At 65.6% G+C, this 56,002-nt stretch carries 53 protein-coding genes (2 of these 53 cut by a window edge); 35 read left to right on the forward strand and 18 right to left on the reverse strand.

The genetic code is table 11. The annotated features are described in order from the left end of the window. The 6 genes in view from iolD to AC1MDG_RS04275 are tightly spaced (at most 45 nt apart) and all read left to right on the forward strand, a layout consistent with a single transcriptional unit that may run on beyond the window. Positions 1-609 carry the end of a 3D-(3,5/4)-trihydroxycyclohexane-1,2-dione acylhydrolase (decyclizing) gene (gene iolD / locus AC1MDG_RS04250; RefSeq protein ID WP_479807794.1) on the forward strand. It extends 1,320 nt beyond the left edge of the window, so 609 of the gene's 1,929 nt are visible here — the last part of the coding sequence; its start codon lies off the left edge, out of view; its stop codon occupies positions 607-609. Positions 610-652: 43 nt separating this feature from the next. Next, complete coding sequence (locus tag AC1MDG_RS04255) at positions 653-2,164, forward strand: CoA-acylating methylmalonate-semialdehyde dehydrogenase (RefSeq protein ID WP_479807796.1); 1,512 nt, start codon at positions 653-655, stop codon at positions 2,162-2,164. Between the two features lie 34 nt (positions 2,165-2,198). Beyond that, positions 2,199-3,110 carry a sugar phosphate isomerase/epimerase family protein gene (locus AC1MDG_RS04260; RefSeq protein ID WP_479807798.1) on the forward strand — a complete coding sequence of 304 codons (912 nt, stop codon included), beginning with the start codon at positions 2,199-2,201 and terminating at the stop codon, positions 3,108-3,110. A gap of 36 nt (positions 3,111-3,146) precedes the next feature. Then, positions 3,147-4,160: a Gfo/Idh/MocA family protein gene (locus tag AC1MDG_RS04265; protein ID WP_479807800.1), complete on the forward strand. Its 1,014-nt coding sequence runs from the start codon at positions 3,147-3,149 to the stop codon at positions 4,158-4,160. A gap of 45 nt (positions 4,161-4,205) precedes the next feature. Beyond that, complete coding sequence (locus tag AC1MDG_RS04270) at positions 4,206-5,078, forward strand: sugar phosphate isomerase/epimerase family protein (RefSeq protein ID WP_043478576.1); 873 nt, start codon at positions 4,206-4,208, stop codon at positions 5,076-5,078. A 10-nt stretch (positions 5,079-5,088) separates the two neighbouring features. Continuing rightward, positions 5,089-6,552: a sugar porter family MFS transporter gene (locus AC1MDG_RS04275; RefSeq protein ID WP_479807801.1), complete on the forward strand. Its 1,464-nt coding sequence runs from the start codon at positions 5,089-5,091 to the stop codon at positions 6,550-6,552. Between the two features lie 81 nt (positions 6,553-6,633). Here AC1MDG_RS04275 and AC1MDG_RS04280 read toward each other — a convergent pair whose 3' ends face one another. After that, positions 6,634-7,083 carry a MarR family winged helix-turn-helix transcriptional regulator gene (locus AC1MDG_RS04280; RefSeq protein ID WP_479807802.1) on the reverse strand — a complete coding sequence of 150 codons (450 nt, stop codon included), beginning with the start codon at positions 7,081-7,083 and terminating at the stop codon, positions 6,634-6,636. A gap of 165 nt (positions 7,084-7,248) precedes the next feature. On the opposite strand from AC1MDG_RS04280, the gene AC1MDG_RS04285 reads away from it, so the two are divergent. The 5 genes from AC1MDG_RS04285 to AC1MDG_RS04305 all read left to right on the forward strand — a co-directional run bounded on the left by AC1MDG_RS04285 (position 7,249) and on the right by AC1MDG_RS04305 (position 13,001). Beyond that, positions 7,249-8,472, forward strand: a complete 1,224-nt coding sequence (locus tag AC1MDG_RS04285; protein ID WP_479807803.1) for an MFS transporter — start codon at positions 7,249-7,251, stop codon at positions 8,470-8,472. A 248-nt stretch (positions 8,473-8,720) separates the two neighbouring features. Next, positions 8,721-9,716 carry a substrate-binding domain-containing protein gene (locus tag AC1MDG_RS04290; RefSeq protein ID WP_479807804.1) on the forward strand — a complete coding sequence of 332 codons (996 nt, stop codon included), beginning with the start codon at positions 8,721-8,723 and terminating at the stop codon, positions 9,714-9,716. A gap of 52 nt (positions 9,717-9,768) precedes the next feature. Further along, the gene (locus AC1MDG_RS04295) at positions 9,769-10,818 is read left to right on the forward strand and encodes an ABC transporter permease (RefSeq protein ID WP_479807805.1); all 1,050 of its coding nucleotides are present in this window, start codon (positions 9,769-9,771) and stop codon (positions 10,816-10,818) included. Between the two features lie 13 nt (positions 10,819-10,831). Continuing rightward, positions 10,832-11,749, forward strand: coding sequence for an ATP-binding cassette domain-containing protein (locus AC1MDG_RS04300; RefSeq protein ID WP_479807806.1), 918 nt, complete (start codon positions 10,832-10,834; stop codon positions 11,747-11,749). Between the two features lie 217 nt (positions 11,750-11,966). Beyond that, a complete protein-coding gene (locus tag AC1MDG_RS04305; RefSeq protein WP_479807807.1) occupies positions 11,967-13,001 on the forward strand; it encodes a Gfo/Idh/MocA family oxidoreductase in 1,035 nt (344 codons plus the stop codon). A 100-nt stretch (positions 13,002-13,101) separates the two neighbouring features. Here the strand turns inward: AC1MDG_RS04305 and iolB are convergent, their stop codons facing one another. The 3 genes from iolB to AC1MDG_RS04320 all read right to left on the reverse strand — a co-directional run bounded on the left by iolB (position 13,102) and on the right by AC1MDG_RS04320 (position 15,776). Then, on the reverse strand, positions 13,102-14,004 hold the full coding sequence (gene iolB, locus AC1MDG_RS04310) for a 5-deoxy-glucuronate isomerase (RefSeq protein ID WP_479807808.1): 903 nt from the start codon (positions 14,002-14,004) through the stop codon (positions 13,102-13,104). A 39-nt stretch (positions 14,005-14,043) separates the two neighbouring features. Continuing rightward, on the reverse strand, positions 14,044-14,784 hold the full coding sequence (locus AC1MDG_RS04315) for a GntR family transcriptional regulator (protein WP_479807809.1): 741 nt from the start codon (positions 14,782-14,784) through the stop codon (positions 14,044-14,046). 161 nt (positions 14,785-14,945) lie between these two features. Beyond that, positions 14,946-15,776: a gamma-glutamyl-gamma-aminobutyrate hydrolase family protein gene (locus AC1MDG_RS04320; protein WP_479807810.1), complete on the reverse strand. Its 831-nt coding sequence runs from the start codon at positions 15,774-15,776 to the stop codon at positions 14,946-14,948. A gap of 40 nt (positions 15,777-15,816) precedes the next feature. Between AC1MDG_RS04320 and AC1MDG_RS04325 the strand changes: the two genes are divergently transcribed. The 5 genes from AC1MDG_RS04325 (at position 15,817) to AC1MDG_RS04345 (ending at position 20,635) form a co-directional block, all read left to right on the forward strand. Continuing rightward, on the forward strand, positions 15,817-16,305 hold the full coding sequence (locus AC1MDG_RS04325; protein WP_043478619.1) for an SRPBCC family protein: 489 nt from the start codon (positions 15,817-15,819) through the stop codon (positions 16,303-16,305). Between the two features lie 48 nt (positions 16,306-16,353). Further along, positions 16,354-17,061 (forward strand): FadR/GntR family transcriptional regulator, encoded by a 708-nt coding sequence (locus tag AC1MDG_RS04330; protein WP_479807811.1) that lies wholly within the window; start codon positions 16,354-16,356, stop codon positions 17,059-17,061. A 229-nt stretch (positions 17,062-17,290) separates the two neighbouring features. Next, complete coding sequence (locus AC1MDG_RS04335) at positions 17,291-18,673, forward strand: MFS transporter (RefSeq protein ID WP_479807812.1); 1,383 nt, start codon at positions 17,291-17,293, stop codon at positions 18,671-18,673. Between the two features lie 38 nt (positions 18,674-18,711). Further along, a complete protein-coding gene (locus AC1MDG_RS04340) occupies positions 18,712-19,485 on the forward strand; it encodes an SDR family NAD(P)-dependent oxidoreductase (protein ID WP_479807813.1) in 774 nt (257 codons plus the stop codon). A 16-nt stretch (positions 19,486-19,501) separates the two neighbouring features. Further along, on the forward strand, positions 19,502-20,635 hold the full coding sequence (locus AC1MDG_RS04345) for an LOG family protein (RefSeq protein WP_479807814.1): 1,134 nt from the start codon (positions 19,502-19,504) through the stop codon (positions 20,633-20,635). 10 nt (positions 20,636-20,645) lie between these two features. On the opposite strand, the gene AC1MDG_RS04350 is transcribed toward AC1MDG_RS04345, so the two are convergent. Together AC1MDG_RS04350 and AC1MDG_RS04355 are read right to left on the reverse strand one after the other, a co-directional pair. Beyond that, a complete protein-coding gene (locus AC1MDG_RS04350; protein WP_479807815.1) occupies positions 20,646-21,554 on the reverse strand; it encodes a matrixin family metalloprotease in 909 nt (302 codons plus the stop codon). After that, entirely contained in the window at positions 21,554-22,732 is a 1,179-nt protein-coding gene (locus AC1MDG_RS04355) for a VIT1/CCC1 transporter family protein (RefSeq protein WP_479807816.1), read from the reverse strand. Before AC1MDG_RS04355 ends, AC1MDG_RS04350 begins: the two co-directional genes overlap by 1 nt. A gap of 304 nt (positions 22,733-23,036) precedes the next feature. Between AC1MDG_RS04355 and AC1MDG_RS04360 the strand changes: the two genes are divergently transcribed. Then, on the forward strand, positions 23,037-23,273 hold the full coding sequence (locus AC1MDG_RS04360; protein ID WP_043478633.1) for a hypothetical protein: 237 nt from the start codon (positions 23,037-23,039) through the stop codon (positions 23,271-23,273). A 67-nt stretch (positions 23,274-23,340) separates the two neighbouring features. Here AC1MDG_RS04360 and AC1MDG_RS04365 read toward each other — a convergent pair whose 3' ends face one another. Next, positions 23,341-24,864, reverse strand: coding sequence for a sodium:solute symporter family protein (locus tag AC1MDG_RS04365; RefSeq protein ID WP_479807817.1), 1,524 nt, complete (start codon positions 24,862-24,864; stop codon positions 23,341-23,343). Positions 24,865-25,152: 288 nt separating this feature from the next. Between AC1MDG_RS04365 and AC1MDG_RS04370 the strand changes: the two genes are divergently transcribed. Continuing rightward, on the forward strand, positions 25,153-25,728 hold the full coding sequence (locus AC1MDG_RS04370; RefSeq protein WP_043478638.1) for a helix-turn-helix domain-containing protein: 576 nt from the start codon (positions 25,153-25,155) through the stop codon (positions 25,726-25,728). A gap of 45 nt (positions 25,729-25,773) precedes the next feature. Here the strand turns inward: AC1MDG_RS04370 and AC1MDG_RS04375 are convergent, their stop codons facing one another. Beyond that, positions 25,774-27,750, reverse strand: a complete 1,977-nt coding sequence (locus AC1MDG_RS04375; protein WP_479807818.1) for an APC family permease — start codon at positions 27,748-27,750, stop codon at positions 25,774-25,776. Positions 27,751-28,135: 385 nt separating this feature from the next. On the opposite strand from AC1MDG_RS04375, the gene AC1MDG_RS04380 reads away from it, so the two are divergent. The 6 genes from AC1MDG_RS04380 (at position 28,136) to AC1MDG_RS04405 (ending at position 35,538) form a co-directional block, all read left to right on the forward strand. Continuing rightward, entirely contained in the window at positions 28,136-29,554 is a 1,419-nt protein-coding gene (locus AC1MDG_RS04380) for an ammonium transporter (RefSeq protein WP_043478643.1), read from the forward strand. Beyond that, positions 29,551-29,892: a P-II family nitrogen regulator gene (locus AC1MDG_RS04385; RefSeq protein WP_043478646.1), complete on the forward strand. Its 342-nt coding sequence runs from the start codon at positions 29,551-29,553 to the stop codon at positions 29,890-29,892. Before AC1MDG_RS04380 ends, AC1MDG_RS04385 begins: the two co-directional genes overlap by 4 nt. A gap of 98 nt (positions 29,893-29,990) precedes the next feature. Continuing rightward, positions 29,991-31,079 carry an agmatinase gene (gene speB, locus AC1MDG_RS04390; protein WP_479807819.1) on the forward strand — a complete coding sequence of 363 codons (1,089 nt, stop codon included), beginning with the start codon at positions 29,991-29,993 and terminating at the stop codon, positions 31,077-31,079. Beyond that, on the forward strand, positions 31,076-32,734 hold the full coding sequence (locus tag AC1MDG_RS04395) for a thiamine pyrophosphate-binding protein (protein ID WP_479807820.1): 1,659 nt from the start codon (positions 31,076-31,078) through the stop codon (positions 32,732-32,734). Before speB ends, AC1MDG_RS04395 begins: the two co-directional genes overlap by 4 nt. A gap of 194 nt (positions 32,735-32,928) precedes the next feature. Continuing rightward, entirely contained in the window at positions 32,929-33,408 is a 480-nt protein-coding gene (locus tag AC1MDG_RS04400; protein WP_479807821.1) for a MarR family winged helix-turn-helix transcriptional regulator, read from the forward strand. Positions 33,409-33,516: 108 nt separating this feature from the next. Then, positions 33,517-35,538 carry an MFS transporter gene (locus AC1MDG_RS04405; protein WP_479807822.1) on the forward strand — a complete coding sequence of 674 codons (2,022 nt, stop codon included), beginning with the start codon at positions 33,517-33,519 and terminating at the stop codon, positions 35,536-35,538. Positions 35,539-35,637: 99 nt separating this feature from the next. Here AC1MDG_RS04405 and AC1MDG_RS04410 read toward each other — a convergent pair whose 3' ends face one another. After that, positions 35,638-36,528, reverse strand: coding sequence for a class F sortase (locus tag AC1MDG_RS04410; RefSeq protein WP_479807823.1), 891 nt, complete (start codon positions 36,526-36,528; stop codon positions 35,638-35,640). Positions 36,529-36,607: 79 nt separating this feature from the next. Beyond that, positions 36,608-37,423, reverse strand: a complete 816-nt coding sequence (locus tag AC1MDG_RS04415) for a hypothetical protein (protein ID WP_479807824.1) — start codon at positions 37,421-37,423, stop codon at positions 36,608-36,610. Positions 37,424-37,848: 425 nt separating this feature from the next. Between AC1MDG_RS04415 and AC1MDG_RS04420 the strand changes: the two genes are divergently transcribed. The 4 genes from AC1MDG_RS04420 to AC1MDG_RS04435 all read left to right on the forward strand — a co-directional run bounded on the left by AC1MDG_RS04420 (position 37,849) and on the right by AC1MDG_RS04435 (position 42,465). Further along, positions 37,849-39,582, forward strand: a complete 1,734-nt coding sequence (locus AC1MDG_RS04420; RefSeq protein ID WP_479807825.1) for an ABC transporter ATP-binding protein — start codon at positions 37,849-37,851, stop codon at positions 39,580-39,582. Continuing rightward, positions 39,579-41,621 carry an ABC transporter ATP-binding protein gene (locus AC1MDG_RS04425; RefSeq protein ID WP_479807826.1) on the forward strand — a complete coding sequence of 681 codons (2,043 nt, stop codon included), beginning with the start codon at positions 39,579-39,581 and terminating at the stop codon, positions 41,619-41,621. Before AC1MDG_RS04420 ends, AC1MDG_RS04425 begins: the two co-directional genes overlap by 4 nt. 53 nt (positions 41,622-41,674) lie before the next feature. Next, a complete protein-coding gene (locus AC1MDG_RS04430) occupies positions 41,675-42,091 on the forward strand; it encodes an acyl-CoA thioesterase (RefSeq protein ID WP_479809016.1) in 417 nt (138 codons plus the stop codon). Between the two features lie 131 nt (positions 42,092-42,222). Next, a complete protein-coding gene (locus tag AC1MDG_RS04435) occupies positions 42,223-42,465 on the forward strand; it encodes a PLDc N-terminal domain-containing protein (protein WP_479807827.1) in 243 nt (80 codons plus the stop codon). Between the two features lie 27 nt (positions 42,466-42,492). Here AC1MDG_RS04435 and AC1MDG_RS04440 read toward each other — a convergent pair whose 3' ends face one another. Further along, a complete protein-coding gene (locus AC1MDG_RS04440) occupies positions 42,493-42,768 on the reverse strand; it encodes a PspC domain-containing protein (RefSeq protein ID WP_043478673.1) in 276 nt (91 codons plus the stop codon). A gap of 133 nt (positions 42,769-42,901) precedes the next feature. Here AC1MDG_RS04440 and AC1MDG_RS04445 point away from each other — a divergent pair, with 133 nt between their 5' ends. Together AC1MDG_RS04445 and AC1MDG_RS04450 are read left to right on the forward strand one after the other, a co-directional pair. Beyond that, positions 42,902-45,133 carry an McrB family protein gene (locus AC1MDG_RS04445; RefSeq protein WP_479807828.1) on the forward strand — a complete coding sequence of 744 codons (2,232 nt, stop codon included), beginning with the start codon at positions 42,902-42,904 and terminating at the stop codon, positions 45,131-45,133. A gap of 37 nt (positions 45,134-45,170) precedes the next feature. Further along, the gene (locus AC1MDG_RS04450; protein WP_479809017.1) at positions 45,171-46,427 is read left to right on the forward strand and encodes an McrC family protein; all 1,257 of its coding nucleotides are present in this window, start codon (positions 45,171-45,173) and stop codon (positions 46,425-46,427) included. Here AC1MDG_RS04450 and AC1MDG_RS04455 read toward each other — a convergent pair. After that, positions 46,417-46,707: a hypothetical protein gene (locus AC1MDG_RS04455; protein ID WP_479807829.1), complete on the reverse strand. Its 291-nt coding sequence runs from the start codon at positions 46,705-46,707 to the stop codon at positions 46,417-46,419. The two genes, AC1MDG_RS04450 and AC1MDG_RS04455, sit on opposite strands and share 11 nt — an antisense overlap. 122 nt (positions 46,708-46,829) lie before the next feature. On the opposite strand from AC1MDG_RS04455, the gene AC1MDG_RS04460 reads away from it, so the two are divergent. Next, positions 46,830-47,480 carry a TetR/AcrR family transcriptional regulator gene (locus AC1MDG_RS04460; RefSeq protein ID WP_479807830.1) on the forward strand — a complete coding sequence of 217 codons (651 nt, stop codon included), beginning with the start codon at positions 46,830-46,832 and terminating at the stop codon, positions 47,478-47,480. Here AC1MDG_RS04460 and AC1MDG_RS04465 read toward each other — a convergent pair. Beyond that, on the reverse strand, positions 47,477-49,144 hold the full coding sequence (locus tag AC1MDG_RS04465) for a sensor histidine kinase (RefSeq protein ID WP_479807831.1): 1,668 nt from the start codon (positions 49,142-49,144) through the stop codon (positions 47,477-47,479). The genes AC1MDG_RS04460 and AC1MDG_RS04465 overlap by 4 nt on opposite strands. Positions 49,145-49,245: 101 nt before the next feature. Here AC1MDG_RS04465 and AC1MDG_RS04470 point away from each other — a divergent pair, with 101 nt between their 5' ends. Beyond that, positions 49,246-50,001, forward strand: a complete 756-nt coding sequence (locus AC1MDG_RS04470) for a response regulator transcription factor (protein ID WP_200890943.1) — start codon at positions 49,246-49,248, stop codon at positions 49,999-50,001. Positions 50,002-50,055: 54 nt separating this feature from the next. Here the strand turns inward: AC1MDG_RS04470 and AC1MDG_RS04475 are convergent, their stop codons facing one another. Then, positions 50,056-50,457, reverse strand: coding sequence for an Hpt domain-containing protein (locus tag AC1MDG_RS04475; RefSeq protein ID WP_479807832.1), 402 nt, complete (start codon positions 50,455-50,457; stop codon positions 50,056-50,058). A gap of 278 nt (positions 50,458-50,735) precedes the next feature. On the opposite strand from AC1MDG_RS04475, the gene AC1MDG_RS04480 reads away from it, so the two are divergent. Beyond that, positions 50,736-51,920 (forward strand): glycoside hydrolase family 26 protein, encoded by a 1,185-nt coding sequence (locus AC1MDG_RS04480; protein ID WP_479809018.1) that lies wholly within the window; start codon positions 50,736-50,738, stop codon positions 51,918-51,920. A 12-nt stretch (positions 51,921-51,932) separates the two neighbouring features. Here AC1MDG_RS04480 and AC1MDG_RS04485 read toward each other — a convergent pair whose 3' ends face one another. From AC1MDG_RS04485 to bioB, 4 genes are all read right to left on the reverse strand, one after another. Then, a complete protein-coding gene (locus tag AC1MDG_RS04485; protein ID WP_479807833.1) occupies positions 51,933-52,352 on the reverse strand; it encodes a very short patch repair endonuclease in 420 nt (139 codons plus the stop codon). A gap of 75 nt (positions 52,353-52,427) precedes the next feature. After that, complete coding sequence (locus AC1MDG_RS04490) at positions 52,428-52,862, reverse strand: pyridoxamine 5'-phosphate oxidase family protein (protein ID WP_043478686.1); 435 nt, start codon at positions 52,860-52,862, stop codon at positions 52,428-52,430. A gap of 40 nt (positions 52,863-52,902) precedes the next feature. Beyond that, positions 52,903-53,145 carry a biotin synthase auxiliary protein BsaP gene (gene bsaP / locus AC1MDG_RS04495; RefSeq protein ID WP_479807834.1) on the reverse strand — a complete coding sequence of 81 codons (243 nt, stop codon included), beginning with the start codon at positions 53,143-53,145 and terminating at the stop codon, positions 52,903-52,905. After that, positions 53,142-54,212, reverse strand: coding sequence for a biotin synthase BioB (bioB, locus tag AC1MDG_RS04500; protein WP_479807835.1), 1,071 nt, complete (start codon positions 54,210-54,212; stop codon positions 53,142-53,144). Before bioB ends, bsaP begins: the two co-directional genes overlap by 4 nt. Positions 54,213-54,501: 289 nt before the next feature. On the opposite strand from bioB, the gene AC1MDG_RS04505 reads away from it, so the two are divergent. Both AC1MDG_RS04505 and AC1MDG_RS04510 read left to right on the forward strand, forming a co-directional pair. After that, positions 54,502-55,164 carry a DUF6318 family protein gene (locus AC1MDG_RS04505; RefSeq protein WP_479807836.1) on the forward strand — a complete coding sequence of 221 codons (663 nt, stop codon included), beginning with the start codon at positions 54,502-54,504 and terminating at the stop codon, positions 55,162-55,164. 399 nt (positions 55,165-55,563) lie between these two features. Beyond that, on the forward strand, positions 55,564-56,002 hold the 5' portion of the coding sequence (locus AC1MDG_RS04510) for a hypothetical protein (RefSeq protein ID WP_479809019.1). It continues 80 nt past the right edge of the window; only the first 439 of its 519 coding nucleotides appear in the window; its start codon is at positions 55,564-55,566; its stop codon lies beyond the right edge, outside the window.

Genomic DNA, 56,002 nt, shown 5'->3' on the forward strand with positions numbered 1-56,002 from the left:
GTGGAATACGCCTACTCCTGCATGGGCTACGAAATCCCCGGCGGGCTCGGCGTCAAGCGCGCAGCACTGGCGGAAGCGGCAAAGGGCGGTGCGCAGCGCGATGTTGTGGTCATGGTGGGGGACGGCTCCTACCTGATGATGCACACCGAACTGGTCACCGCCGTCGCCGAACGCATCAAACTGATCGTGGTCCTGATCCAGAACCACGGCTACGCCTCCATCGGCTCGCTCTCCGAATCCCTCGGTTCGCAGCGCTTCGGTACCCAGTACCGTGCCCTGGACGAGGAGCAGCACAGCTTCGACGAAGGGGACACCCTCCCGGTGGATCTGGCCCTGAACGCCGAGAGCCTCGGCGTGAAGGTAATCCGGATCGAACCGGGGGAGAAGGTCATCGCCGAACTCGAGCAGGCCATCCGGGATGCCAAGGCCGCCCCCGAACGCGGCGGACCCATCCTGATCCACGTCGAATCCGACCCCCTGCTGGACGCGCCTAGCTCCGAATCATGGTGGGACGTCCCCGTCTCCCAGGTCTCCGACCTCGAATCCACGCAGCAGGCCTTCAAGACCTACACCGACCACAAGAACCGCCAGCGCAAGCTGCTCGGCTGAATCCCCCTTCACTTAAAGCCACAGACCAAGGAAGTCCATCACCATGTCAACGACGACCGTCACCACCACCATCAACCACTTCATCAACGGGGCCGAGACCGCCGGCGAAGGCGACCGCACCCAGCCCGTCTACAACCCGGCCACCGGCGCCGTCTCCGCGGAGCTGCGGCTGGCCAACCGGGCGGACCTGGACGCCACCGTTGCCGCCGCCCGCAAAGCCGCCGACAGCTGGGGCGACATCTCCCTGGCCAAGCGCACCGCCGTGCTGTTCAAGTTCCGCGAACTCGTCGCCGCCCACGTGGACGATCTCGCCGAACTGATCACCGCCGAGCACGGCAAGGTCCTCTCCGACGCGAAGGGCGAGATCGGCCGCGGCCTGGAGGTCATCGAGTTCGCCTGCGGCATCCCGCAGCTGCTCAAGGGCGATTACTCGGACCAGGTCTCCACCGGCATCGACGTCTTCTCCTTCCGCGAACCGCTGGGCGTCGTCGCCGGCATCACCCCGTTCAACTTCCCGGTCATGGTGCCGCTGTGGATGGCCCCGATGGCGATTGCCACCGGCAACGCCTTCATCCTCAAGCCCTCAGAGCGCGACCCCTCCGCCTCGATGCTGCTGGCCAAGCTCTGGAAGCAGGCGGGCCTGCCCGACGGCGTCTTCCAGGTCCTGCACGGCGACAAGGAAACCGTTGACGGCCTGCTGACCCACCCGGACGTGGACGGCATCTCCTTCGTCGGCTCCACCCCGATCGCCCAGTACGTCCACGAGACCGCTACCAAGCACGGCAAGCGCGTCCAGGCCCTGGGCGGCGCGAAGAACCACGCCATCGTCATGCCCGACGCCGACCTGGACAACGCCGCAGACCACCTCGCGGCAGCGGCTTTCGGTTCCGCCGGCGAACGCTGCATGGCCATCTCCGTTGCCGTCGCCGTCGGCGATGCCGCGGAACTGCTGGTCAAGAAAGTCGAAGAGCGCGCCCTCGCCGTCAAGGTCAACAACGGCACCGCGCCCGACGCCGAAATGGGCCCGGTCATCACGCCCGCCTCCAAGGAACGCATCGTCAGGATCGTCACCGAAGCCGAAGCCGCGGGTGCGGCCATGGTGGTGGACGGCCGCGACCTGGTGGTCCCCGGCCACGAGGAAGGCTTCTGGGTCGGGCCCACCGTCCTGGATCACGTCAAGGCCGAAATGACCGCCTACACGGAGGAGATCTTCGGACCGGTCCTCGTGGTGGTCCGGGTCGAGGACCTGGATGCAGGCATCGCCCTGATCAACTCGAACCCCTACGGCAACGGCACCGCGATCTTCACCTCTTCAGGCGCCAACGCCCGCAAGTTCCAGCGCTCCGTGACCGTGGGCATGATCGGCATCAACGTGCCGCTGCCCGTCCCCGTGGCCTACCACTCCTTCGGCGGCTGGAAGGCCTCACTGTTCGGTGACAAGCACATCTACGGTCCCGAAGGCGTCTCCTTCTACACCCGTGGCAAAGTAGTTACCTCACGCTGGCCCGAGCCCACCCACGCCTCGGGTGCCTCGTACAACTTCCCGTCCAACTAGTACTTCCGGTCCCAAAAAGAAAGACAACGCTGTCATGACTGAGAACAAACTGATCATCGGCACGGCGCCGGATTCCTGGGGTGTCTGGTTTCCGGATGACCCCAAGCAGACGCCGTGGGAACGGTTCCTCGATGAGGTGGCCGAGTCCGGCTACAAGTGGATCGAACTCGGCCCCTACGGCTACCTGCCCGCCGACCCGGCCCGGCTGGCCGAAGAACTCAAGCAGCGCGACCTGAAAGTCACCGCCGGAACGGTCTTCACCGCCTTCCACCGCGGGCTGGACCAGTGGGAGGCCGCCTGGGAGCCGGCCCGCAAAGTTGCCGAGCTCACGGCAGCAATGGGCGGCGAGCACATCGTGGTCATCCCGGCCATGTGGCGCGACGACGTGACCGGCGAAGCGGTGGAGAGCGGACAGTTGACAGAGAAAGCCTGGAACGACCTGTTCAGCGGCCACAACCGTCTGGGTAAGACCCTGCTGGAGGACTTCGGCCTGAAGCAGCAGTTCCACTCGCACGCCGATTCCCACGTCGGAGCCCAGGAGGACATCGAAACCCTCCTGTCCGCGACCGACTCGAAGTACCTGAACCTCTGCCTGGACACCGGCCACGCCGAATACTGCGGAGCCTCCAGCCTTGAACTCATCAAGAACTACCCGGACCGTATCGGCTACCTGCACCTGAAGCAGATCAACCCGGACATCCTCAAGAAGGTCAACGAGGAAAACATGACCTGGGCCGCGGCCAACCTGGCCGGCGTCATGACCGAGCCGCCGAACGGGCTGCCGGACCTGCGCGCCGTCATCGAAGCAGTGGAGGCACTGAACCGCCCCATCTTCGGCATCGTGGAGCAGGACATGTACCCGGTGGCCTTCGACGTCCCCATGCCGATCGCCAAGCGCACCCGCAACTACCTGCTGTCCTGCGGCTCCCGCACGGCAGTCAACTAACAGCCGCCCAGGCACCCGAAACGTAAGGAAAGAACAATGACTGAAACCCTTCGCGTCGCCGTCATCGGCGCCGGCCGCATGGGCGCGGACCACATCCAGCGCCTCAGCAAGCGCATCCACGGCGCTGAAGTTGCCGCCGTCGTCGATGTTGACCTTGCCCGTGCACAGGCAGCCATCGAGGGCATCCCGGGCGCAGTGGCCCTGGCCGATGCGGACGAGGCGCTCAACAACGGGGACGTCAACGCCGTCCTGATCGCCACTCCCGGCTTCCTGCACGAAGACATCCTGCTGAAGGCCCTTGCCAGGGACATTCCGATCCTCTGCGAGAAGCCGCTCACCCCGGATGCCGAGTCGGCATGGAAGATCGTCGAGGCCGAGGAAAAGCTGGGTCACAAGCGCATCCAGGTGGGCTTCATGCGCCGCTTCGACGCCGAATATGCAGCCCTGGGCCAGGTCATCCGCGACCACGAACTGGGCGAACTGCTGATGCTGCACCACCAGCACCGCAACCCCACCACCCCGGCGGGCTTCACCAACGAAATGCTGATCAATGATTCGGTGGTGCACGAGTTCGACGCCATCCGGTTCTTCACCGGCGAGGAAATCACCAGCGTCCAGGTCCGCCTGGGCAAGGCCACGAAGAACGCCCCGGCCGGCCAGCACGACCCCCAGCACGTCCTGGTGGAAACCGAGTCCGGCGTCCTGGCGGACGTGGAGATCTACGTCAACGCCAAGTTCGGCTACGAAGTGGCCACGCAGGCATCCTTCGAGGACGGCATCGTCAGCATCGGCGGCGACAAGGGCCCCTACACCCGCAGCGCCGGCCGCTGGGGCGGCAACGTTACGCCCGGCTTCGAAGAGCGCTTCGGCGCGGCGTACGACGTCGAAATCCAGGCCTGGGTGGACGCGGCGCTCCGCGGCGAGATCGGCGGTCCCACCGCCTGGGACGGTTACGCCACCGCAGCATGCTGCGAAGCCGGTGTGGAAGCGCAGAAGAACGGCGAGAAGGTGGCCGTGAAGCTGAACGCCAAGCCCGCCCTCTACAGCTAAGCCCGCCCGTTCGATAACTGACTCATCCACCATGGAGTGTTCCCCGTGAAAATCGCACTTGATCCAACGCCGTTCCACCACTCGCACAGCCTGCTCGAATTCCCGCGTGTGGTGGCGGACCTCGGCTACAAGTACATGCAGATGACGCCGCACGCCGACTTCATCCCGTTCTACAACCACCCCAAGGCCGACGACGAACTGGTGGGCAAGCTCAACAAGGCCTGCAAGGACGTGGGGGTCGAGATCGCCTCGGTCCTGCCCGTACTCCGTTGGTCCGGGCCGGACGAGGATGCCCGCGAAGCTGCTGTCCGTTACTGGAAGCGCGTCATCCAGATCACGGTGGACCTGGGCGTCAGCACCATCAACACCGAATTCAGCGGACGCCCGGAGAAGGCCGAGGAATCAGAGCGCGCCTTCTACCGCTCCATGGAGGAGTTGCTGCCCATCATCGAACGCGAAGGCCTGGACCTCCTGATCGATCCGCACCCGGACGACTTCGTGGAGGAAGGCCTGGCCGCCATCCGCGTCATCCGCGGCCTGAACTCCAAGAACGTGGGCCTCGTCTACGTGGCATCGCACAGCTTCCACATGAAGAACGCGCCGCTGGATATCATGCGCGCGGCGGGGGACAAGCTCCGGCTGGTGCACGTCGCAGACACCATGAACCACCACGCCTCGCACGGCCTGCGCTACATCACTAACCCGCCCGGCAACCCGGTCCGCGTGCACCAGCACCTGAAAATCGGCGACGGCGACGTCAACTGGGAGGAATTCTTCGGCGGCCTGCAGGAAATCGGCTTCCTGGACCGTGAAGACACTGTGATGGTGTCCAGCGTCTTCGCCGAAGACGAGAACGCCGCGGAGGTTTCCCGTTACCAGCTGGACACGATGAACAACTACATCGCGAAGGCCCGGTAGCGGCTGCCCGATGAAGCAAACGGAAAATACACTCCCCAGTACATCGGCCCGATCCCGGTCCGGAAGCGACGGCCCGGCCAGTGATGCCGCCCATCCCAAGGGATTCATGCGGCGGGTGGCACTGTTCTCGACATTCGGCGGGCTTCTCTTCGGCTACGACACCGGTGTCATCAACGGTGCCTTGCCGTTCATGCAGCGCGACCTCGGGCTGACGCCGCTGACCGAAGGACTTGTCACTTCGACGCTGCTGTTCGGCGCGGCCTTCGGCGCCATCACCGCGGGCCGGTTGTCCGACCGTTTCGGCCGTCGCAGGACCATCATGGCGCTGGCGATTATCTTCGCCTTGTCCACCGTCGCCTGTTCCATGGCGCCCACCACCGAGCTGCTGGTGGCAGCCCGTACCGTCCTGGGCCTGGCGGTGGGCGGGGCATCGGTGATCGTGCCCGTGTACCTTGCGGAAATGTCGCCGGCAGCCCAGCGCGGGCGAATCGTCACGCAGAACGAGCTCATGATCGTCACGGGCCAGTTCCTGGCGTTTACGTTCAACGCCGTCCTGGGCAACGCCTTCCCGGAAGCGTCCCACGTGTGGCGCTGGATGCTGGTCATCGCAACGCTGCCCGCGGTCGTACTCTGGTTCGGCATGCTGGTACTGCCCGAAAGCCCCCGCTGGCTGGCGTCGGCCGGACGCTTCGGCGAGGTCCTCGAGGTGCTACGAAAGACCCGTGCCACGGCCGATGTCTCCACGGAATTCGATGAAGTGCGGCAGGCGGCCCGGGAAGACTACCAATCCAAGCTCGGCACGTTCCGGGACCTCACCGTGCCATGGATCCGCAGGATCTTCGTGGTGGGCCTGGGCATGGCGGTCATCAACCAGATTAGCGGCGTCAACGCCATCATGTACTACGGCACCTCGATCCTCTCCAGCTCCGGCTTCGGGGACCAGGGTGCCCTGCTGGCCAACGTGGTCAACGGCATCACCTCCGTGGTGGCCGTCATTGTCGGCATGTCCCTGATGACGAAGGTGCGCCGGAAGTCGATGCTGATCGTGGGCCTGGCAGGCACGGCATCCTCGCTGCTGGCCATCGGCCTGATTTCCATGCTGGTTCCTGAAGGCATCGCCCGCGGCTACCTGGTGCTGCTGTTCATGGTGACCTTCCTGGCGTCCATGCAGTCCTGCATCGGCACGGTGACGTGGCTGACCATGTCCGAAATCTTCCCGCTGCATGTCCGCGGCATCGGCATGGGCATCTGTGTGTTCGTGCTGTGGATGATCAACTTCCTGATCGGATTCTTCTTCCCGCAGATGGTGGCGTCGATCGGCGTTTCAACCACGTTCTTCATCTTCGTGGCAATCCAGCTGGCAGCCATCGTCTGGGTGAAACGGGTGGTCCCTGAGACCAAGGACAAGAGCCTTGAGGACCTGGAGCACCACTTCAAGAACGCTGCCGTCAAGGACGCTGCGGGAGTTAAGTAGGCGTCTCTTCAGCAAGAAAGCCCCGCGGGCGCGCTTCGGCGCGGCGCGGGGCTTTTGCGTTGTGGTGTTCTTGTTTGCGGCCTAGGCGTGCGCGTGCAGCCTGGGCAGCGCGTCCACCAGCGGGGCGAGCTCCGGGATCTCCTGCGCTTCGGCCAGGGCCCGTTCCAGCGTGGCGTCGTGGGTGGGGCGCGCCTCCTCCAGCAGGTTGATGCCGCTCTCCGTCAGTTCGGTGTAGATGCCGCGGCGGTCGTCCGCGCAGAGGATGCGCGTGAGCAGGCCGCGGTCCTCGAGCCTGTTGACCAGCCTCGTGGTGGCGCTGGCGCTCAGTGCGGTGGCGCGGGCCAGTTGCTGCATGCGCATGTGCCAGCCGTCCTGCCTGCTCAGGGCATCGAGCACGGTGTACTCGACGACGGACAGCCGGGCTTCGGCTTGGAGCGAGCGTTCCAGCTCCGACTCGATCAGGCCGTGCAGGGCCGCCAGGGTGCGCCATCCCTGTGCGCGGACTTCAACGGCGTCGTCCTTGATGCCCATGGTGTACTTCCCTTCGAATCGCGTACCCCATGGATATGAAACGGGGCACAACAAATAGTAGTTGCTTGCGCGTGGTATCTGCTTGTGCAACAATAAATAACGCGTCTGCAACTAGTAGCTTACGCGCCCTACCCCCATTCCGTACAGTTTTGAAGGAGCTCCGCCATGCCTATTGGCCTGTTAGCACTAGCCCTCGGCGGGTTCGGGATCGGACTCACTGAGTTCGTGATCATGGGCCTGCTGCCTGAGGTTGCCGCCGACTTCCGCGTCAGCGAGGCCACGGCCGGCTGGCTGATCTCCGGCTACGCCCTCGCCGTCGTCGTCGGCGCCCTCCTGCTCACAGCGGCCGTGACGCGCTTCGAACGCAAGCCTGTCCTCGCCGTCCTGCTGGTGCTGTTCATCGCCGGCAACCTGGTCTCGGCCACCGCTCCCGACTACTCCATGATGATGATCGGCCGGATTGTGGCCGCCCTGGCCCACGGCGCGTTCTTCGGCATCGGGGCCGTGGTGGCCGCGGACATGGTGGCCCCCACGAAAAAAGCGGGCGCCATCGCCATCATGTTCACCGGCCTCACCGCCGCCAACGTCCTGGGCGTCCCGTTCGGAACCATGCTCGGCCAAGCGGCCGGCTGGCGCTCCACCTTCTGGGCCATCACGGGCATCGGTGTCCTGGCGCTCATCGGCATCCTGACGCTGGTGCCCCGGACCGGGCAGGGCGACACGGCTGCCCAGGCTGCCTCCGGCGGGCTCCGCGGCGAGCTGCGCGCCTTCCGGTCCGGCCAGGTGTGGCTGTCCATCCTGGTCACCGTCCTCGGCTACGGCGGCATGTTCGGTGCCTTCACCTACATCGCCTACACCCTCACCGAGGTCACCGGCTTCGCGGCGTCCACCGTGCCCTGGCTCCTGATCCTCTTCGGCGTCGGGCTGTTCATCGGGAACACCGTGGGCGGGAAGGCCGCAGACCGCAATGTGGACCGCACGCTCCTGGTAGTTCTCGCCGCGCTGGTGGTGATCCTGGTGGCCTTCGCGGTGACCGCCGCTAGCCAGCCCCTCACCATTGCTTCCATCGTGCTGATGGGCGGCTTCGGCTTCGCGACTGTCCCGGGGCTGCAGATGCGCGTCATGAAGTACGCCGACAGTGCCCCCACCCTGGCCTCGGGTGCGAACATCGGCGCCTTCAACGTCGGCAACGCCCTTGGCGCCTGGCTGGGCGGCGTCACCATCACGGCGGGCCTCGGCTATACCTCGCCGATCTGGGCCGGGGCAGGGATCACCCTCCTTGGACTCGGTGTGATGGCTTTCGCAGCCGCGAAAGCCAAGCGGCAGGATCATGAACGTACGACGGCGGCCTCCGCGCCCGCTGCTGCCGAGGCGCCCGTCGGCGTCTAGCAGCCGCGGAGACGCGCCCCGCGGCCCCGCCCGGCGGGGCGTGGGGGCTTTCGCATGGCAGCGCCGGGGATGGTGGCCTGGCCGTCATCCCCGGCTTTTCTGTGCCATCAAACCCGTTTTTAGGTAAAAACATCCTAATGTCAGGACAAACTATTGACTTTAGTGAGCCGAATCACCATGATCGAGGTAGACAGTGCTCCGGCGGTTGCAGAGTGGCAGCCCGGAACCTGAGATCAAAGGAGATAAAGGTGGCTAATTTTTCCTGGCGCAAGGCGGCCCTGGTTGCGGCGGTGGTGCCGATGATGGCGTTGAGTGCGTGTTCAAGCACCGGCGGAAAGCCCGCCGAGACGGGTGGCGGCGCAGGTGGTGGCCAGGCCGCAAGCACGGACCGCATCAAAGTGGCACTCATTACCCACGCTGCCGCGGGTGATACCTTCTGGGACATCGTCCGCAAGGGCGCCGAGGAAGCGTCGGCGAAGGACAACGTTGAGCTGCTCTACACGAGCGATCCGGAAGCTGGCCGGCAGTCCCAGCTCGTCCAGCAGGCCATCGACCAGAAGGTTGACGGCATCGCGATTACGCTCGCGACCCCGGATGCACTGAAGGACGTCCTGAAGAAAGCCACCGACGCTGGGATCCCCGTGGTGAGCCTCAACGCCGGTGAAGGCGTCTCGGCCCAGCTCGGAGCGTTCACCCACTTCGGCTCGAACGAAAAGCTCGCCGGCGAGGCCGTCGGTACCAGGCTCGCATCCGAAGGCTACAAGCACCCGGTCTGCGTGATCCAGCAGCAGGGCCACGTGGGCCTCGAAGCGCGGTGCGCCGGCGTCAAGGCCAAAGTGCCCGGGACTGAAATCCTGTACGTCGACGGCAAGGACATGACCGCAGTCCAGTCCACCGCGACAGCCAAGCTGCAGGCGTCCAAGGACGCCGACGTCATCATCGGCCTGGGTGCCCCCATCACGCTCACCCTCCTCAAGTCTGTCACGGACGCCGGCAGCGCTTCCAAGGTGGCAAGCTTCGACCTGAACGCGGATCTCGCGCAGAAAATCGTTGACGGAAATGTCCTCTTCACCGTGGACCAGCAGCCGTGGCTGCAGGGCTACATGTCGGTTGACGCGCTCTGGCAGAACAAGCGCGGCGGCTTCAAGCTCGGCGGCGGCCAGTCGGTCCTCACCGGTCCGAGCCTCGTCGACAAATCCAACGCGGCCGACGTCCTGAAGTTCGCTCAGCAGGGTATCCGCTAACAGCCCGCTGGCCGGGCCGGCCTGCGCCGGCCCGGCGGCAAGGAGAATCATCATGACCATCACCCAGACACCGACAAAGCCGGCGGCGCCCGATGAGCGCGTCGCCAAGCGCAGTCCGTTCCAGAAACTCCTCGGCCGGCCCGAGGTCGGTGCCCTCGTGGGCGCCATCGTTCTCTTCGTTTTCTTCGCGCTGGTTTCCCCGACCTTTACCCAGCCCAATGCCCTGGCGACCATCCTTTATGGCAGTTCGACGATCGGGATCATGGCGGTGGGGGTGTCCTTGCTGATGATTGGCGGGGAGTTCGACCTCTCGACAGGTGTCGCCGTGATCAGCTCCGCGCTGACGGCCTCGATGTTCAGCTGGTACTTCAGCACGAATGTGTGGGTGGGGGTTGGCCTGGCGTTGCTCGTGTCCCTGGGAATCGGGTATATCAACGGCTGGATCCTCATGAAGACCAAGCTGCCCAGCTTTATTGTCACCCTGGCCACATTCCTCATGCTGACCGGCCTGAACCTGGGCCTGACCCGACTGATCGGCGGGGGTGTTTCCTCGCCGTCGATTTCCACCATGGATGGTTACAAGTCCGCACAGGCACTGTTTTCCTCCTCGGTAAACATCGGCGGGGTGGACGTCAAGAACACGGTCTTCATTTGGTTCGCTCTGGTTGCTGTGGCCTCCTGGGTCCTGCTCCGGACCAAGGTGGGCAACTGGATCTTCGCCGTCGGCGGTGACGCGAACGCGGCCCGGGCCGTGGGTGTACCGGTCAAGGCCACCAAGATCGGCTTGTTCATGGCCGTGGGTTTCTGCGGCTGGATCCTGGGCATGCACAACTTGTTCGCATTCGACGCCGTGCAGTCCGGTGAGGGCGTGGGCAACGAGTTCCTCTACATCATTGCCGCGGTGATCGGCGGCTGCCTCCTGACCGGCGGTTACGGTTCGGCCGTGGGCGGCGCGATCGGCGCGTTCATCTTCGGCATGGCCAACAAGGGCATCGTCTACGCGCAGTGGAACCCGGACTGGTTCAAGTTCTTCCTGGGCCTGATGCTGCTGCTGGCCACCATCGTCAATCTCATCGTCAAGCGCCGCGCAGAGCTCAAGTAAAGGGGCCGGAGAAATGAATGCCAAACAGATTGACCAGCAGACCTTGCTCCAGAACGAAACCGATCCGCTGACCCACACTCCGGTGCACCTGCTCTCGCTGGACAGGGTCGGCAAGCACTACGGCAACATCGTCGCCCTGACCGACGTCACCATGGCCGTGGACAACGGCCGCGTCACCTGCGTCCTGGGCGACAACGGCGCCGGCAAGTCCACGCTGATCAAGATCATCGCCGGCCTGCACCAGCACGACGAGGGTGTCCTGAAGGTCATGGGGGAGGACCGGAAGTTCACCTCCCCCCGCGACGCCCTCGACGTCGGCATCGCCACCGTCTACCAGGACCTCGCCGTCGTGCCGCTGATGCCGATCTGGCGGAACTTCTTCCTCGGCTCCGAGCTGACCTCCGGCTTCGGCCCGTTCAAGAGCATGGACGTCGAGAAGATGAAGGACATCACCAAGCACGAACTCGCAGAGATGGGCATCGACCTGCGCGACGTGGAGCAACCCATCGGCCAGCTCTCCGGCGGTGAACGCCAGTGCGTCGCGATCGCCCGTGCCGTGTACTTCGGCGCGAAGGTGCTGATCCTGGACGAGCCGACGGCGGCCCTGGGCGTGAAGCAGTCCGGCGTGGTGCTCCGCTACATCCTGCAGGCCCGTGACCGCGGCCTGGGCGTCATTTTCATCACCCACAACCCGCACCACGCCTTCCCGGTGGGTGACCGGTTCCTGCTGCTCAAGCGCGGCAAGTCGATCGGCTACTACGAGAAGAAGGACATCACCCTCGACGAACTCACCGCCCAGATGGCCGGCGGCGCCGAACTGGCCGAACTGGCCCACGAACTGGAACAGCTCGGCGGCCACGGAGACGTGGTCAAGGAAGTCAAGGGTGAAGTGGCTGAGGTGGCACAGACCACCGGCAAGGCCTACAGCTGACCCCTACGGCCCAGCTGCACGAGCAGGGTCAGCCCGCCGGGGCCGGCCCTGCTCAGCCATGCCATAGCCCGGCACCCGCAGCACCGGGAACCCGCAGCTGTGCGGTTCCGGCACGCCCGGCGCGCGCTGGCGATGGCGCTGGCCTGCATCGAATCAGTCAAGCAAGGCGCCCCGGCGGCGGTGGCGGCATCAACGGTGGATTATGCAGAGGAGAATCATGAAGGACGTCATTCTTGGCCTGGTCGGAGTGGGGCGGATCGGCGTCATGCACGCCAACAACATCGCCGCGCTGAACGGGATCCTCAACCCGGAAGGCATCAACGTCAGGCTCCGGCTCACCGACGTTGCGGAAGAGCACGCGCGGACCGTCGCGGCCGGGCTTGGCGCCGAGTTCCTTCCCTCGGTGGAGGCACTCCTGTCCTCCGGGCTGGACGGGCTGGTCATTGCCACCGGAACGGCAACGCACCCGGAACTGATCAAAGCCGGTGTGGATGCCGGGATCCCCGTGTTCTGCGAGAAGCCGGTGGCTTTGAACGTGGCGGACGCGCTGCCGGTGCTGGACTACATCCGGGACCGGAAGGGTGTGGTGCAGATCGGGCACCAGCGCCGCTTCGACGCCGGCTACCTTGAAGCCCGGCGCGCCTACCAGGCCGGCGAGCTGGGCTGGATCCACTCGCTGCGGGCCGTCACATGCGACATGGCACCGCCTCCGGTGGAGTTCCTGGCCAGCTCCGGCGGCCTCTTCCGGGACTGCTCCGTCCATGACTTCGACATCCTGCGCTGGCTGACCGGCCGGGAAATCGTGGAGGTGTACGCCAAGGGCTCCAATAACGGCGACCCGGCCATCGGCGGCGTGGGGGACGTGGACACCGCGCTCGCGCTGGTGACGTTCGACGACGGCACGGTCGGGACCGTCTCCGCCACCCGGTATAACGGGGCTGGCCACGACGTCCGGCTCGAAATCCAGGGTTCCCGCCGTTCGCTGATGGTGGGGCTGGATGACAAGACGGCGATGGTATCGGCCGAAGCCGGGATCGACTTCCCGGCGGGCGAGCCGCACAAGACCTTCGCGGAACGCTTCGACCAGGCATACCGCTCCGAGATGGCAGCCTTCGTGGAGCTGATCCTGGGCCGCCGGGAGAACCCGTGCACCCCGGAGGACGCCGTGGCCGCATCCCGGGTGGCGGACGCCGCCCAGGAATCGCTGGCAACGGGCGTCCCGGTCCGCGTGGCCCAGAAAGTGCCCCGCTGACCCCCGGCGGACGCTGGTCCCGGCGGCGCTGGCCCGTAGCGCCCAGCGGCAACGAAGAAGCCCCTGACCGGCTGAACCGGTCGGGGGCTTCTTTTCGTCTCTAGGCGGTGAAGGGCAGCCGCGGGTCCACGTCCTTGCCCTCCCAGGTCTGGCGGATCCAGCCGTGGTGCGGGTCATCGCTGATGAGCCACTCACGGACGGGGCCGGGACCGGCCATCACGTTCAGGTAGTACAGGTCGTATCCCGGGGCGGCCATTGCCGGGCCATGCCAGCCGTAAGGCACCAAAACGACGTCGCCGGTACGGACCTCAGCCGAGACGTCGATGGGCCGATCGTCGGAGGCATAGACACGCTGGTAGCCGATGGCATCGCCTTGCACGCCTGAGCCGGCCGCGGGACCGTCCGGCGCTACGCGGGTCTCGAAGTAGTAGATTTCCTCGAGATTGGTTTCGCCGTCCTTTTCCTCGTCATGCTTGTGCGGGGGATACGAGGACCAGTTGCCGGCCGGAGTGATCACTTCGCAGACGATGAAGCGGTCGGCCTCCAGTGCGGCCGGGGTACCGAAGTTGTGGACCTGCCGCGAGCAGTTGCCGGCACCCCGCAGTTCCACGGGGGTCTCGGCGGCCGTCACGAGCCGGGTCGGGTAGGACGTCTTCGCGGGAGCCGTTGCAACCGCCACCCGGCCGCCGTCCGCAGAACTGATGGTGACAGCCTTCTCCGTGCCGGTGTAGAGCACATCGCTGGGGCCGTGGAAAACGCTGGCCCGGCCGGCCAGCGGGAAGTCCTTGCCGTCGACCGTGGCGGTAAAGGAACCGCTGAGCGGAACCACGATGCGTTCCTCGCCGGCGGCGGGGAGTTCGACGGCGGCGCCTGCTGCCAGCGTCCCGACTTTGAGTCCGGTGTGGGCCCAGCCGTCCACGTCAAGCGCGGAGTCGGACGTTCCCAGGGAAACGTCCCAGCCGCCGTCGGCGGCGGAGCCCAGCGGATATACCCAGTTGGCCATAGATTTATTCTTTCGTTTAAGTGCTTGCTGCCGCAGCGCCTAGCGCTGGACGAGGGTCATTTCAAAGCTGTAGGAGTCGCCGCGGTAGACGTGGTGGCCGGTCTCCACCATGCGTCCCGTGTCGTCCACAGCGGTGCGTTCCATGGTCACCAGCGCCAGGCCGGGTTCGGTGTCCAGCAGCGGAGCCTGGTAGTCATTGGCAACCATGGCGCCGATGCGCTGCGAGGCCAGCCGGAAGTTCACGCCGCCGCTGCGTAGGATCGCGTACAGGCCCTGGGCGGCCAGTTGGGCCTCGTCGATGGGGGTGATGTCGTCGCGGACCCAGTTTTCCATCAGGGCCAGCGGCTTGCCGCCCACCTTGCGCAACCGGGTGAAGTGGTACACCTTGGCACCGGCGGGAAGCTGGAGGGCTTCACGCGTGGGGGCATCGGCTTCGATATGGGAGAAGCTGAGCACCTCGGTGGTGGGCTTGCTCCCGTTATTGGTGAGGTCGTCGTAGAGGCTCGAAAGTTCCAACGGCCTCCGGACCTGGCTGGAGACAACCTGCGTGCCCACCCCGCGCTTGCGCACCAGGAGTCCGGACCGCACCAGCTCGTCCATGGCCTTGCGCATGGTGGGCCGGGACAGGTTGAGCTGGGCCGCAAGGTCGATCTCGTTGTCCAGCCGGCTGCCCGGGGGGAGCAGCCCGGTGTGGATGGCCGACTCGATGCCCTGGACCACCTGGTGGTAGAGGGGGACCGGTGAAGAGCGGTCGATGCTGAGATTAAGTTGATTCGCCACTGAGCGCTCCCTTGTGCTCCGCGACCTCCGAGGGTACCGGAGGGCCCGCGTATGTCAGCGTATGTTCTCTTGATAGGACATACTGCCTTTTTGACGATAATAGCAGGCTGCTCTCCGGCGGCCAAGGACTGGCAACCGGATGCCCCAAGGGGGCTCAGTCGCTACGCGCTCGCCGCGGCTGCCGCTGTAGGCCGCCCGCTTCGGCACACCTCCACGAACTCCCGGAAGGGTGCCACGCGTTCCCCGGCCGGGAGCTCCAGGACTTCGGGATGCCACTGAACGGATGCCACCCAGCGTGAAGGATCCTCCAGCGCTTCCACGGTGCCGTCGCCGGCGACGGCCGTTACGATCAGCCCGTCCGCAACGCGCGCCACCGCCTGGTGGTGTCCGGAGGCGATCTTCACTGTCAGGCCGTCCGCCCCGCCCTGCCGGTTGTAAAGACGTCCCACCTTGGAAGCGGGGAGGATGTCCACGTCGTGCCAGGCCCAGGGTCCCGGCGCCGCTTCATCGGCACCGTTCATCGCGGCATCGCCCGGCGCGGGCTCGTGGTGCGTCACCGGCCCGGCAGCCATGTCCTGCACCAGGGTTCCGCCGTAGAGGACGTTGAGGAGCTGGTGTCCGCGGCAGATACCCAGCAGCGGCAGGCCCTCGTCCAGGCTTCCGCGCGCGACGGCCAGGTCCAGTTCGTCCTGTGCCGGGTTGACGTCGTAGCATGCGGCGCCCTGCTTTTCGCCGTAAAGTCGCGGGTCCAGGTCCCCGCCGCCGGGGAGTACGACGCCGTCAAGCCCCTTGAGCGTTTCGGCCAGCCCGCCGTCGTCGGAATCTGCCGTCAGCAGTACCGGCTCCCCGCCGCCGGCGCGGACCAGCTCCACGATGTACCCGAACAGTTCATTGGCTTCCCCGACCCGGGGGTCTGTACCCCGGGAGGTGCTGAGCCGGACCGGGATTCCGATCCGGGGGCGGCCGGCCGGGTGCAGGGGAGGAATGTGCATGACTTATTCTGCAACAGCCCGAAACGGTTAGGCTTGCCGGATGAACAACAGATACCTTGTGTCCCGCCAGCGCTTCATCGAAGCCGGCCCCGAGGTTATTTTCGAGGTCCTGGCCACGCCTGCACTGCACAGCGTGATTGACGGGTCGGAGACTGTGAAGGCCGCCCAGCCTCGCGGTCCGGAGCGGTTGTCTGCCGGCGCCAGGTTCGGCATGGAAATGAACATGCTGGTTGACTACAAGATCCTTAACACGGTCTGTGAGTTCGAAGAAGGCCGGCGCATCGCCTGGCGGCATTTCTTTGGCCACGTGTGGCGCTATGTGCTGGAACCCTCCACCGACGCCCGCGGCGTCCCGGGCACGCTGGTCACCGAGCAATGGGATGCCCGGCGGGTCCGCGGAAAGTCCTTCCTTCGGCTGGCCGGCTACCTGCGCCGCCACCCCGCCAACCTGGAGGCCACCCTGGCGAAGCTGGACCAGTATGTCGCCGGCTCGGGCCAGGATGCTGATCCGGGTCGCGTTCGACAGTAATGTTGAAGGCACCCGCAGCGGCGGGTACGACTGAAGGCAGGAGCCAGGATGGGCCGCAGGACACTCGTTGACGACCTCGTCGACGGCCTGCTCGACGACATCCTTGACGGCAAGCTGAAGCCGCACGATGCCATACCCCCCGAAGCGGATATTGCCAAGGCCTACGATGTCAGCAGGCTCACCGTACGCGAGGCGCTCAAGGCGCTGCGGGCGCAGAATATCCTCTACGTCAAGGCCGGCCGCGGAACGTTCGTCAATCCCTCGGACAACTGGACCGGGCTGGACGCGATCTTCAAGGCCGCCTCGCACGGAAACGCGGCAGACCAGGTCTCCGTGGGGCTGATCGAGATGCGCCGCATGGTGGAAACGGGTGCGGCCTCCCTGGCTGCCAAGCGGCACACCCCCGAGCACGCCGAGCAGATGCGGGAGTGCATCACGGCAATGAAGCGTTTCCATGAGTCCGGTGACCTGGACCGCTTTGTCGAGGCGGACATCGCATTTCATGACGCAGTGCTGAAGGCCTCGGGCAATCCGTTTGTCCGGGCCCTGTTCGCGCAGCTGGGCCAGCTGCTCTACATGACCAGGCGGGAGACCTCGGCCGTGCCCGAAATCCAGGTCCACGCCATCGAGTACCACCAGAGGGTCATGGACAGTATCCTCAGCGGGGACGCCGAGCTGTCCCGGCGGACCATGGACGAACACATGGAGCAGACGTACCGCGACTACGAACGGTACGTGCACCGCTCCGAGCCCTGACAACCGCGCAGCCCGCGCCGGTATCCGGCCCGCCATGTGCAATCGCACCACGCGGCGGCTGCGCGGCGCGGGCTTGACGTAACCCAGATCACGCTCCTATGATTTTCCTCATGTTCTTCCGTCAGATGTCAGACATCAGACTCAGCTGGTAGTCCGACGGAATCACCCCCCAACATCTCCTAAGGATCGCGTCACCGTCCAGGTGCCGCCTCCGTCAGACAGAAGGTCGATGATGACTTCACTCTCCATGCAGTCCGCCGGACTCGGCGAGCTCGGCGAACGCACGCTCCGCAAGGTCCGCCGCCGCGTGATGCCGCTGATCGTCCTGCTCTACTTCGTTGCCTACCTTGACCGCAATAACGTGGGCTTCGCCAAACTCACCATGAGCGAGGACATCGGCCTCAGCGCTGCTGCCTACGGCCTCGGTGCCGGCATCTTCTTCCTCGGCTACGCCCTGCTCGAAGTGCCGAGCAACGCCGGAATGTACCGCTTCGGTGCACGCAAGTGGCTTGCCCGGATCCTCATCACCTGGGGCATCTTCGCCACCGCCATGGCGCTGGTCAACGGGGAAAGCACCTACTACATCATCCGCTTCCTGCTGGGTGCAGCCGAGGCAGGCTTCTTCCCCGCCATCCTCTTCTACCTGACGCTGTGGTTCCCGGCCGCGCAGCGCGTCACCGTCCTGGGCATCTTCATCCTGGCCCAGCCGGTATCCAACGCGCTCGGCGCCCCGGTGTCCGGGCTGCTGCTGCAGATGGACGGCATCCTGGGCCTGCAGGGCTGGCAGTGGCTCTACATCATCGAAGGCATCCCGGCGATCCTCCTGGGCCTGCTGACCCCGATCCTGATGACCGACCGCCCCCGGGACGCGAAGTGGCTCAACACCGACGAACGCGAATGGCTCGCAACCACCATGGACGCCGAACTGGCCGCCAAGTCCAAGGGCGGAAAGCACAACTTCCTGGCCGGCCTGAAGGACAAGCGCACGCTGGTCTATTCGGCGCTGTACTTCGGCCTGGTCTGCGGCATCTACGGACTTGGCCTGTGGATGCCCACCATCGTTGCAGCCCTGGGCAAGTTCTCCACCGCCGAAGTGGGATTCATCGTCTTCATTCCCTACGCCGTCGCCGCCGTCTTCGTGTACTTCTGGAGCAAGCGGGCGGACCGGACCGGAAAGCGCGCCTGGCACACCGCCGTCAGCATGGTTCTCGCCGGCATGGGCCTTCTGGCAGCCGGGTACCTGCTCCCGGTCAACCCCGTCCTGGCCCTGATTGCCCTCACGGTCTCCGCCATGGGGATCTACGGGGCCATCGCCCCGTTCCTGTCCATGCCGTCCGCGGCCCTCACCGGTGCAGCCGCTGCGTCCGGGCTGGCCCTGGTCAACTCCCTGGGAAACCTTGGCGGGTTCGTGGCACCGTACGCCGTCGGCATGCTCAAGGACGCCACAGGTAACAACCAGAGCGGCCTGCTCTTCCTGTCCTTCTGCCTGTGCGTCACTGCAGTGGCCACCTACCTCTACGCCCGCAAGCGGCCCGAAGGCGATGCCGCCCTGGATCCCGCAGTTGCCGCCGCAGCAGCCGTGACCGTGAACCCGGCCAAAGCCCGCTCCTGATCAACCGAACACCATCGAATCCTGACGAAAGACACACCATGACAACCACCTCATTCCCCGCCGAACGTACCGTTGTCCTGACCGGGGCAGCTTCCGCCCGCGGCATAGGCCGCGCCGCTGCGGACCGGATGGCCAGCGAAGGCTGGTCGATCGCCATCCTGGACATCAACGCCGAGGACGCCGAGGCCGCGGCCGCCGAGATCGGTTCCAACCGCGCCGTGAAGGCCCTGGGAGTAGGCGCCGATGTTTCAGATGCCGCTTCGGTGGACCGTGCGATCAGTGAAATCGAAGAATCGCTGCCGCCCATCGTCGCGCTCGCAAACCTGGCTGGCATCAGCTCGCCGACCCCCTTCATGGAGACAACTGTCGAGGAATGGGACAAGGTCTTCGCCATCAACATGCGCGGCACCTTCATCGTCTCGCAGCGCGTGCTCAAGGGCATGATCGAACGCAAGCTCGGGCGGATTGTCAGCATCTCCTCGATTTCCGCCCAGCGTGGCGGCGGCACCTATTCCAAAGTTGCCTACAGCGCTTCCAAGGCCGGAATCATCGGCTTCACCCGTGCCCTGGCCCGCGAAGTGGGCGAGTTCGGCGTCACGGTCAACGCGATCACACCGGGCCCCATCGACACCGACATCATGGGCGGCACCCTGACCGAGGAGCGCAAGGCCCAGATGTCAGAGGGCATCATGATGGGACGGGTGGGAACCCGCGAGGAAGTCGCCGCCCTGATCTCCTTCCTCCTCGGGCAGGATTCCGGCTACATCACCGCCGCTACCTATGACATCAACGGAGGACTGCAGGTCAGCTGACAACTAGGCTGGCTCCATGAACGCCGCGCACAGCCTGAGTCCCAGCCCCAGAACCCTTGAGGTTGAAAGCCTGGACAGCTTTGATCGGCTGGTAAACGCAGGCGTCCGCAGCATGCAGGGCTGGCACGCGCAGTCCCTGGACCTCCGCGGCCGCACCGCTCCGCTCGAAGCCATGGACCCGCAGGGGGCCATCTTCCTGGGCTGCACGTTCGATGACGGTGTGGAGGACTCGCTGCGGGGCCGGGGGGCGCTGATCTTCCCCAAGCTGGACACTGTGCCCTTCAATCCCTACCGGGGCCAGCTGTATTCACCGCAGGAGCTCTACTTCGGTCCGCCGGGCGGCCGGTACGAATCTACGCTGGACGCCCGGATCTACCAGTGGAGCATCCGGCCGGGCCAGCGGCACCGGCTGGACGCCACGCTCGCAGCGGCCCTGCATGACCACTCGATCGGTGACGCCCTTGATGAGCTGACACGCTCCGAAGTGTGCCGGGGCCGTCCAATGGTGGGCGTGATGGGCGGCCACACGGCGCGGCGCGGAACGCCGGCCTTCGAGGAGGCGGCCCTCGCCGGGCGGCTTCTCGCTAGGAGCGGACGGGTGGTGGCCACCGGCGGCGGTCCGGGCGCCATGGAAGCCGCCAACATGGGCGCCTACCTCAGCGAACTGCCGGACCCGGACTTCCACGCGGCGTTGGCGCAGCTGGAAGCCGTGCCGGGGTTCCGGCCCTCGGTGTCCGCCTGGGCGCGGACGGCGGCGGCCGTCGTCGAACGCTATCCGGACGGGACGCCGTCGCTGGGGGTTCCCACGTGGTTCTACGGCCACGAGCCGCCCAACTATTTCGCGACCCACATCGCAAAGTACTTCGCCAACGCCATCCGGGAAGCGATACTGCTGGAGCTGTGCGACGGCGGTGTGATCTTCCTGCCGGGATCCGCGGGCACCCTGCAGGAAATTTTCCAGGACGCCTGTGAGAACTACTACGGCGCTTCCGAAACCATCACGCCCATGGTCCTCGTTGGCAGCGAACACTGGCAGCGACGCTATCCTGTCTGGCCGTTGCTGCAGAGCCTGGCCTCGGGCAACGCGATGGCGGACAGGATCTTCCTGGTGGACACGGTGGACGAAGCCCTCGACATCGTGGCGGGCTAGCCGAGGCGGGCTAAAGGTCCTTGCGGCAGCCGGTCCTGCCCAGCTGGTAGAGGCCGTTGAGGTCTCCGGCGGCGAGGCCGTCCGGAGCGCCGATTTCCGGGTACATGAGCTGCCGCGGGTCATCGACGTGTTCCAGCCCCATCACGTGGGACAGCTCGTGGAGGATCACGGCCGTGGCGTAGGCGGAGCCCTGCGGCCGTTCGAGTTCGCCGGCTATCTGCGGGGCATCGAGGTCCAGGCTGCCGGTCACGAAGGTCTTCGGGCCGCCGTCGAAACTGTAATGGGTGCTGCCCCCGGTGCCGATGACCTGCCCCTTCAGCTTCGGGGCGGCCTCCGGTGTGGTCCAGGCGATGAGGAGCGGCGCCCAGCGTTCGCCGTACGTTTCGGGCTGGTAGGGGTCGCGTTCCTCGGCCGGCGCTTCGGCGGTGGGCCCATCGTTGATGAACCGGATACCTGTAGCGCGCGAGATGGTGCCAATGGCGGCTTCCACCAGGTTTTCCGCACCCGCGGGCGCCAGCCCGGCGTTGACGACGTAGTGCAGCGGACGGCAGGGCGAATAGCCCACGGGCGTCCCGTCGTCGTTCGTGGCCAGGAACTTGAAGGAATCACTGGCTGCGGGCGGTTCCTCCGCTGTTCCCAACGGCGAGTCCGCTTCCTCGAGTCCCGGGGGAGGCGCGTCCGCGCTGACGTCCTTCGCGACGACCCCCGGCTGCTGCTCCGCGGCCTGTCCGTCGGGAACAGTGCTGTTGCGGAACTGGAAGAGCCCCACAAAGCGGGGATCCCCGTAAAACAGGCCGGCGGCCGAGAAAGCTGCCGCTGCGATCACAGCGGTGAGTGCCGCTGTGCGGAGGATCCGGACCGGCGTGCTCAGCCGGCCCGCGTGCCGCGGGCGGCGTTGCCGCGGTTGCGGACCCTCCACTAGCCCACCACCGCGCCGAATGCCATCCCGAGGAGGTAGGTGACGGCGGCTGCGCCCATGCCGATGGCCAGCTGCCGGAAACCGCGGCTGGTGGGGGAGGTCCCGGACAACAGGCCGACGACGCCGCCCGTGAGCAGGAGCGCCATGCCCACCAGCACGGCGGAAACCGCAAGCGCCGCCACGCCCGTCATGCCGAGGACGAACGGGATGATCGGGATGATGGCGCCGGAGGCGAAGAAGCAGAAGCTTGATGCCGCAGCGCTCCAAGCGGTCCCCACGGCTTCGTGCTGGTCCTCTGCGTCGGGCAGTTCGGGCTGCAGTGACAGGCTGGGATCGCAGTCGCAGTCCAGCAGGCCCGTCCGTTCCGCCACGCGGTGTTCGGCGGCTTCCCGGGACATGCCCCGGGCCAGGTACACCAGCAGCAGCTCGTTGTGTTCAAGGTCCAGCCGCGGGGCAGCGGACAGGGTGATCTGGGTGGGCCGCGTTGCCGCCAGCAGTTCCCGCTGTGAGCGGACGGAGATGAACTCGCCGGCACCCATGGACAGGGCGCCCGCTAGGAGTCCGGCCACGCCGCTCAGGAGCACCACCTGGCTGCCGACGCCGGACGCGGCCATGCCCATGACCAGGGAAAGGTTGCTGACCAGTCCGTCATTCGCGCCGAACACGGCTGCCCGGAAGGATCCTGCCAGCCGGTTCCGGCCGCGGGTGGCGAGGCCGCGGACCACTTCCTCGTGGATTTGTTCGTCGGCAACCATCGCGGGCGTGGCCGACGGGTCTGAAGCATAGGGGGAGCGGCCCTCGGCGCGCTGCGCCAGGGCCAGGACGAACACGGAACCGAAATGCCGGGCGAGGAAGCCCAGCAGCTGGCTCCGGAGGGACGCCTGCCGGGGCTTCCCGGCGTGATCGCCGAGGAGCTGGAGCCAGTGGGCTTCGTGGCGGCCCTCGGCCTCGGCCAGGGCCAGAAGGATGTCCCGCTCCTCGCCGCTGCGGTTCTGGGCCAGTTCGCGGTAGACGCGGGCCTCGGCCCGTTCATCCGCTAGGTATTGGCGCCACCGCTTGATGTCGGCCGGGCTGGGGGTGGTCCCCGCGGGGGTACCTTCGGGTTCTACGGGGGCGCCTGCTGCCGGGTTGTCGGCGGGAAGGGCATGGTGATGGTCAGATTTAGCGTGCTGAGACACGGACACTCCTGGGCTAGATGGGGCATGGTTTCGGCCCCATTGCAGCTCCAGCGTACCGCGGATTCACGCGGATTTTCGGCCGGTATTCCTCACCCGGGAGTTTAGGCAGCCCTCAACTGGAGCCCCAAAAGGGTGGTTCCGGACGGGGTTTTTGCGGCTCGGCGGCGGGGTTGGGCGGCGTTGGATTGCTGCGGCTATTGGGCGGCTATTGACCGCGACGTATGCCGGTGCTGTGATGATTGCCAGGGCAGGTGCTTCCGTAGCCCCACCCCTGGCCGCATAACCAGACACGGAGGTTTGCACCATGGACACCAACGGATCACACCCCACCCACCCGGAGCGGGACACCATCGAATCCGATCCCGCCTACGACTTTGCGGAGGACGCGCCCATCGACGACGCAGCAGAGACCGAGGAAGAGGAACTGTTCGAAGAGGCCGGAAGGCTTGTGCCCCTGGGCGAGGAGGATTTCCTCGGCGACGAGAAACCGGTGGTGCCCCTGGGCGGGGAAGAATTCCTTGAGCCGGAGGAAGACGAGTAGTTAAACGCCCGACGGCGGTGCCTCCCGCGCAGGGGAGGCACCGCCGTCGGGCGCTCTGTTGCCGGTGCTAGTTGGCCAGGGCCGGGACCGGCTCTTCCTCGGGGACGTTGCCCGCCACCCGCTCCTGCCAGTGCTGCATGACCCGGGGGTCGGTGGGCGTGGTTGCCAGGGACACCACGATGTATACGAGCCCCGACGCCAGCAGGCCGTAGTAGATCGGCTCATTGGCGTAGATGCCGTCCAGCGGCGCCGCGGCATTGATCTCCAGGTAGATCATGGTGCCCAGCGTGACCACCGTGCCCACCGCCATGGACGCTGCCGCGGCCACCCCGGTGCCGCGCTTCCAGACGAGCCCGCCAAGGATCGCGACCAGGAGCCCGCCCACCAGGATGTCGTAGGCGATGGTCAGTGCAGCCACGACGTCCTTGGTGACGATGGCGATGAGGATGGCCACGATGCCCAGGCCAAGGACCCACATGCGGTTTGCCCTGACGTCGTGCTCCGGGTTGTCGGTGTCATTGGTGTTGATGTCCTTGCCGAACCAGCTGGCCACGAACGGCAGGACGTCGGCGCGGGCTACTGTTGCGGCTGCGATCAGTGCACCGGACGCGGTGGACATCATGGCCGCAACTGCGGCTGCGAGCACCAGGCCGCCGACGCCGACGGGCAGCAGGTTCTGGGCCACCTCGGCGTAGACTACGTCCTTGCCCTCGGCGGCGACGTCGATCTCCGGAAGGGCCACCCTCGCGCCCAGGCCGATCAGTGCGCCCGCTGCGCCGTAGAGGATGCAGTACACGCCGGCCGTTGCGCCGCCCCAGCGCGCAACGGTGGGGGTCTTGGCGGTGAACACCCGCTGCCAGATGTCCTGGCCGATCAGCAGGCCAAGGGTATAGACCACGAAGTAGGTGATGATGGTCTGGACGCCGATGCCGTCGATCTGGAAGAAGCTGTCCTCCACGCGGCTCCGGATTCCGTCCAGGCCGCCCGCTGCGTTGAGCGTGAAGGGCAGCATGAGCAGGAAGATTCCCACCGTCTTGATCACGAACTGGACCTGGTCAGCGAGGGTGATGGACCACATGCCGCCGACGGTGGAGTACACCAGGACGATTGCGCCGCCGATGGCGATGGCCAGGGACCGGTCCCAGCCGAACAGCACCACGAAGATCGTGGCGTAGGCGCTGGTGGAGGTGGCGCACAGCATGAGGGTGTAGGCCAGCATCACGATGCCGGAGGTCTGGGTGGCGCGGCTGCCGTAGCGGAGCGTGAGCATCTGGGACACCGTGTAGATCTTCAGCTTTTGGATGGTGCCGGCAAAGAGCAGGCTCAGCAGCAGAACTCCGGCGCCGATGGCCACCACCAGCCACATGCCGGAGATACCGAACTTGTAGCCAAGGCCCACGCCGCCCACCGTCGAGGCGCCGCCGAGGACCACGGCCGCCATGGTCCCGGTATAGAGGAAGGGGCCAAGCCTCCGGCCGGCCACCAGGAAGTCGCTGTTGTTCTTGGTGCGGGATTTGCCCCACCAGCCGAAGGCCAGCATGGCGATCAGGTACACCACCACAATGGCGATGTTGACGAAGTTTGCGTCCATGTTGATGGGCTCCTTGGAGCGTAGTGGCAGCAGGGCCGGACGTCGCAGGAGGCCGCGTGGGCCCCGCCGGAATCCACCTGCTAAAGAGCGGGGATGCAGGGGTGGATCCCTGATGAATGACGAGCTGATTGTCTAATAGACAACACTTGTTGCCCAAGGGGTATGTTGTGATCCGCGTAACAGTCAAGGTGCATTGACACCAAGGCCTGTTCCGGCGTCACACGGTAGGTATCCCGCTAGTATGGCTCCAGCGAGGGGGCCGTGCGGCCGGCTGCGAAAGGTTCGTATATGAAGGCTCTACCAGTTGAACCGAGCAACATTCCGGTTGCCATCGGTTCGCGCATCCGCGCTGCCCGCCAGTCACAGCGGCTCACCATCGAGCAGGTCGCCGACGCCACGGGCCTCACCAAGGGGTTCCTCAGCCGGGTGGAACGTGACCTGACGTCGCCGTCCGTGGCCTCGCTCGTGACCCTCTGCCAGGTGCTGTCGATCTCCATCGGCGACCTTTTTGCCGCCCCGGAAACGCACCTCACCAAGAAGGACGAGGGGCCCCGGATTTCGCTGGGCGGCGAAGGCATCATCGAACGGCTGCTCACCGCCCGCTCCGAGCGCCGCGTCCAGATCATCCAGGCCGTGATCGAACCGCGCGGCCGCGGCGAATCCGAACTCTACGCCGTGGACTGCGACGTCGACGTCCTGCATGTGATCAAGGGCAGCATCCGGCTGATCCTGACCAACGAGGAATACGAGCTGGGCACCGGGGACACTGTGACGTTCCCCGGCCGGGAGCCCCACACCTGGATCAATCCCACGGACGACGCCGTCGAGGTCCTCTGGGTGCTGGTCCCCGCCGCCAGCCGCTGACTCCGCAGGCCGGCTGACTCCGCGGGGCGGCTACCTCGGCGGGGCCTAGCCTACGTGAACCCAGGGCCGGCGGGTGATGTCCGGTTCGGCCTCGCGCAGCACCTCACGGGTCACGGGGGCGATCTCACCCTCGCCGAACAACAGGAACCGGGTCAGGTTGGTGAGCGGGTTTCCCTCGGTCCAGCGGAAGTAGATGTGCGGCATCAGGCCCGTGACATCGCGCAGGTGGAGCAGGACGGCCGCCAGCGTGTTGGGCACGTTGTTGCTGTGGATCTCCAAGATGCGGAAGCCGTGCCGGACCTTTCCGGTGACCATGAGCTCCTGTTCAAAGTCTGAACTGTCGTCCACCAGGATCTCGATGAAGATCGCATCGCTGTCCGCGGGCAGGTGGTTGGCCAGCTGGGCATGCTCCAGCTTGGCCCGGTACCGCGCCGCGCTGAGGTGCTTCGGTTCGTGGGCAATGAGCCGGATGGGTCCCTCTTCGCTGGCGGCCATGAATTCCAGGGCCCGTTCGTCCAGCCGGATGTGGGTGGCGCGAAGTTCGAACGACCGCCGGACGCGGGAAGCGAAGCTGACCGCCACGATCCCGAGGATGAACAGCGCCGCGATCTTCAGCCCGTCGGGGCGCTCCACCACGTTCGCCACTGTGGTGTAGAGGAAGACGACGGCGATCGCACCGAAGGCGACCGTCCAGCCGCGTTGGTGCCGGCGCCGGGCAGACAATGTGACGGCGATGGACGCGGAGGTCATCAGCACCAGCACGCCGGTGGCGTACGCGCCGCCCTGTGCTTCGACGTTGGCGTCGAAAACCACCGTGATGAGGAAGGCGACTGCGGTGAACACCAGAACCAGCGGCCTGACGGCCCGGGTCCAGGCGGGCGCCATGCCAAAGCGCGGAAGGTAGCGCGGCACCAGGTTGAGGAGCCCGGCCATCGCGGACGCCCCGGCGAACCAGAGGATGGCAATGGTGCTGAGGTCGTACACGGTCCCGAAGCCGTCGCCCAGGTACTGGTGTGCCAGGAAGGCCAGCGCGCGGCCATTGGCCTTGCCTCCCGGCTGGAACTCGGCTGCCGGGATCAGGAACGTGGTGATGAAGCTGGACGCGATGAGGAACGCGCTCATGATCACGGCAGCAGTGGTCAGAAGCTTGTGCGCGCCGCGGATCCGGCCCTCGGGCTTTGCCTCAGTGTCGTCCGGGCTGCCCTGGATCTGGGGCATGACGGCGACTCCCGTTTCGAAACCGGAAAGGCCCAGGGCGAGTTTGGGGAAGACCAGCAGGGCGATGCCGATCATCACCAGCGGGTTGCCGTGCTGCTGGTTGAGGGCGGCCCACCAGTCAGTAACCACGTGGGCTTCGCTGAACACATGCGCGATGCCCACCAGCACCACCACCGCATTGAGCAGCAGGAACACCGCCACCAGGACAACGGCCATGTTGATGGCTTCCTTGAAGCCACGGAGGAACACGATGCCCAGGCCCGCAATCAATGCCAGCGTAATGGCCACCTCCTGGCCTTGCAGGAACTCCGGAGCGAACGGGTTTTCGATGGCGTGCGCGCTGGCATCCGCGGCCGAGAGGGTGATGGTGATCATGAAGTCCGTGGCGGCGAATCCCAGGAGTGCCAGGACGAACAGCTTGCCGCCCCACCGCGGCAGGAGCCGTTCCAGCATGGCGATGGAGCCTTCGCCGCGGGGGCTCTCCGAGGCCACCCTGCGGTACACCGGAAGGGCGCCGAGGAGCGTCACTGCCACCAGGACCACGGTGGCCAGCGGGGAGACCATCCCGGCGGCGAGGGCGGCAATGGCCGGCTGGTAGCCAAGCGTGGAGAAGTAGTCGACGCCGGTCAGGCACATGACCTTCCACCACGGCTGGGGCGTATGGTCCGCCTGTGGCTGGCCGTGCGGCCCCTGGCGTTTGCCGGATCCTTCGGGCATGCCCTCCAGCAGCCAGCTTCGCAGCCGGTGGGGCTTGCGGTTGAACCGGTCCGAGGGGTCGGCCGGCGGCCTGGTGAGCGTGGTCACGATATCCTTTCACGCAGCGCGCCTTCGGCCGTTGGCGGTCCGGGGTACTGCTCCTGATTGGAGCGTAGGCCCGGGAAAGCCCGTGGGACGGCTGCCTTAACGAAACCTTTACGGCCGCTGTGATGGTCGTCACGGGATGGTGAGATGTACGTCACATTCTGGAAACCTGCCGGAAACCTGGAATTCATGCCCGGACCCGCCGTTTAACCTCCCCGAAAAACATTGCGGCAACGGCGGAAACACCCCGGTTGTAGCGTCGGATTCGGGGAACGACCAGCTGGCGAGTTCCAGCAGGCCGTCGATTTTTAGCAGCTGTCCCGTCGTTTTGAATGGTCTCGCCGTAGCCGGCGCCCAGGAGCGCCACTTCTCGAGGAAGGCTCCCGAAATGAACATCTCTGTACTCAATGTGGGAATGGCGGTGGATCCCACAGCGCTCGATCCCGGCGCCACGGCCTGGATGCTGGCGGCTTCCGCCCTGGTCCTGCTGATGACCCCCGGCCTGGCCTTCTTCTACGGGGGCCTGGTGCGGATGAAATCCGTCCTGAACATCATGATGATGAGCTTCGGCGCCATGGGTGTTGTTGCCGTGGTCTGGGCGCTGTGGGGCTACGGGCTGGCCTTCGGGCCCGACACCATGGCCGGGCTCGTCGGGGATCCGTTTGCCAACCCCGGGCTGAGCGGACTGGCCAGCAGCATCGGTGGCAAAGCGCCGGGGCTCCCGGACATGGTGTTCATCGGGTTCCAGGCCACCTTCGCCATTATCACCGTCGCGCTGATCAGCGGGGCCGTGGCCGAGCGGGTCAGGTTCGGGCCGTGGCTGCTTTTCGCCGCCCTGTGGGTCACCCTGGTCTACGCCCCGATCGCCCACTGGGTCTGGGGCGGCGGACTCTTCGGTGCCACGGGCATCGTGGGCAGCAAAATCTCCGCGCTCGACTTCGCCGGCGGAACGGTGGTCCACATGAACGCCGGCATCGCCGGACTGATGCTCGCCGTCGTGCTCGGAAAACGCCTTGGATTCATGAAGGATCCCAACATCCGCCCGCACAACCTCCCGTTCGTGATGCTCGGTGCAGGGCTTCTCTGGTTCGGCTGGTTCGGCTTCAACGCCGGCTCTGAGCTCGCCGCCGATGCCATCGCCGGGCTGGCCTGGACCAACACCCTGCTGGCCACCAGCGCGGCACTCCTCGGCTGGCTGCTCGTCGAGCGGCTCCGCGACGGCCACGCCACCTCCCTCGGTGCCGCGTCGGGGGCCGTGGCAGGCCTGGTTGCCGTCACCCCTGCCTGCGGCTTCGTTGACCCCGTTGGCGCAATCCTGATCGGGGCCGTGGCCGGCGCGGTGTGTGCGCTCGCGGTGGGCCTCAAGTTCCGGATCGGCCTCGACGACTCCCTTGACGTGGTGGCCGTGCACTTCGTCGGCGGACTCTGGGGAACGCTCTCGCTGGGATTCTTCGCCGTTCCCTCCGCCAAGACCGAGGGCGGGCTCTTCTACGGCGGGGGCCTGACGCAATTCTGGCCCCAGATCCTCACCGCGCTCATCGTCACGGCCTGGAGCGCCATCATGACCACGCTGATTGGGTACGCCATCCACAAGACGATGGGCATGCGGGTGTCCGAAGCCAACGAGCGGTCCGGCATCGACGTCACCGAGCATGCCGAAACCGCATACGAACTACTGATGGTGGGCGGAACCTTCCACCCCGGCGAACACCACGGCAAGCCAGGGCCGGCAGACGCTCCTGCAGCGGAAATCCCCGCGGACGCAACGGAGCAGAACCAGGCTGAGCGGGGCAGGGTGCGGACGTGAAACTCATTACGGCCATCGTCCGGCCGGAAAAGATCGAGACGGTCCGGGCCGCCCTGGAGGGGTTCGGGGTCAACGGCATGACCGTGAGCCAGGCAAGCGGCTACGGCCAGCAGCGCGGCCATGTGGAGGTCTATCGCGGAACCGAGTACAACTCGGACCTCCTGCCGAAGGTGCGCGTGGAGGTGCTGGTCACTGAAGAGGCCATGGACGGCGTGATGGCGGCCATCGAAGCCGGTGCCAACACCGGGCGCTTCGGTGACGGCAAGATCTGGACAATCTCCGTTTCCGACGCTGTTCGGGTGCGCACAGGGGAGAGGGGGCCGTCCGCCATCGACTGAGCAGCGGCTGGATTGGTAAACACTTGATGCACATCAGGAAACTGAAGTGTATGATAGGTGTCACACTACCGATCCATCCTCGAAGGAGAGGCGTTCCTTTGGAAGAGCTGCGCATCGAGGCCAACGGCAACCTTGGCCCTATCGATTCATCCCGTATTCCCCGCTATGCAGGGGCCGCGACCTACGCCCGCCTGCCGCGGCTGGACCAGGTGGCCAAGGCGGCCATCACGGTGGTGGGAGTGCCCTTCGATTCCGGCGTCTCCTACCGCCCTGGTGCCCGTTTCGGCGCCAACCATGTTCGCGAGGCGAGCCGGCTGCTCCGCCCCTACAACCCCGCGTGGGATGTCAGTCCGTTCGAAAACGTCCAGGTCGCGGACGCCGGGGACATGGCCGTCAACCCGTTCAACATCAATGAGGCCATCGAAACCATCCAGCAGAATGCCCTCGACCTCACCGCCGGCGGCAGCAAGCTGGTGACCCTCGGCGGCGACCACACCATTGCGCTGCCGCTGCTCCGGGCCGCTGCAGAGCGCGCCGGTGAGCCGGTGGCCATGCTGCACTTCGATGCCCACCTGGACACCTGGGACACCTACTTCGGTGCCGAGTACACCCACGGAACCCCGTTCAGGCGCGCCGTCGAGGAAGGCATCCTGGACACTGAAGCCATCAGCCACATCGGCACGCGCGGCCCCCTCTACGGCAAGAAGGACCTCGACGACGACCACCGCTTCGGCTTCGGCATCGTCACCTCCGCGGACGTTTACTACCAGGGCGTCCTGGAAACGGTGGCCAAGGTCCGCGACCGCATCGGCAACCGCCCGCTCTACATCTCCGTCGACATCGACGTCCTGGATCCCGCGCACGCGCCGGGCACCGGCACGCCGGAGGCCGGCGGCATCACCAGCCGGGAGCTGCTGGAGATCATCCGCGGCTTCCGCGGCATGAACCTCGTGGGCGCGGACATCGTGGAAGTCGCTCCGGCCTACGACCACGCTGAAATCACCGGCGTTGCGGCCAGCCATGTAGCGTACGAACTTGTCACCCTCATGGCGGACTCCGCGGTCGAGGGCAGCAGGTTCGGTGCCCCGAACGGCTACGCCGCGCAGGCCCTGGGGCAGGAAGCCCGGCGCCAGGCAGGATTCGCAGCGAGCACTCCCCAGCGCGTCGAAACCGGCGTCTCTCCGTGACTGGCGTCCGCAACGGCGGGGACCTCGTCGTCGAGACCCTCGAAGCGCTGGGCGCGAAGACGGTCTTCGGCATTCCGGGCCAGCACGCCCTCGGCCTGTTTGACGCGATGGGCCGCGGAAACCTGCACTTCGTGTCCTCCCGGGTGGAGAACAACTCGGCATTTGCCGCCGACGGATATTCGCGCGCCACGGGTGAGGTTGGCGTGTTGTTCCTGTCCACCGGTCCGGGCGCTCTGACGTCACTGGCCGGGTTGCAGGAAGCATATGCCACGGGTGTGCCCATGGTGGTGGTGGCCAGCCAGATTCCGCTGGACGGCCTCGGTGCCCGCCGCAAGGGCATGCTGCACCAGCTTGATGACCAGAAGGCCTCGGCCGCGAACGTCACCAAGAGCCAGCGCCTGATCCAGCACGCCTCCGGGATCCCGTCGGCCATCCAGGATGCCTGGACCGAGGCGATTTCCTCGCCGCAGGGACCCGTCTGGCTGGAGATCCCGCAGAACGTGCTGCTGGATCCCATCATGGTCCCGCCGGTGGAGGACGCCCTCGCCGAAGCGGCGGACAACCCGCCGCGGGTGGAGCTTGTTCGCGAGGCCGTGAAATGGCTGTCGACGGCGGAACGTCCCGCCATTATTGCCGGCGGCGGCACGCGCCGCGGCCGGGCCGAAAAGTCGCTGTTGTCCATCGCGGAAAAGCTTCGGGCACCCGTGATCTGCACGCCCGGCGGCAACGGCGCGTTCCCGTGGAACCACGAGCTCTCGCTGCAGTCCTGGATCGAGGACAGGTACATGACGGACCTGCTCGAGGACGCGGACGTGCTGATCGTCATCGGGTCCTCGCTGGGCGAAGTCACGTCCAACTACTTCACGTTCGAACCGCGCGGCCGGATCATCCAGATCGACGCCGAACCCCGGGTCCTGGAGTCCAACCGGCCCGGCCTGGGCATCCGCGCCGACGCCGGCCAGGCCCTCGCCGCGCTGGACGCTGCCCTGACGGTAGAGCTTGTCGAAACCAGGGCCGACTGGCACGGCAGCACCCCGGAAGCGCTGGTCAAGGAGTCCCTGGCCAAGGTCACGGCGAGGCTGGAGTCCCAGGACCTCGGCAAGGAACTGAGGTTCATGGCGGACATCCGCGACGCCGTACCCGCGGACATGCAGACCTTCTGGGACATGACCATTTCCGCCTACTGGGCCTGGAGCTGCTGGGATGCCCGCGAAGGGCAATTCCACTCCGCCCAGGGTGCCGGCGGCCTTGGCTTCGGCTTCCCCGCAGCCATCGGCGGAGCGGTGGGGCTGGAGACCACAGGCAAACACGGACGTGTCCTGGCGGTGTCCGGTGACGGTTCGGCCATGTATTCCATCTCCGAACTGGCCACCGCAAAGCAGCACAACGTGCCGGTCACCTGGCTGATCGTGGACGACGGCGGGTACGGCATCCTGCGCGAGTACATGGTGGGCGCGTTCGGCAAGGCCACCGCCACCGAACTGGCCCGTCCCGACTTCGTCAAACTCGCCGAAGCCTTCGGCGTCCCGGCCGTCCGGGTTGCACCGGAGGACGTGGGGGACGCGCTGAAGGCGGGCTTCGCCGCAGACGGACCAAACGTCGTCGTCGTCGAAACCCTGCTGAAGATGTTCGGCCCCACCCACCTGGACGTCTAACAGCCCCGTCAGCACACCCCGCCACATAGCGCGAACGGACACTTGAGGCCCCATTTCCACTTGGATTTGGGGCCTCAAGTGTCCGTTCGCGCTTGGCGTTTAAGGGTCTGAGTGCCCGGCCTCTTGTTCCTTAGTTTCCCAAAGCAACCATTTCATTATATAGTTGCCTTGGGCAAGCAAAGGGGTTATCAAGCATGGCAGTTGCACCAGAAACCGCGGCCGATCTGGTCTACCAGATCTTCGATCTCCAGCGGGCGGTCCGCTGCGTCGCCGTCGCAAGCATGCGGGGGCAGGAAACCGGCGTGGCGCTGCAGGGCGTCCTGCGGTTCGTGGGGGAGGGGGAGGCCAGGGCCACGCACCTCGCCGCGAGGCTGGGTGTCAGTGCTCCCGTCCTGAGCCGGCATATTGCGGACCTTGAAGAGCACGGGCTTGTGGTCCGGCGCCCTGATCCGGAGGACGGGCGGGCGCAGCTCGTGGCGCTGTCCGAGGCCGGGGCGGCCAAGCTGCACGCGATAGAACAGCAGCGCACGGCAACACTGCAGGGCTACCTGCAGGACTGGAGCCAGGTCGACGCCGAAGAGACCGCGATCATCCTGAAAAAACTTGCTGGATCCCTCAGGGACTCAGCCCGGGCAAAGACGGCCGGATCCACCGAAATCATTCCTCACGCTTAGGAGCTGCACATGGCAAGCCACGCCACAGCCACCGGTCCGTCCCGGGCCTCGTTACCGTCGTCACAACCGTCATCCAGGCAGCCGCATTCACCGGCGCCGCAAGCTGCGATGAGCCACCGCCAGATCATGGAGGCCCTCACCGGCCTGCTGGCCGCGTTCTTCACCGCGATCATCAGCAGCACCATCGTGGCCAACGCACTGCCCACCATCATGTCCGAGCTCAAGGGCACGCAGACAGACTTTGCCTGGGTGATCACCGCAGCACTCCTGGCCAACGCCGCCACCACACCGATCTGGGGCAAGCTCGCCGACCTCTTCGACAAGAAGCTCCTGGTCCAGCTGAGCATTGTGATTTTCGTTGCCGGCTCCGTCATGGCGGGCCTGTCCGAAACGATCCCGCTGCTGCTGACCGCCCGCGTTATCCAGGGTGTCGCCATGGGCGGACTCACGGCGCTGGCGCAGGCCATCATCGGCTCCATCATTCCGCCCCGCGACCGCGGCAAGTACTCCGGTTACATGGGCGGTGTGATGGCCGTGGGCACCGCCGGGGGACCGCTGCTCGGTGGATTCATCGTGGACAGCCCGCTCGGCTGGCGCTGGACCTTCTTCGTCTGCGTCCCGCTGGCCGTCATTGCGCTCATCCTGCTGCAGATCACGCTGAAGCTTCCCCACCTCAAGCGCCACGCGAAGATCGACTGGCTGGGCTCCATCCTCCTCACCTCCGGCGTCAGCCTGCTGTTGATCTGGGTGTCCTTTGCCGGCAACCCGGAGTACTACGACTGGTGGTCCTGGCAGACGGCCGCGATGGTGGGCGGCGGCGTGCTGCTCCTGGCCCTCCTCGTGGTGGTGGAGTCCAAGGTGGAGCAGCCCATCATCCCGCTCAAGATCATCAGCGAACGCACCACGGCCCTTGCCATCCTGGCTTCCGTTGCAGTGGGCGTCGGCATGTTCGGGTCCTCAGCATTCCTGGGCCAGTACTTCCAGGTTGCCCGCGGCGCCACCCCCACCGAAGCCGGCCTCCTGACGCTGCCCATGATCGCCGGCAACCTCCTCGGGTCGGTCCTGTCGGGCCAGCTGATCAGCCGCACCGGCAAGTGGAAGCGCTACCTGATCGCCGGCTCCATCCTGTTGATCGGCGGCTTGGGTCTGGCCGGAACCATCGACCACACCACCGAGCTCTGGCTGACCGGCCTCTACACCGCGGTCCTGGGCCTGGGGCTCGGGCTGCTGATGCAGAACCTCGTGCTGGCAGTGCAGAACACCGTCCGGGCCTCCGACATCGGGACCGCCAGCGCCTCCGTGGCGTTCTTCCGTTCAGTGGGCGGCGCGATCGGCGTATCCGTGCTTGGCGCCGTGCTGGCCAACCGCGTCAAGGAACTTGCCACCGAAGGGCTCGCCGCGGCCGGGATTCCGGTCACCGGCGGATCCGCGGGAGCCAGCATGGACCTCCAGGACATGCCCGCCCCGATCCGGGACATCATGCGGGCGGCCTACGGCGACGCGACAGCCGAGATCTTCCTGATCTCCGCAGTCATCGGCATCATCGCCCTTGTGGCCATCCTTTTCATCAAGGAACAGCCGCTGCGCCGCACCGTTGATATCGTGCCCGCCGCATCCGGGAACGACGCCGACCCCACGAACGACGCCGAGCCCACGAACGACGCCACTGTCACCGCCGGCGGCTCCGGCAGTGTGGACCTTGATCGGGAGTTCATTGAGGTCCTGAGCAGGGAGCGCGCCCACGAGTCACGCTTCCCGGACGCGGCACGGCAGGACCGGGACATTCCCGGCGACCACGACGGCAGCCGCGGCGGCGACGCCGAAGCAAACGCGCGGGAGGGCTACCGGGTTCGTGCCCGGACCATGGTGGCTGACCCGCGGCCCGAAGCGGCCGACGTCGTGCCCGTCCTGCTGCGGACCCAGCAATTGCTGGCGGAGCAGCAGCTCCAGCTGGCAGAGGCGTTGCGTGCCGTCCACGAGCAGTCGGCGGAACAGCGGGAAATCGCTGCCGGACAGGCACGCATCAGCGAGCAGCTCACCACCCTGCGGCGCCAGCTCGCCAAGGAGCGGAAGCTGCAGCGCGCGGCGGCGGACTACATCGCAACGCATGGACGGCACCGGAGCGAGTAACCACGGGGACCGTTCAAACACATAACGTACGACGGCGAGGGCGGCTGAGTGCCGCCCTCGCCGTCGTTGCCGCGCCTGCTTACGCCACCGTCGCCGTCGTCAGGGCTCCGGGACCGGAGAGGCGAGAACCACCACGTTCTTCCCCCAGGGATCTTCGGTATAGCAGCTGATAAGGACCAGGCGGTTGGGAACGCCGGTCCAGATCGGGCTGTCCTTCAGGCTCGATTTCACGTAGGTGTCCACGGAATCCACCCGGTAACGCATGGTTCCGGTGGCTGTGGTGGCTTCGAAAACATCCCCCGGGACGCTCGCGGCGCTGAGCCGGTTGAACGGAGCATCGCGCCCCTCCCAGCTGTGGCCGAGGATATAGGTGGTGTTAGTGGACCCGGCGCCGGGAACGCCGAAGCTCGTCACCCAGTAGCCGTCCACGGTGATCGGCGGCACGATCGCCTGTGATTCCAGTTCCTCCGGCGTGGGCGTGAGCGGATGGATGGTGACGTCCAGCCCGGCAGCCGGATAAACGATCCTGGTGGGGGCGGCGGCGGCCGGGTAGTTCGGAATTTTCTGTGGCGCTTGCTGTGCGGCGGGCGCAACAGCCTTGGAACCGTAACCGCCCTCCGCCGCCGAGGCCTTGCCGCTCCAGGCGAAGGTATCGGGCGGGATGGCAGAGCCAGGTGAAGCGGGGGTGGCCGCCCGTGAATACGGGGCAGCTTCCAGGTGGAGTCCGGTCCCTCCGGAGGGGTGCCCGGAAGATACGATTCCCGGCAGGAACGTCAAAGCGAAGAATGCGACGACGCCGGCGAGCAGCAACAGCCGATCCCCGCGGTTGAGCGACAGGCGCTGCAAGAACGGCAATTTCCGCGCGAGGCGCTGGAGCCAGGGGTGGTCGGAGGCGCCGTCCTGGCGGGGGCGGGGCTCGCCCGCTTCCGGTGCTGCGCTCCGGCTGCCGAGGGGCGGCGCGGCCGCGGGCTTGTGGCCGGGGAAGGTCATCGGAACTCCTCCGTAGGGTGTGGTGTGGACGGGCATCGCACCGTGATGGCGGATGCCCGTCCTCGCCGCGGGACGGACCTTACTTGGATCCGGGTGCATCCTGCAGGCGTCCCCGCTGCCTCAGGGCAATCAGCCCTGTTGCCCCCAGGAGCGCCGCCAAGCCGCCGAACCAGGCCGGCATTCCGGTCTCGGGCTGGCTTCCTGCCGCCGTCTGGGCGTTGAAGCCCCGGTTGACCACAGGTACTACTGCGGCCGCCGCGCCGACGGGTGCCGCTGCGGCTCCCGTCGGAGTCTGTGCCGGTGGAGCCACCGCAGGCGGTACCACTGCCGGGGGAGTTACCTCCGGCGGAGTGACGACCGGCGGAGTTACCTCCGGCGGAGTGACGACGGGCGGTACGACCACCGGGGGAGTCTCTTCCTCTTCTTCTTTCTCTTCTTCTGCGACGCAACCACCGGCCGGGACCGGGTAGATGTCGGCGCGGCCGTTGTGTCCGTCCTTATGGCCGTTCCACCAGGCCTTTTCCGGAATGGTGATCACAACGTACGGGTTCTTTTCAGATCCCGTGGCGTGGCAGATGGTGATCTTGTCCGGGCCGTGACCCCAGTCGTCATCTTCATCCTTGCCGCCACCGCCTCCGCCGTGTCCTTCTCCACTGGGACAGCCGGACGCCGGTGCCGGAATCATGTCGCCCTCATGCGTGGCATGGCCGCCATTTCCGTTCACGGCATTTTCGCTGACCGTAATGTGAACGTACGGGTTCGATTCCGAACCCGTGGCGTGGCAAATGCTGACTTTCTTGTCGCCGTTATCGCCCTTATCGCCGGCATTAGCGGGAGCTGTGACGCCTACTAATGCAATGCCCGCGATTCCGGCAGTTGCGAGGATTCTCTTCATGGGATTCTCCATCTGGATCATTGAGGACTGACCAGACTGCGGGAACGGGAGGCACATGGAGGAGCCGGCCGTTGTTCGTAGATGCCCAGATCACCTGCGACTCTCCTGCAGAGTTGTCAACTAACTGACCTCTCCACGCTAGGCCCGGGGCACTGGAGTAGTCGCGAGTAGCCGGTACTTGACTGGGTACCCGTTTTTCACAGCCTGAACCCTTGAAACCGAGGGACAACACCCGTTTCACCCGTAACAAGGGACACGTGGGGAGCTTTTGTTCCCCAAGGGCGCTACGCCGTTCGGATGATATTTGCGGGGCGTTGTTTCGCACAGGCAACGGATTTCGTAGAGTGGGAAGGCTGAGAGTGTCAGCCCCTGCTGGTATTACTTTCCTGCACTCACTTCGCGCTCTTCCCAAAGGACTCCCGGGCATGCTTGTCACCCTCATACGGCGCTACTCGAAGCCGTATTTGCCGTATATCACGGCAGTCATTCTTTTCCAGCTGGCATCAACCATCGCGGCCCTCTACCTTCCCAGCCTGAACGCACAAATCATCGACGAGGGAGTCTCCCGCGGGGACACCGACTACATCTGGAGAACGGGCGGGCTCATGCTCGGGGTCGCGCTGGTCCAGGTAGCCACCGCCATCGCCGGCGTGTACTTCGGTTCCAAGGCCGCCATGGCGTTTGGCCGGGACCTGCGGCGCGGCGTCTTCCGCAAGGTGACAAGCTTTTCCGCCAAAGACGTCAATGTGTTCGGCGCACCCACGCTGATCACGCGTGGCACCAACGATGTCCAGCAGGTGCAAATGCTCGTGCTGATGGGGCTGAACTTCATGGTGGCCACGCCCATCATGTGCATCGGCGGCATCTTCATGGCGTTGCGCGAGGACCTGAGCCTGTCCTGGCTGGTGTGGGTTTCCGTTCCGGTGCTGATTGCGGTGGTGGGATACCTCGTGGTCCGGCTCATGCCGCTTTTCCGCTCGATGCAGACAAAAATTGACCGCATCAACGGCATCCTCCGCGAGCAGATCATCGGCATCCGTGTGGTCCGCGCCTTCGTCCGCGAACCGCACGAGTCCCAGCGTTTTGGCGACGCGAACCGCGAACTCACCGACGTCTCCCTGAAGATTGGCGCACTGTTCGTCCTGATGTTCCCCGCCATCGGCATGATCCTCCACGTCTCCACGGCCGCCGTGCTGTGGTTCGGCGGCCAGCGCGTGGATGCCGGGGAGATGCAGGTGGGCTCCCTGACCGCCTTCCTGCAGTACCTGCTGCAGATCCTCATGGCGGTCATGATGGGGACGTTCATGGCCATGATGATTCCGCGGGCCTCGGTCTGCGCGGATCGCATTGGTGAGGTGCTCGACGTCGAGCCCTCCATCCACGAACCGGCGGCGCCGGTGGCGCCCGCCCGGCGGACCGGACGCGTGGAGTACCGCAACGTCTCATTCGCCTACCCGGGGGCCGAAGAACCTGTCCTGAGCAACATCAGCTTCACCGCCGAGCCCGGCCAGACCGTGGCCATCGTCGGGTCAACCGGCGCCGGCAAGACCAGCCTGCTGTCACTGCTGCCGCGGCTTTACGACGTCGCGTCCGGTGAGGTCCTGCTCGACGGCGTTTCCATCACCGACCTCGAACGCTCCGAAATCACCGGCCGGGTGGCCATGGTGCCGCAGCGGCCCTACCTCTTCTCCGGGACCATCGAGCACAACCTGCGCTTCGGCAAGACGGAGGCCACGGACCAGGAACTGTGGGATGCCCTCACGGTGGCCCAGGCGGCTGACTTCGTCCGGGAAAAGAAGAACGGTCTCGGTTCCCGGATCGCCCAGGGCGGCACCAACGTCTCGGGCGGCCAGCGCCAGCGCCTGTGCATCGCCAGGGCCCTGGTAACCCGGCCCAAGGTGTACCTGTTCGATGACTCCTTCTCGGCGTTGGACGTGGCAACGGATGCCAGGCTGCGGCGTGCGCTCAAGGCAAAGACCGCGGATGCCACGGTCATCATCGTGGGACAGCGCGTGTCCACGATTGCCGACGCCGACCAGATCCTGGTGCTGGACAACGGCAGGATCGTGGACAGGGGAACACACGAGGAACTGCTGCTGAGTTCAACTACCTACCAGGAAATCGTCGAGTCGCAGCTGACCGCGGAGGAAATGGCATGAGCACCAACGAAAAAATCGCAGCCGGCCAGGAACCGGTTCCCGCGGAAGACGACGACTTCTACGAAGAGGAGTACAAGCCCACGGAGGCCGACGGCGACATGTTCGGCGGGGCGCCCGCGAAGAAGGCGGAGCATTTCTGGCCGTCCGCCAAGCGCCTGATGGGTTTGCTGAAGCCTGAGTCAGCCGGTATTGCCGTTGTGCTGGCCATGGTGACAGTCGCCGTCGTCCTCAACGTCATCGCCCCCAAGATCCTGGGGCAGGCCATGGACGTCATCTTCGGGGGAGTGGTGGGAAAGCAGCTGCCCGCCGGAGTCACCAAGGACCAGTTCGTTGCCGGGCTGCGGGCCCAGGGTGAGAACAACTTCGCGGACATGATCGCCAAGATGGAACTCGTTCCGGGTGTCGGAATCGACTTCCAGAAGTTGTCGTTCCTCATCAGCGTGGTGCTGGTGATGTACTTCGTGGCGAACATATTCACCTGGCTGCAGGGCTACGTACTGAACGTGCTGGTGATGCGCGTTGTCCGGAGATTGCGTGACGATACCGAGAAAAAGCTCAACCGGCTGCCGTTGAACTACTTCGACACCCGCCAGCGCGGCGACACGCTCTCCCGTGTCACCAACGACGTCGACAACATCCAGCAGGCGCTGCAGCAGGCCTTCGCGCAGCTGCTCAGTTCCGCGCTGACAGTGATCGGCATCGTGATCATGATGTTCATCGTGTCGTGGCAGCTGGCCCTGATCGCCCTGGTAGCCCTCCCGCTGTCCGGCGTGGCCGCCGGCATCATCGGCTCGCGAAGCCAGAAGCTGTTTGCCGCGCAATGGAAAAATACCGGCCAGCTCAACGGCCAGATCGAGGAATCATTCTCCGGCCACGACCTCGTGCGCGTCTTCGGCCGTGACGCGGACATGCTGGAACGCTTCGACGAACGGAACGAAGCCCTCTACAAGGCCAGCTTCGGAGCCCAGTTCGTCTCCGGCATGATCATGCCGGTCATGCAGTTCCTCTCCTACCTCAGCTACGTGGGCATCGCAGTGGTGGGCGGGTTGCGGGTGGCTTCCGGCGGCATGAGCCTGGGCGATGCCACCGCCTTCATCCAGTACTCCCGCGAATTCACGCAGCCGCTGGGACAGATGGCGGGCATGGCCAACATGCTGCAGTCCGGCGTTGCCTCGGCGGAGCGTGTCTTCGAATTCCTGGACGCGGAGGAGCAGGATGCCGAAACTGCCACCGAGCACCTGCCCGCCAAGACCGACGGCCACGTGGAGTTCAAGCATGTGACCTTCAGCTATTCGGCGGACAAGCCCCTGATCGAGGACCTTTCCTTCACCGCCGAGCCGGGGCATACCGTGGCGATCGTCGGCCCCACCGGCGCAGGCAAGACGACGCTGGTCAACCTGGTGATGCGGTTCTACGAGCTCACGTCGGGAAGCATCACGCTGGACGGCGTGGACATCACACACCTGAGCCGTTCCGAACTGCGGGCCAAGGTGGGCATGGTCCTGCAGGACGCCTGGCTGTTCGGCGGCAGCATCTACGACAACATCAAATATGGAAACCTCAACGCCACGGAGGACCAGGTCATGGAGGCGGCCCGGGCCACGTTCGTGGACCGCTTCGTCCGGGCACTGCCGGAGGGCTACAACACGGTCATCGATGAGGAAGGCAACAACGTCAGCGCAGGCGAGAAGCAGCTCATTACCATCGCACGGGCTTTTGTGGCCAACCCGTCCCTGCTGATCCTGGACGAGGCCACCAGTTCGGTGGACACGCGCACGGAAGTCCTGGTCCAGAAGGCCATGGCGGCCCTGCGGACGGACCGCACCAGCTTTGTGATTGCGCACCGGCTCTCCACCATCCGCGACGCCGACACCATCCTGGTGATGGAAGCCGGACGGATCGTGGAACAGGGCAACCATCACGACCTGCTGGAAAACAAGGGCGCCTACTACCGGCTGTACATGTCCCAGTTTGCGGGCGAGGACGCGGAGGCGGCCTTGGCTGATGCGGCGGACGACTCGACGGCGGTGCGAAGCTGAGCGCCGCCGGCCGGACCGTGCCCAGCGGGCGGCGCATCGAGGTCCTGGTACCCATGCGCTGGGGAGACATGGACGCCTACGGCCACATCAACAACGTGCAGATCGTGCGGATCCTGGAGGAAGCGCGCATCGCGGCCTTCGGACCGCCCCGCGGCGCCGGCCTTCCCGGCGTCGAGCCGCAGGTGTCCCTCTTCAACGACGTTGAAGAAGGCACCATGGCCTTGGTGGTGGAGCACAAGATCCGCTACGTCAGGACGCTCGAATACCGGAACGTCCCGGCCGTGGTGCAGTTGTGGATCGGCGCCGTCAAAGGCGCCAGCTTCGACATGCACTACCTGTTGCAGGACCCCGTCACCCGGGAAGACTGCGTCAAGGCCACCACCCACCTGGCGTTCGTGGACGAGGCCACCGGCCGGGTACTTCGCCTGACCCCGGAACAGAAGGAGCGGCTGGCCCCGTTCACGGCCTGAGCCCAAAGCCCCTACCCCGGGCACGGCTGCGTCCCTAGTATCGTCACTACATGATCGCCCGTACGAAGCACCAAACGGCAGTCATCAACCGAACCACACCAGCGCACCAACGGAATCAGGGAGCATCAGCCATGGCCACTAAGAAAAAGAAGAAGTCCTGGAAGGAAATGCCGCCGCTCGCACGGTTTGGGACGCTGGTGGCAGCTGCCGTGCAGCTTTCCCTCCTGATCGCAGCCCAGCGCGACATTTCCCGGCGGCCCGCCGAGCAGATCCGCGGCAGCAAGGCGATGTGGCGCGCTGTCACGCTGATCAACTTCGTCGGCCCGGGAAGCTACTTCGCATTCGGGCGCAAGAACCTGCCAGGCGCCCGCTAGCCGCCGGCTGAAACGGCGCCGCCGCCGCTAGCCATCGTTGGATTCGTTGCTCAGCCAGGATTCGAGGTAGATGCGGTTGGTGGTGCTGTCCGGCAGCAGGATCCATGCCCAGATGTAGAACGTGAGGGCCGGGCCGGGCACCAGGGCCAGGACCAGGAAGACGATCCTGGCTGCATTGGGGTCCACGCCCAGCTTCGCGGCTATTCCGCCGCACACACCGCCGAGCAACCTGTCCGGTCCGCGGCTGAGCCCCGTTCCCCGGATGGCCGTGAACATCTTCCGGGTCAGGTCTTGAAAAGTCATGGCACGCTCCTTTGTGCCGCCAGCCTATGGCCGTTCCTTCCCCGTTGATAGGGCCAAAAGCCATCTGGCAGGGCAGGGCGGAGCGCCGTTCGCGTGGTGCTGCCGTTCAGGTTAAGCCTGTAAATTTGAAGGCATGACCCCCACCGCGAAGCCTGCCATGACCCGCGCCCCCGGAATCTCCAAGGAGATCGAGGATGCGGCGTGGTTTGTCCTGGGGGCCGGCCTCCAGGGCAAGCCGTCAGCGCTGGACGGACGGACCCAGACGTGGACCACCTCAGCTGCCGCGGAGCTGCTGGAGCGGCTGGAGCGGGGCGTCGCGGACTCCAAAGCGCCGATGATGACCAACCTCCGGCAGAACCTTTCGGACGCTTCCCGCGCAGCGAAGCAACTGGCTGTTGAACTGTTGTTCCTCCAGTCCCTGCCGCTGGCCCACGAAGTCAAATCGCTGAAGGTCAAGCGTGCCCGGGTGGCCGAGGCGGCCTCGTGGCTGGAACCGCCGCTGGAACTGCCGGACGAGCTGTACAAAGGCATGACGGACCACGGCGTGATCCGCGACCGCACCGCCGAATTCAACTGGACCATCTGGGACCACCTGAGGTGGCTGTGCCGATTCGTGCAGCACGTTGACCAGCAGTCCACGAATGCGGTCACCAAGGCGTTGAAGGATCCCCTCGCATTCCACCAGCTCGCCTCGGCCACCCCCGATGACCAGCCGGCGATTCGCCGCAGCATCGAATACCTGGCCTGGCCGAGCTACTTCGAACCGGTGGTGGCTGACGTGGAGCGGCAGGAAATCAGGGACGCGTTCGCTTCCCTCGTGGGCGGCGCGAAGGGCGACAGTGAAGCGGAAATCACCGCCGATATCCACCGCATCCGCCTCTACCTCGACAAGCAGGCCGGCCAGCGCATCGACTGGTATGCCCGCCAGTTGGTGAGCCAGTGGCGCAAGGTGGGAGATCCGGGCCGGCGTGCCTGGCTCCTGCGCACCCACCACGACGTCAAGGACCTCCTGGCCGCGTGGCACGGGGAGGAGAAGGTGACGCTCGACGTCGAGCATCTGCGCCTCCTGGACGCCGGAGTCACCGCGGGCGTCGTGCAGCACGCAGTCGATGAGGACTACAAGCACCTGGGCTACGTGGAGCGCGAGGACAACAAAACTGCCGTTTTTGCCTTCCTCACGGTGATGAAGCCGGGCGACCTGGTCCTGTACCAGCACGCCGGCGCCGTCCGCCTGGGCGGGGTCCTGGGGGAGCCTGAGCACAACGAGGACAACCGCCGGATGCGCCGCAAGGTCCGCTGGTTCGATGACGCGCACAGCATGGCGGACCTGCCGCGCCACGTCCAGCGCCAGCTCACCACGCCGGGGGTCATCGTGGATGTCACCCGGGTGGTGCAGGCGCTGCAGGCGCTGCTGCCCGCCGAAGCGGAAGCGGAGGCCGACGACGCCGCCGAGCCGGCCGCCGTCGTCGAACCGGTTCCGGAGGGGTTCCGTCCGCTGACGGAGGAGTTCGCGGCGTCCCTGCACATGGACCTGGAACCGCTGCAGGAAATCGCCGAACTCCTGGAGGAGAACCGGCAGCTGGTGCTCTACGGCCCGCCCGGAACGGGCAAGACCTACCTCGCCAAGCACCTGGCGGCCCAACTTGCCGGGGACAGCACCGACGAACGCGTCAAGCTGGTGCAGTTCCACCCGTCGTACGCCTACGAGGACTTCTTCGAGGGCTTCCGGCCGGACAAGACCGACGAGGGGCAGGTGTCCTTCAAGCTGGTGGCCGGCCCGCTGCGCCGCCTTGCGGAAGAAGCGGCCAAGCCCGGCAACGAAAACAAGCCCTACTTCCTGATCATCGATGAGATGAACCGTGCCAACCTGGCCAAGGTGTTCGGTGAGCTGTACTTCCTGCTGGAGTACCGGGACGACCGCATTTACCTCCAGTACAGCCCCAACGAGCCGTTCACGCTCCCGGACAACCTGTACATCATCGGCACCATGAACACCGCGGACCGCTCGATCGCCATGATGGACGCCGCCATCCGCCGCCGCTTCTCCTTCATCGAGCTGCACCCCAAGACCGAACCGGTGAAGGGTTCCCTGCTCCGCTTCCTGCAGGCCCGGAACCTGGACACCACCCCTGCCCTCCTCCTGGACGCCCTGAATGACGCGATCGACGAATGGGACCGCGACCTGATGATCGGGCCGTCCTACTTCATGAAGAAGGCAGCCCAGACTCCCTCGGGCCTCCGCCGGATCTGGAAATACGAGCTCATGCCGCTCCTGGAAGAGCATTATCACGGCCAGCTGAACCGGGCCCAGCTGCAGGAGCGCTTCGGGCTGGAGCAGCTGCTGGGCCGCCTTGCGTCCCGCTAACGGATTGCTGCCCGCTGACGGACGGGCGCCCGTGGCCGTGCCGCCGCGGCCGGCGCGGCCGCCCTCCAGCGCCCGCACGGCCGTACGCCACATCGTCCTGGACGAGCTGTCCGGCGGCGTGGTGGACAAGCTCGACGCAGCGAGTGCAGCGTTCGTGAACGCCAGCGGGCTGGCCAAAGCCTCGCCCATGGGCATGGGCCTGTTCAGGATTGAGCCGGTGGGCATGGTGGGTTCGGTGCGGACGCCCACGGTGCAGCTGGAAGTGCGGCCCAAGGACCGCCTGGGCCTCAGCCGGCTGCTGTTCCTCCTCAGTTATGCGGGAAACCAGGGCTTCCGCGACGACCCGGTGGCCGCCGTCGAGGACACGGATTTGTGGAGTGCACTGGCTGAGTCCCTGGCCCAGCTGGCGGACCGCGCCCTGAGCCGCGGAGTCCTGCAGGGATACCTCACCGTAGATGAGTCACTGCGGACGGTGAAAGGCCGCATCCGGATCTCGGACCAGATCTCGCGCCGGCCCGGAATGGTTGTGCCGCTGGAAGTCTCCTATGACGAATTCACCGAAGACATCGCCGAGAACCGCATCCTGCGGGCTGCCCTGGAGCGCATGTCCCGGGTTCCGCGCGTTCGGCCGGACGTCCAGAGCCGCCTGCGGCTGCTGTTGGGAAAGCTCGACGCCGTCACCCGCCTTCAGCCCGGGGCGCCGCTGCCGCCGTGGCAGGCCACCCGGATGAACACCCGCTACCACGCGGTGCTCCGCCTCTCCGAAGTGATCCTGCGCAACGCCTCAGCCGAAGCGGGCGACGGAAAGCAGCAGACGGCGTCGTTCGTGGTGGACATGGGGCAGGTCTTCGAGGATTTTGTGGGCGCTGCCCTCCGCGAAGCCATGGCTGCCTATCCCGGCGAAATGCGGCTGCAGTACAACGCGCTGCTGAACGAGGCCGTCCGCGATTCCGACCGGCTCACGGTGAATCCGGACGCAGTGCACCTGCTCGGCGGCCGTCCCGTGGTGGTCTACGACACGAAGTACCGGGCCGCGACGGACCAGGGCGCGTCCCTGTCCGCGGACCACTTTCAGATGCTGGCCTACTGCACGGCCCTACGCGTCCCCACGGCCTGGCTGGTGTACGCAGGCGCGGGGGAAATGAAGCTCCGCCGCATCCTCAACACGGACATCGACGTGGTGGAGTACCCGCTTGATCTGTCCCTGCCGCCGTCGGACATCCTGGCAGCTGTTGCTGACCTGGCACAGCAGTCCTGGGGCGAAGTGGTGCGGCAGGCAGCGCTCAATCAATGACGGGCGCGGAGCGGCCCGGCATTGACATGAGGTGCATGAGCAAAGCCCGCTCAGGGTTGCCTCGGTTCTTGGTGAGGCAACGGCGCAGCTGATTGCGGATTTCGGACCCGTCCGGATTGGTGTCCGTTAGGATCGCATTGATGATTTCCCACGACTGGTGGCGAATCGGCTCAAGATTCACGCCCCCGCGTACGGGCCCCCCAACGGCATGGATCCCGGACCTCGCCTGCCGCGAGCCGCCCTGGTGGGCCTCCACGGCTGACAACGTTTTCTTCGGCATCTCTTACCCTCCTGTGGCACAAGCGCTCTGGCTCAAACGCCTGGGATTGCGACCGACCGGAATGAAGAGAATTTTATCCCAGACAGACAAGTCTGTCTTCCCCTTGCGCTAGACTATTTGCAATGAACCCCACGCCAAACCATGCAGTAATTAGGCACGCAGCGATTCAGCCTGCACAGGTCCAGCCTGCCCTGGAGGGCGAGGTTGCGATCACTGGCGCGGACGCGAGGCAGCGGATGGTTGATACGGCCTACGGACTTTTCGCCCGCCGCGGGATCCGCGATGTGGGCGTCAACGAACTGATCAGCCGCGCCGGCGTGGCCAAGGCGACGTTCTACCGGCACTTCGCCTCGAAGGATGAGCTGGTGCTTGCCTTCCTCGAGCAGCGCGACCGCCAGTGGACCGTGGACATGATCGTTGCCGACGCGCGCCGCCGCGGCGGAACCCCTACCGAGCAGTTGCTGGCCATCTTCGACGTGTTTGGCGACTGGTTCCGCCGCGACGACTTTGAGGCGTGCTCCTTCATCAACATCCTCCTGGAAATGGGCGCCACCCATCCGCTGGGGCGGGCAAGCATCGACTACCTCGCCCGGATCCGCGGCCACGTCCAGCAGTTGGCCGAGGAAGCGGGACTGCGGGACGCCGAGGATTTCTCCCGTTCATGGCACATCCTCATGAAGGGATCCATCATTTCCGCTGCCGAGGGTGATGCCGACGCCGCCAAGCGCGCGCAGGCGATGGCCCGGACATTGATTGAGCAGTACGAACCCTAGACCGGCACCCTGATGGTGAAGGTGGTTCCCTCGCCCGGGGCACTGCGAAGCTGAATGCTTCCGCCGTGGGCTTCAACAATGGCCTTGCTGATGGACAGGCCCAGCCCTACGCCCGGGATGGACGTGTTCCGCACGTTGCGGGTCCGGAAAAACTTCGTAAACACCTCCGCCTGATCCTTGTCGCTCATGCCCATGCCCGTATCGCTCACCCGGCACACCAGGTCGGACCCCTCAGAGTCCAGCGACACTACAACGTCGCCCCCATCGGGCGAGTATTTGATGGCGTTGGACACGAGATTATCCAGCACCTGCGACATGCGCCCCGAATCCACGTGGGCCTCCAAGCATGCGGGAGCGTCCGCACGGAGCCGTACTTTTGCGGCGGCGGCACGGGGCAGCGCAGCGCTGATGCTGGCCCGGACAAGTTCGGCCACGTTCACAGCCTGCGGGCTGACAATAAGCTGCCCGCTCCGGCTGGCCAGCAGGTCAGACACCAGCCCGAGCAACCGCTCGGAGTTACGACGGATGATCAGGAGCGCTTCGCGGCGGGGGTCGCTCACGCCGTCATAGTCGTCCAGGAGCAGCTCCACGTAGCCGAGGATCGACGTCAGCGGTGTGCGGAACTCGTGCGAAACGTTAGCCAGGAAATCGTCTTTTGCCGCCAAGGCATTCACCAGGTCCGTGACGTCGCTAAAGACGATCACCGAGCCGGCGAAGGAGCCATCCTGGTCCCGCATCGCACGTGCGCTGGTGGTGATGGCGCGCTGTCCGCTGCCGCTGCCAAGCCAGACCAAATTGTCCGTGAAGCTTTCGCCCATCACGGCGCGACGGACCGGCCGCTGTTCGACCGGGACTGTGGTGGTCCGGTCGGCTTGGAATACCAGGAGCTGGGATTCGTTGGGGTCGGCGTTGCCCGCAGGGCTGGCCAGCCGGTGGTTTTCCCGCTGTTTCCGGTTCATGAGGATGTCGTGCCCGTCCGCGTCCACTGCCAGGACGCCCAGGTGCACCGTTTCCAGCACGGAATTCAGCAGTTCCTCCTGCCGCTTGCTCTCTTTGAGGGTGGCCCGCAGTTGAGCGTCCTTTTCTTCCAGGTCCCGCTGTTGCCGGACCATGCTGAGCGTCAGCACGCTGACGGAGACGCCGATCCCCAGCATCATCACCGGCAGCAGGAGTGAGCGCGCCAGGTCCGGGCCCGTGACGTTCCCGTGAAGGAACAACGGCACCCAGATGATGGCCAGGGGAGCCACGAAGGACGCCACCAGGGAAGCGCGGGGGTACAGCCCGGAGGCGCAGAGCCAGATGACGGGAAAGACGGCCAGCAGGCTGATGCCGGTCAGGCCCTCCTGCCCGCCCTCCCTGCCCAGTGCGATCGAGACGAAGTCAAGGACGGGAACCACCAGGAAGCTGGCGAACGGCAGCCGGTGCCATGGAATGAGGTAGCACAGCGCCAGGATCAGGACCTGCGTGGCCAGGAAAGCGATGAACAGGGGATTCCCCAGAGTCCCCGGGAAAAACATGAGCATCAGCACGGCGGTGAGCGCTGCGGTGATCGATAGCGGCATCTGGCTCAAGGTGACGCGTCCCCGCAGGGAATACTCGTGGAACGGCCGGCGGAAGAAGAGCATCCGGCCGGACTTGATGTCCCAGGTGACGTTGCCACTCATGGCCGGATGACGATCGACGTGCGGTTTACTGGACGCATACCCCCACGATATCGGGCGAGCGCTATACTTCTGACGGTATCGAGCGGACTGAGGGGGCTGCGATGAGTGAATCACGTGTGGGTCTGGTTATCGAGGACGATCACGACATCCGTGAACTGGTGCGGGTGGTGCTGGTCCAGGCCGGATTCGACGTCCAGGTCGCGAGCAGCGGGGCCGCCGGCGTCGTCGCGGCCAAGGAACTCAATCCGGCAGTCATCACCCTGGACTTGGGCCTCCCGGACATCGACGGCTTTGAAGTGGCGCGCCAGATCAGGGAGTTCTCCGACGCGTACATCGTTATGCTGACGGCCCGCGCCGAGGAACTGGATACCCTCATCGGACTGGAATCCGGTGCGGACGACTACCTGACCAAGCCCTTCCGTCCCCGGGAACTGCGTGCGCGCGTCGCCGCCATGATGCGGCGTCCGCGTTCGACGTCGGACTCCGCCGCCGGAGGCAAGGCACCTGCCGTGGCAGCCGCCGCCGGCAGGACGCTGACCCACAACGGGCTCGAGTTCAGCTACGACGCGCGGACCGTGAGTGTGGACGGACGCGAACTGCACCTGACCCGCACCGAGTTCGATCTGCTGCACGCGCTCCTGGAGGCGGGGAGGATGGTGCGGACCAAATCCGAACTGGTGAGGCGGCTGCGCGACGAACCGTACGACGTCGGGGGCTACATCTCAGAAGCGGACGAGCGGTCCGTTGAAGTGCACATGGGAAACCTCCGCAAGAAGCTGGGCGACAGCCCGCAGAACCCGCGCTGGCTGCAGACTGTGCGCGGGGTGGGTTACCGGTTGGCGCCTGCCGAGCGCTAATTCCGGGCTCGGGGCATTGCTTCGGGGTGCCGGTCCGGCGTCCTGGCGCCGGATTCAGGCCGCTGCCGCCGCCGAGAGGTCGGCCACGGTCTGATCGGTGCACGCATCCATGCTTTCCAGGAGCGCGAGCTGAAGGCGGGGCGGTTGCTCGGCCACGGTTTCCGGGTGGGACTCCAAATGCTTCAGGATGGTTTCGAGCTCATCCGCGAGCCTGCTCAGGTACGCCGCGCCCACCATCATGCTGGAGGTCTTCACGCTGAGGACGGCATCCATGGCCGCATCCAGGTCCATTGCTTCCACCGCGTGGCGGAGCCGGTCCAGCCGCCGCGGAAGTTGCTGGATGTAGCTGTTCACAAATACGGTGCAGTACTCGGCGTCGGGCTCAAGTTCACAGCGGAGTGTTTGGAGCACGGAGGGGTCAACGTACGGCTGGCTGACGCCATCCTGTCCATCCATTGGACACCCCTTCCCTTGGCGCTGCACAACCGGGATAGGGGGTGCGGCCACAACCTTGCCTCTTTTACAGTAGGGCTCCGGCGGACACGGAATGCGATTTCCCGGAAAATTTGCGCCAATCTTGATCGGACGGGTCCGCTTGGGCTTTAGGATCGGGACAAGTGTCTGCCGGCACCGAACTGACCTGTGGCGTTTCGAGCCACCAGCCGATTGCGGGGACCGCTGTGTTCAGGATCGTGAGTAACCTTGTTACTGGCCTGCTTGTGGGACTGGGCGTGATGTTGGCTGCAGTCCAGCCAGTCCAGGCAGCGCCCGCTGCGGCTGTCGCGGCGGCCCAGGTCTCCCTCAACCCGACTGCGGGGCCGGTAGGTTCGGCGGTGACAGTCAGCGGAACAGGGTTCAAGGTTTCCACCACGGGAACCGTGATTGTGGGGTCCTCCACCTTCTCTTTCAAGACGGCGGCAAGCGGAGCGTTCAGTACCTCGATCACCATCCCGGCTGCAGCCGCCGGACCGCTGACCATCACGGCCAAAACGTCCTCGGTCAAAGCGTCATCCGTTTTCACGGTGACTTCTTCCGCTCCCGCCCTCCCTCCAATCAGCACGTCGGCGCTCCGCTTCGGGGTGGCCACGGCGGGAGGTCCCCTGGCCAGTGCCGAACTGGATGAGGTCTCACAGCTTGCCGGTGAAAGCCCGTCGAGTGTGCTCTTCTACAAGGACTTCCTGCAGGCACCGCCCATCACCGAGATGAACGCCGTGCGGGCCCGCGGCGCCGTCCCGCTGGTCACTTGGGAACCGTGGGCATGGGGCGGCGGGCTCACACAGCCTGCCTACGCCCTGGACCGGATCACCGCCGGCGACTTTGATGCCTACATCACCCAGTGGGGCCAGGCGCTGGCGTCCTGGGGCCAGCCCGTCCAGCTCAGGTTCGCGCATGAGATGAACGGCAACTGGTATCCGTGGGCGGAGGGCGTGAACGGCAACCAGTCCGGCGATTACGTGCAGGCTTGGCGGCACGTGCACGACGTCGTGACAGCCACGGGTGCCAGCAACGTGACCTGGGTATGGAGCCCGAATGTTCCGTACTTTGGCTCCACCGAGCTTGCCGGGCTGTTTCCGGGCGCCGGTTACGTGGACGTTGTGGCCCTCGACGGATACAACTGGGGCACCTCGGCGTCGTGGAGCAGCTGGATGTCGCCGCAGGACCTTTTCGCGCCCGGGATAGCCCAGCTGCGGACACTCGCGCCCGGGGTCCCCATCCTGATCGCCGAGACGGCCTCCGCCGAGGCGGGCGGTTCCAAGGCGCAATGGAATACCGACCTGGTGAGCTACCTCGCAGCCCAGCCGGACGTGGTGGGCTTCGTCTGGTTCCATCTGCAGAAGGAAACCGACTGGCGCATCAACAGCAGTGAAGCGTCCGCGACGGCATTCAACGCCGCATTGTCCGCCCGCCGGGCGTCGTAGTCCGGCACGCCTTCAGGCGAGGAACTGCTCCAGCTGCTCCTCCAAGGCGGAGACGTCCTTGAGCTCGCACTCCCAGACGGTGAGCACCTTCCACCCTGAAGCTTCCAGGAGCCGGCGCTGTTCGGCGTCGCGGTTCCTGGTCCGCGTCCGCTTTGCATCCCAGAACTCTGCGTTCGCCTTGGGGGCGTGCTGGCCCGCCTTGCAGTCGTGGAAATGCCAGAAGCAGCCGTTGACGAAGATGACCTTGTGCCGTCCGGCGAACACCAGATCAGGGTTGCCGGGGAGTTTGCCGCCTCGCGCGCTGCCGTGCAGACGGTAGCGGTAGCCCTTCGCGTGCAAGAGGCTCCGTACCAGCAGTTCCGGCTTCGTGTTCTTGCCCCGGATCCTGGACATGTTCCAGCTGCGCCGTTCGGGAGTCAGCTGGTCAGCCATGGCTTAAGTCTAGGCGGCCACCATCGCACGCGGCCGGCCCGGCGGGTGTCCGCAGCGGCCGGCCCGGCTGCAATCCTAGATTTCCCGCTCCGGATGTTCCCCAAACTGGAAGTGCCGTCCGCTGACCGAAACCGGCTCGATCTCAACGTAGAAGTCCTTCAGCGTGGGCACCCAGGGCTTCAGGCCGAGCGACTCCGCGGCGGCGATGTCCGCAGACTGGTCGAGGACCCGCGCTGTTCCGCGAAGCACTACGGACCAGGCCTCGTCGGACATGATGCCGTCCGTCTCAAAGAGGACTTTCGCGTTGATCGTCAGCTCAGCAAGCTTGTTGCCCGGAGCTGTCCGGAGATAGAGCTTCCGGCCGCTCACGGCGTAGTTGACCGGGAAGATGTCCGGTTCGCCGGCCACGGTCACTACCAGCCGGCCGTGTTTGGTGCCCTCTATGAGCTTCCACGACTGGTCATCGTCAAGGTTGAGAATGGGATTGCCGTCTGCGTGTGTGAACATCATGTGCCTATTGTTCAGCCGGCGGCAGGCAATGGCCAGTGACTTAAGGACGTATTCTCGTGTCGGGGGTGCCGTGCCGTGAGCATTTCGCGGTCCAACCCAGCGGCGTGACCTGCACTTTCATGCGGCGCCGGCAGGCGGCGCAGTACCGCGGTGGCTCCATCGCGAGCCGCTCGCCGCAGCGGTGGTGAACGTCCGACGTCGGGCTGGCGCCGCCGTCGGACGGCTCGCCGCAGTGGCCGCAAAAGTTACCGGTGGTTGAGCTCGTCGAAACCCTTTGGGTCATAGCGTTTTCTGGAGTTCTCTAATGGGCATGTTCAGCTCGACGAGCAGGTGGAGGTCGGCGGTGGCGGGCCGGCCCAGGGTGGTGAGGTAGTTGCCGACGATGACGGCGTTGATACCGCCCATGAGGCCTTCGCGGGTGCCGAGGTCGCCGAGGGTGAGTTCCCGGCCGCCGGCGTAGCGCAGCACGGTCCGGGGCATGGCGAGGCGGAACGCCGCGATGGCCCGCAGGGCGTCCTTGCCGTCCATGATGCCCTGGTTTTCGAGCGGGGTGCCGGGGCGGGGGTTGAGGAAGTTCAGGGGGACTTCGTGGGGTTCGAGGGCGGCGAGCTGGGCGGCGAGTTCGGCGCGCTGTTCCAGGGTTTCGCCCATGCCGATCAGGGCTCCGCAGCAGAGCTCCATGCCGGCGGCTTTGACCATGTTGCAGGTGTCGAGGCGTTCTTCGTAGCTGTGGGTGGTGACGACTTCGGGGAAGTAGCTGCGGGCGGTTTCGAGGTTGTGGTTGTAGCGGTGTACGCCCCACTCAGCGAGCTGGTCCACCTGGCGCTGGGTGAGCATGCCCAGGGAGCAGGCGATGTTGATGTCCACGGCTTCGTTGATGCGGTCGATCGCGAACTTGATCTGGTTCATGAGCTTGATGTCGGGGCCGCGGACGGCGGCGACGATGCAGAACTCGGTGGCTCCCGTGGCGGCTGTTTCCTTCGCGGCTTTGACGAGTTCGGGGATGTCGAGCCAGACGCCTCTTACCGGGCTGTCAAAGAGGCCGGACTGGCTGCAGAAGTGGCAGTCCTCGGGGCAGCCGCCGGTCTTGATGGAGATGATGCCTTCCACTTCAACGTCTTCGCCGCAGTGCTTCAGGCGCACCTCGTGGGCTAGCTGGAGGGCTGCGGGAAGGGCCTCGTCCGGGAGGCGGAGGATCTGCTCGAGCTGGGACTGCGTCAGGCCGATGCCGTCCTCGAGGACCTGCTGGCGGGCGCTTTCAAGGATCGCGTGGCTGGACTCATTTGTTGTTTCGTTGCTTGTTTCGTCGCTTGTTTCGTCGCTTGCGGGGACATTTGCCTGAATCGTCATCGATGGGTCCTTATCGCGGGAACGTCTGGTCTCCACAGACGCTAGTTTGGCTTTTGGCTGGCGTTTTTGTGGGTTGTCGACAAAGAGCAGGCGTTGAGTTTGGGAAGCCAAAGTAATTCGCAATGGTGCCCGCATGACTTTCCTGTCCGATGCCCTGGGTGATAAACCGGAGAGAGTACCTGTGGATAACTTTGAGCACCAAAGTGCGACCTCAGTTACCCTTTAACCATCGTCCGGAGATATTGCGGGCGGCTCGGACGTCTTGAAACTATCGGGGGAATAGCTGCCCATGACATCTCGTACTTTGTTTTTCGCGCGGTTGCGCTATTCGGCCGCTGCTGTTGTCGCCGCCTCTGCTCTGACGCTCACTGCGTGCAACGGGGGCGCCACCCCGCCGGGAAATGACAGCACGTCGGCCCCGGCATCAGCGTCAGCGTCGGTTACGGCCACGCCGAGCCCCACGCCGACGCCAACCGGCGCCTACAAGCCAGCCGACTCCAAGGGCAAGGCGCAGAATGTTCCCGTTCCGGTGTTGCCCGAGGCTGCCAAAGCGGAGACGAAGGAGGGGCTGGAGGCTTTCGCTAAGTATTGGTACTCCTTACTGAATTACGCATTCGAAACTGGCGACTTGGAACCCGTCAAAGCAGTCACGGGAACGCCGTGCGCGATGTGCGACAAGATTTTTCCGGGGATCGTCAAATGGAACGCTGAAGGAAGGTGGGTCTCGGGTGCGAGCATCACCGTTCACGCGGCTCAGACAAACTTCGTGAAAACAGGACCGGGAGAATATCAGGTAGCCGTTCAATCTCAGCAGAGAGCAGGCACTCTCCATAATGCCGACGCCAGCATTGGCCAAACGGTGACTGAGTCCCAAATGCTGGGTGACATTATGGTGGCAAAGTACGACGGGGGATTCTGGCGGGCGCTCAACGTTGACAGATTAGGTGGGTAATTCGTGGCCGCTTGGGGGAGGCTTTCGATCTTGGGTGTGTTCTGCGTATGCGTTCTGTCGGTCTCGGCCGGAGTAGTACAGGCGGCCGAGGGCGATTCCGATCTTTCGTGGTCTGGTCCCGGTATTGGCGTGTGGCGGTACGACCCCGGTGTCGGGGGGTGGGTGGACAGCCCTCAGTCGCCTCCCGAAGACCCGAATACTTACAAGGTTGAGTATCTTTGCCTGGACGAAGGTCAGAACAATTTCGATGTCGCCTGCCTAGCAGGTGCCGTGAAGTGTACAGCGGGCGAGGACGGCCGGCCTGTTCGTTGGTTTTCCTCCTTGAAGGCGTTCCAACCCCCGATCTGGACTCAGATACGGCCTGATCGTTGCGTCTATTCTGAGAAGCCAGTGGACGTGATGGAGCAAATCGCTCAGCAAATCCAGAGTAAGTTCGAGCAGTTGCCAGTGTTGGCCGGCGACTCGGTGGCGCAACCAAGCCCCCATACGCTTCGAGGTGCGGAGACTAATTTCTACGCTGTTGCCGAGGAACAATCTTTCACCGTTGACATGCTCGGCCAGAGCGTCTCCATTGTGGCGAAACCCGTGCAATATCATTGGGCTTACGGTGACGGAACAACGTTCGGGCCCCAGCCGTCGGCTGGCGGTCCGCTGCCGCAGGACCGGTGGGGCGAGAAGACCCGCACCAGCCACGTCTACACCCAGACCGGCGATTTCCAGGTGGTGCTCACCACCCACTTCCAAGGAACGTACTCCGTCAACAACGGGCCGCCGCTGCCCATCCCGGGCCAAGGCCAGTTCAGTTCCCCGCCGCAGACCATCAGTGTCTGGCGCTCGA

It is taken from the genome of Arthrobacter sp. AIWTK1 (genome assembly GCF_056680535.1).

Excerpts from the sequence above, each read along its gene's own strand:
- AC1MDG_RS04505 (WP_479807836.1), top strand. The coding sequence starts at position 54,502 with ATGACATCTCGTACTTTGTTTTTCGCGCGGTTGCGCTATTCGGCCGCT.
- AC1MDG_RS04265 (WP_479807800.1), top strand. The coding sequence starts at position 3,147 with ATGACTGAAACCCTTCGCGTCGCCGTCATCGGCGCCGGCCGCATGGGC.
- AC1MDG_RS04405 (WP_479807822.1), top strand. The coding sequence starts at position 33,517 with ATGAGCCACCGCCAGATCATGGAGGCCCTCACCGGCCTGCTGGCCGCG.
- iolB (WP_479807808.1), bottom strand. The coding sequence starts at position 14,004 with ATGGCCAACTGGGTATATCCGCTGGGCTCCGCCGCCGACGGCGGCTGG.
- AC1MDG_RS04435 (WP_479807827.1), top strand. The coding sequence starts at position 42,223 with ATGGCCACTAAGAAAAAGAAGAAGTCCTGGAAGGAAATGCCGCCGCTC.
- AC1MDG_RS04465 (WP_479807831.1), bottom strand. The coding sequence starts at position 49,144 with ATGAGTGGCAACGTCACCTGGGACATCAAGTCCGGCCGGATGCTCTTC.
- AC1MDG_RS04370 (WP_043478638.1), top strand. The coding sequence starts at position 25,153 with ATGAAGGCTCTACCAGTTGAACCGAGCAACATTCCGGTTGCCATCGGT.
- AC1MDG_RS04460 (WP_479807830.1), top strand. The coding sequence starts at position 46,830 with ATGAACCCCACGCCAAACCATGCAGTAATTAGGCACGCAGCGATTCAG.
- AC1MDG_RS04320 (WP_479807810.1), bottom strand. The coding sequence starts at position 15,776 with ATGCACATTCCTCCCCTGCACCCGGCCGGCCGCCCCCGGATCGGAATC.
- AC1MDG_RS04295 (WP_479807805.1), top strand. The coding sequence starts at position 9,769 with ATGACCATCACCCAGACACCGACAAAGCCGGCGGCGCCCGATGAGCGC.
- AC1MDG_RS04480 (WP_479809018.1), top strand. The coding sequence starts at position 50,736 with ATGTTGGCTGCAGTCCAGCCAGTCCAGGCAGCGCCCGCTGCGGCTGTC.
- AC1MDG_RS04455 (WP_479807829.1), bottom strand. The coding sequence starts at position 46,707 with ATGCCGAAGAAAACGTTGTCAGCCGTGGAGGCCCACCAGGGCGGCTCG.
- bsaP (WP_479807834.1), bottom strand. The coding sequence starts at position 53,145 with ATGACCCAAAGGGTTTCGACGAGCTCAACCACCGGTAACTTTTGCGGC.
- AC1MDG_RS04475 (WP_479807832.1), bottom strand. The coding sequence starts at position 50,457 with ATGGATGGACAGGATGGCGTCAGCCAGCCGTACGTTGACCCCTCCGTG.
- AC1MDG_RS04260 (WP_479807798.1), top strand. The coding sequence starts at position 2,199 with ATGACTGAGAACAAACTGATCATCGGCACGGCGCCGGATTCCTGGGGT.
- AC1MDG_RS04305 (WP_479807807.1), top strand. The coding sequence starts at position 11,967 with ATGAAGGACGTCATTCTTGGCCTGGTCGGAGTGGGGCGGATCGGCGTC.
- AC1MDG_RS04255 (WP_479807796.1), top strand. The coding sequence starts at position 653 with ATGTCAACGACGACCGTCACCACCACCATCAACCACTTCATCAACGGG.
- AC1MDG_RS04360 (WP_043478633.1), top strand. The coding sequence starts at position 23,037 with ATGGACACCAACGGATCACACCCCACCCACCCGGAGCGGGACACCATC.
- AC1MDG_RS04275 (WP_479807801.1), top strand. The coding sequence starts at position 5,089 with ATGAAGCAAACGGAAAATACACTCCCCAGTACATCGGCCCGATCCCGG.
- AC1MDG_RS04330 (WP_479807811.1), top strand. The coding sequence starts at position 16,354 with ATGGGCCGCAGGACACTCGTTGACGACCTCGTCGACGGCCTGCTCGAC.
- AC1MDG_RS04345 (WP_479807814.1), top strand. The coding sequence starts at position 19,502 with ATGAACGCCGCGCACAGCCTGAGTCCCAGCCCCAGAACCCTTGAGGTT.
- bioB (WP_479807835.1), bottom strand. The coding sequence starts at position 54,212 with ATGACGATTCAGGCAAATGTCCCCGCAAGCGACGAAACAAGCGACGAA.
- AC1MDG_RS04300 (WP_479807806.1), top strand. The coding sequence starts at position 10,832 with ATGAATGCCAAACAGATTGACCAGCAGACCTTGCTCCAGAACGAAACC.
- AC1MDG_RS04410 (WP_479807823.1), bottom strand. The coding sequence starts at position 36,528 with ATGACCTTCCCCGGCCACAAGCCCGCGGCCGCGCCGCCCCTCGGCAGC.
- AC1MDG_RS04420 (WP_479807825.1), top strand. The coding sequence starts at position 37,849 with ATGCTTGTCACCCTCATACGGCGCTACTCGAAGCCGTATTTGCCGTAT.
- AC1MDG_RS04325 (WP_043478619.1), top strand. The coding sequence starts at position 15,817 with ATGAACAACAGATACCTTGTGTCCCGCCAGCGCTTCATCGAAGCCGGC.
- AC1MDG_RS04380 (WP_043478643.1), top strand. The coding sequence starts at position 28,136 with ATGAACATCTCTGTACTCAATGTGGGAATGGCGGTGGATCCCACAGCG.
- AC1MDG_RS04340 (WP_479807813.1), top strand. The coding sequence starts at position 18,712 with ATGACAACCACCTCATTCCCCGCCGAACGTACCGTTGTCCTGACCGGG.
- AC1MDG_RS04445 (WP_479807828.1), top strand. The coding sequence starts at position 42,902 with ATGACCCCCACCGCGAAGCCTGCCATGACCCGCGCCCCCGGAATCTCC.
- AC1MDG_RS04335 (WP_479807812.1), top strand. The coding sequence starts at position 17,291 with ATGATGACTTCACTCTCCATGCAGTCCGCCGGACTCGGCGAGCTCGGC.
- AC1MDG_RS04490 (WP_043478686.1), bottom strand. The coding sequence starts at position 52,862 with ATGATGTTCACACACGCAGACGGCAATCCCATTCTCAACCTTGACGAT.
- AC1MDG_RS04440 (WP_043478673.1), bottom strand. The coding sequence starts at position 42,768 with ATGACTTTTCAAGACCTGACCCGGAAGATGTTCACGGCCATCCGGGGA.
- AC1MDG_RS04415 (WP_479807824.1), bottom strand. The coding sequence starts at position 37,423 with ATGAAGAGAATCCTCGCAACTGCCGGAATCGCGGGCATTGCATTAGTA.
- AC1MDG_RS04400 (WP_479807821.1), top strand. The coding sequence starts at position 32,929 with ATGGCAGTTGCACCAGAAACCGCGGCCGATCTGGTCTACCAGATCTTC.
- AC1MDG_RS04280 (WP_479807802.1), bottom strand. The coding sequence starts at position 7,083 with ATGGGCATCAAGGACGACGCCGTTGAAGTCCGCGCACAGGGATGGCGC.
- AC1MDG_RS04425 (WP_479807826.1), top strand. The coding sequence starts at position 39,579 with ATGAGCACCAACGAAAAAATCGCAGCCGGCCAGGAACCGGTTCCCGCG.
- AC1MDG_RS04470 (WP_200890943.1), top strand. The coding sequence starts at position 49,246 with ATGAGTGAATCACGTGTGGGTCTGGTTATCGAGGACGATCACGACATC.
- AC1MDG_RS04485 (WP_479807833.1), bottom strand. The coding sequence starts at position 52,352 with ATGGCTGACCAGCTGACTCCCGAACGGCGCAGCTGGAACATGTCCAGG.
- AC1MDG_RS04285 (WP_479807803.1), top strand. The coding sequence starts at position 7,249 with ATGCCTATTGGCCTGTTAGCACTAGCCCTCGGCGGGTTCGGGATCGGA.
- AC1MDG_RS04365 (WP_479807817.1), bottom strand. The coding sequence starts at position 24,864 with ATGGACGCAAACTTCGTCAACATCGCCATTGTGGTGGTGTACCTGATC.
- AC1MDG_RS04430 (WP_479809016.1), top strand. The coding sequence starts at position 41,675 with ATGCGCTGGGGAGACATGGACGCCTACGGCCACATCAACAACGTGCAG.